Source organism: Mycobacterium heidelbergense (genome assembly GCF_010730745.1).
In the GTDB taxonomy this organism is placed as follows: Bacteria; Actinomycetota; Actinomycetes; order Mycobacteriales; family Mycobacteriaceae; genus Mycobacterium; species Mycobacterium heidelbergense.
The window spans coordinates 4,801,464-4,859,134 of record NZ_AP022615.1; the positions used below are offsets into that span (position 1 = coordinate 4,801,464).

At 68.7% G+C, this 57,671-nt stretch carries 38 protein-coding genes and 2 pseudogenes (2 of these 40 cut by a window edge); 11 read left to right on the top strand and 29 right to left on the bottom strand.

Going from position 1 to position 57,671, the window contains the following annotated elements; all coding sequences use genetic code 11:
• From G6N25_RS22410 to G6N25_RS22475, 14 genes and pseudogenes are all read right to left on the bottom strand, one after another.
• On the bottom strand, nt 1–947 hold the 5' portion of the coding sequence (locus tag G6N25_RS22410) for an argininosuccinate synthase (protein ID WP_083075333.1). 250 nt of this gene lie to the left of the window's left edge; only the first 947 of its 1,197 coding nucleotides appear in the window; it begins with the start codon at nt 945–947; its stop codon lies off the left edge, out of view.
• Between the two features lie 13 nt (nt 948–960).
• Nucleotides 961–1,455: an arginine repressor gene (locus G6N25_RS22415; RefSeq protein ID WP_071511905.1), complete on the bottom strand. Its 495-nt coding sequence runs from the start codon at nt 1,453–1,455 to the stop codon at nt 961–963.
• Complete coding sequence (gene argF, locus G6N25_RS22420; RefSeq protein ID WP_083075353.1) at nt 1,452–2,378, bottom strand: ornithine carbamoyltransferase; 927 nt, start codon at nt 2,376–2,378, stop codon at nt 1,452–1,454. Before argF ends, G6N25_RS22415 begins: the two co-directional genes overlap by 4 nt.
• Nucleotides 2,371–3,558: an acetylornithine transaminase gene (locus G6N25_RS22425; protein ID WP_083075351.1), complete on the bottom strand. Its 1,188-nt coding sequence runs from the start codon at nt 3,556–3,558 to the stop codon at nt 2,371–2,373. Before G6N25_RS22425 ends, argF begins: the two co-directional genes overlap by 8 nt.
• A 118-nt stretch (nt 3,559–3,676) precedes the next feature.
• Entirely contained in the window at nt 3,677–4,564 is an 888-nt protein-coding gene (argB, locus tag G6N25_RS22430) for an acetylglutamate kinase (RefSeq protein ID WP_083075331.1), read from the bottom strand.
• The gene (argJ, locus tag G6N25_RS22435) at nt 4,561–5,775 is read right to left on the bottom strand and encodes a bifunctional glutamate N-acetyltransferase/amino-acid acetyltransferase ArgJ (RefSeq protein ID WP_083075329.1); all 1,215 of its coding nucleotides are present in this window, start codon (nt 5,773–5,775) and stop codon (nt 4,561–4,563) included. The genes argB and argJ overlap by 4 nt, the downstream gene beginning before the upstream one ends.
• A pseudogene (gene argC, locus G6N25_RS22440) lies at nt 5,772–6,831 on the bottom strand (N-acetyl-gamma-glutamyl-phosphate reductase). Before argC ends, argJ begins: the two are co-directional and overlap by 4 nt.
• A 134-nt stretch (nt 6,832–6,965) precedes the next feature.
• Nucleotides 6,966–11,318, bottom strand: coding sequence for a PE family protein (locus G6N25_RS22445; RefSeq protein ID WP_163672540.1), 4,353 nt, complete (start codon nt 11,316–11,318; stop codon nt 6,966–6,968).
• A gap of 350 nt (nt 11,319–11,668) precedes the next feature.
• On the bottom strand, nt 11,669–13,408 hold the full coding sequence (locus tag G6N25_RS24265; RefSeq protein ID WP_083075325.1) for a PE family protein: 1,740 nt from the start codon (nt 13,406–13,408) through the stop codon (nt 11,669–11,671).
• Nucleotides 13,409–13,527: 119 nt separating this feature from the next.
• Nucleotides 13,528–15,105 (bottom strand): PE family protein, encoded by a 1,578-nt coding sequence (locus G6N25_RS24270; protein ID WP_083075324.1) that lies wholly within the window; start codon nt 15,103–15,105, stop codon nt 13,528–13,530.
• 276 nt (nt 15,106–15,381) lie between these two features.
• On the bottom strand, nt 15,382–17,892 hold the full coding sequence (gene pheT / locus G6N25_RS22460) for a phenylalanine--tRNA ligase subunit beta (protein WP_083075323.1): 2,511 nt from the start codon (nt 17,890–17,892) through the stop codon (nt 15,382–15,384).
• Nucleotides 17,892–18,935, bottom strand: a complete 1,044-nt coding sequence (gene pheS, locus G6N25_RS22465; protein WP_083075322.1) for a phenylalanine--tRNA ligase subunit alpha — start codon at nt 18,933–18,935, stop codon at nt 17,892–17,894. The genes pheT and pheS overlap by 1 nt, the downstream gene beginning before the upstream one ends.
• A 125-nt stretch (nt 18,936–19,060) precedes the next feature.
• Nucleotides 19,061–19,879, bottom strand: a complete 819-nt coding sequence (locus G6N25_RS22470) for a rhomboid-like protein (protein ID WP_083075321.1) — start codon at nt 19,877–19,879, stop codon at nt 19,061–19,063.
• An 18-nt stretch (nt 19,880–19,897) separates the two neighbouring features.
• A complete protein-coding gene (locus G6N25_RS22475; RefSeq protein WP_083075319.1) occupies nt 19,898–20,818 on the bottom strand; it encodes an adenylate/guanylate cyclase domain-containing protein in 921 nt (306 codons plus the stop codon).
• 201 nt (nt 20,819–21,019) lie between these two features.
• Between G6N25_RS22475 and G6N25_RS22480 the strand changes: the two genes are divergently transcribed.
• Nucleotides 21,020–22,087, top strand: coding sequence for an oxygenase MpaB family protein (locus G6N25_RS22480; protein WP_083075349.1), 1,068 nt, complete (start codon nt 21,020–21,022; stop codon nt 22,085–22,087).
• Here G6N25_RS22480 and G6N25_RS22485 read toward each other — a convergent pair whose 3' ends face one another.
• The 4 genes from G6N25_RS22485 to infC are packed head-to-tail and all read right to left on the bottom strand — an operon-like array spanning nt 22,088 to nt 24,201.
• Nucleotides 22,088–22,882, bottom strand: a complete 795-nt coding sequence (locus G6N25_RS22485; protein WP_083075317.1) for a TrmH family RNA methyltransferase — start codon at nt 22,880–22,882, stop codon at nt 22,088–22,090. It abuts the gene before it with no gap.
• A gap of 8 nt (nt 22,883–22,890) precedes the next feature.
• Entirely contained in the window at nt 22,891–23,286 is a 396-nt protein-coding gene (gene rplT / locus G6N25_RS22490; protein WP_083075315.1) for a 50S ribosomal protein L20, read from the bottom strand.
• Between the two features lie 55 nt (nt 23,287–23,341).
• Nucleotides 23,342–23,536, bottom strand: a complete 195-nt coding sequence (rpmI, locus tag G6N25_RS22495) for a 50S ribosomal protein L35 (RefSeq protein WP_083075313.1) — start codon at nt 23,534–23,536, stop codon at nt 23,342–23,344.
• 53 nt (nt 23,537–23,589) lie between these two features.
• Nucleotides 23,590–24,201, bottom strand: coding sequence for a translation initiation factor IF-3 (gene infC / locus G6N25_RS22500; RefSeq protein WP_083075311.1), 612 nt, complete (start codon nt 24,199–24,201; stop codon nt 23,590–23,592).
• A gap of 447 nt (nt 24,202–24,648) precedes the next feature.
• On the opposite strand from infC, the gene lysX reads away from it, so the two are divergent.
• On the top strand, nt 24,649–27,996 hold the full coding sequence (lysX, locus tag G6N25_RS22505) for a bifunctional lysylphosphatidylglycerol synthetase/lysine--tRNA ligase LysX (protein WP_083075309.1): 3,348 nt from the start codon (nt 24,649–24,651) through the stop codon (nt 27,994–27,996).
• Nucleotides 27,997–28,073: 77 nt separating this feature from the next.
• The gene (locus G6N25_RS22510) at nt 28,074–29,561 is read left to right on the top strand and encodes an alpha/beta hydrolase (RefSeq protein WP_179961690.1); all 1,488 of its coding nucleotides are present in this window, start codon (nt 28,074–28,076) and stop codon (nt 29,559–29,561) included.
• Between the two features lie 7 nt (nt 29,562–29,568).
• On the opposite strand, the gene G6N25_RS22515 is transcribed toward G6N25_RS22510, so the two are convergent.
• The 3 genes from G6N25_RS22515 to G6N25_RS22525 are packed head-to-tail and all read right to left on the bottom strand — an operon-like array spanning nt 29,569 to nt 34,387.
• Nucleotides 29,569–31,497 carry a putative bifunctional diguanylate cyclase/phosphodiesterase gene (locus G6N25_RS22515; RefSeq protein WP_083075307.1) on the bottom strand — a complete coding sequence of 643 codons (1,929 nt, stop codon included), beginning with the start codon at nt 31,495–31,497 and terminating at the stop codon, nt 29,569–29,571.
• Nucleotides 31,498–31,504: 7 nt separating this feature from the next.
• Nucleotides 31,505–33,637: an Rv1355c family protein gene (locus G6N25_RS22520; RefSeq protein WP_083075305.1), complete on the bottom strand. Its 2,133-nt coding sequence runs from the start codon at nt 33,635–33,637 to the stop codon at nt 31,505–31,507.
• A 33-nt stretch (nt 33,638–33,670) separates the two neighbouring features.
• Entirely contained in the window at nt 33,671–34,387 is a 717-nt protein-coding gene (locus G6N25_RS22525; RefSeq protein WP_083075303.1) for a hypothetical protein, read from the bottom strand.
• 213 nt (nt 34,388–34,600) lie between these two features.
• On the opposite strand from G6N25_RS22525, the gene G6N25_RS22530 reads away from it, so the two are divergent.
• Entirely contained in the window at nt 34,601–34,825 is a 225-nt protein-coding gene (locus G6N25_RS22530) for a hypothetical protein (protein ID WP_083075301.1), read from the top strand.
• 21 nt (nt 34,826–34,846) lie between these two features.
• Here the strand turns inward: G6N25_RS22530 and uvrA are convergent, their stop codons facing one another.
• Complete coding sequence (uvrA, locus tag G6N25_RS22535; RefSeq protein WP_083075299.1) at nt 34,847–37,756, bottom strand: excinuclease ABC subunit UvrA; 2,910 nt, start codon at nt 37,754–37,756, stop codon at nt 34,847–34,849.
• 131 nt (nt 37,757–37,887) lie between these two features.
• Between uvrA and G6N25_RS22540 the strand changes: the two genes are divergently transcribed.
• Nucleotides 37,888–38,565 carry an MBL fold metallo-hydrolase gene (locus G6N25_RS22540; protein WP_083075297.1) on the top strand — a complete coding sequence of 226 codons (678 nt, stop codon included), beginning with the start codon at nt 37,888–37,890 and terminating at the stop codon, nt 38,563–38,565.
• Nucleotides 38,566–38,575: 10 nt separating this feature from the next.
• Here the strand turns inward: G6N25_RS22540 and G6N25_RS22545 are convergent, their stop codons facing one another.
• Nucleotides 38,576–39,019, bottom strand: coding sequence for a universal stress protein (locus tag G6N25_RS22545; protein ID WP_083075295.1), 444 nt, complete (start codon nt 39,017–39,019; stop codon nt 38,576–38,578).
• Between the two features lie 308 nt (nt 39,020–39,327).
• On the opposite strand from G6N25_RS22545, the gene G6N25_RS22550 reads away from it, so the two are divergent.
• The gene (locus G6N25_RS22550; RefSeq protein WP_083075293.1) at nt 39,328–40,902 is read left to right on the top strand and encodes a mannosyltransferase; all 1,575 of its coding nucleotides are present in this window, start codon (nt 39,328–39,330) and stop codon (nt 40,900–40,902) included.
• A 28-nt stretch (nt 40,903–40,930) separates the two neighbouring features.
• On the opposite strand, the gene G6N25_RS22555 is transcribed toward G6N25_RS22550, so the two are convergent.
• The 3 genes from G6N25_RS22555 to G6N25_RS22565 all read right to left on the bottom strand — a co-directional run bounded on the left by G6N25_RS22555 (nt 40,931) and on the right by G6N25_RS22565 (nt 46,692).
• A complete protein-coding gene (locus tag G6N25_RS22555; RefSeq protein WP_083075291.1) occupies nt 40,931–42,310 on the bottom strand; it encodes an MFS transporter in 1,380 nt (459 codons plus the stop codon).
• Between the two features lie 14 nt (nt 42,311–42,324).
• Complete coding sequence (gene uvrB / locus G6N25_RS22560) at nt 42,325–44,505, bottom strand: excinuclease ABC subunit UvrB (RefSeq protein WP_083075289.1); 2,181 nt, start codon at nt 44,503–44,505, stop codon at nt 42,325–42,327.
• A 114-nt stretch (nt 44,506–44,619) separates the two neighbouring features.
• On the bottom strand, nt 44,620–46,692 hold the full coding sequence (locus G6N25_RS22565) for a serine/threonine-protein kinase (protein ID WP_083075287.1): 2,073 nt from the start codon (nt 46,690–46,692) through the stop codon (nt 44,620–44,622).
• 260 nt (nt 46,693–46,952) lie between these two features.
• On the opposite strand from G6N25_RS22565, the gene G6N25_RS22570 reads away from it, so the two are divergent.
• The 5 genes and pseudogenes from G6N25_RS22570 to G6N25_RS22590 all read left to right on the top strand — a co-directional run.
• A complete protein-coding gene (locus G6N25_RS22570) occupies nt 46,953–49,637 on the top strand; it encodes an FHA domain-containing protein (RefSeq protein WP_163672542.1) in 2,685 nt (894 codons plus the stop codon).
• A gap of 77 nt (nt 49,638–49,714) precedes the next feature.
• Nucleotides 49,715–50,161, top strand: coding sequence for a DUF402 domain-containing protein (locus G6N25_RS22575; protein ID WP_083075345.1), 447 nt, complete (start codon nt 49,715–49,717; stop codon nt 50,159–50,161).
• Entirely contained in the window at nt 50,158–51,156 is a 999-nt protein-coding gene (gene ligD, locus G6N25_RS22580) for a non-homologous end-joining DNA ligase (RefSeq protein ID WP_083075341.1), read from the top strand. Before G6N25_RS22575 ends, ligD (G6N25_RS22580) begins: the two co-directional genes overlap by 4 nt.
• Complete coding sequence (ligD, locus tag G6N25_RS22585; RefSeq protein WP_083075285.1) at nt 51,156–52,067, top strand: non-homologous end-joining DNA ligase; 912 nt, start codon at nt 51,156–51,158, stop codon at nt 52,065–52,067. The genes ligD (G6N25_RS22580) and ligD (G6N25_RS22585) overlap by 1 nt, the downstream gene beginning before the upstream one ends.
• Before the next feature lie 50 nt (nt 52,068–52,117).
• Nucleotides 52,118–52,369: pseudogene (locus tag G6N25_RS22590) on the top strand (hypothetical protein); the annotation flags it as partial.
• On the opposite strand, the gene coaE reads toward G6N25_RS22590, so the two are convergent.
• From coaE to polA, 3 genes are all read right to left on the bottom strand, one after another.
• A complete protein-coding gene (coaE, locus tag G6N25_RS22595) occupies nt 52,366–53,610 on the bottom strand; it encodes a dephospho-CoA kinase (protein ID WP_083075283.1) in 1,245 nt (414 codons plus the stop codon). The pseudogene G6N25_RS22590 and the gene coaE sit on opposite strands and share 4 nt — an antisense overlap.
• A 24-nt stretch (nt 53,611–53,634) precedes the next feature.
• Nucleotides 53,635–55,080, bottom strand: a complete 1,446-nt coding sequence (gene rpsA, locus G6N25_RS22600; RefSeq protein WP_083075281.1) for a 30S ribosomal protein S1 — start codon at nt 55,078–55,080, stop codon at nt 53,635–53,637.
• Nucleotides 55,081–55,258: 178 nt separating this feature from the next.
• Nucleotides 55,259–57,671, bottom strand: partial view of a DNA polymerase I gene (polA, locus tag G6N25_RS22605; protein WP_142272744.1) — the 3' portion only. Its footprint extends 263 nt past the window's final position; 2,413 of the gene's 2,676 nt are visible here — the last part of the coding sequence; its start codon lies beyond the right edge, outside the window; it ends in the stop codon at nt 55,259–55,261.

Below are 57,671 nucleotides of genomic sequence, written 5' to 3' on the forward strand. Positions count from 1 at the left end.
CACAGCCCGTCGTAGACCAGCTCGGCCCAGCGCTGGTCGGTCGTCCGCTTGAACCGGCCCAGCTCGCGCTCGAGGGTGACGTGTTCGAGCTCGGTGTGCGCGGTGATGAGCACCATCGCGCCGGGCGCCTCGTAGATTTCGCGGCTCTTGATGCCCACCAGCCGGTCCTCGACGACGTCGAGGCGCCCGACCCCCTGGGCGCCGGCGCGGGCGTTGAGCTCCTCGATGGCACCCAGCATCGACACCGGCTTGCCGTCGATGGACACCGGGACCCCGCGCTCGAACCCGACGATCACCTCGTCGGGCGTGCTCCAGTTCAGGGTGGGGTCCTCGGTGTAGGCGTAGACGTCCTTGGTGGGGGCGTTCCACAGGTGCTCCAGGAAGCCGGTTTCCACCGCGCGGCCCCACACGTTCTGGTCGATGGAGAACGGCGAGCGCTTGGTGACGTTGATCGGGATGGCGTTCTCCTCGGCGAACGCGATGGCCTTCTCGCGCGTCCACGCGTAGTCGCGGACCGGCGCCAGCACCTCCAGATCCGGTGCCAACGAAGCGAATCCGACCTCGAACCGGACCTGGTCGTTGCCCTTGCCGGTGCAGCCGTGCGCGACGATGCCGCCGCCGTGCTCGCGGGCGGCCGCGACCAGGTGCTTGACGATCAGCGGCCGGCTGATCGCCGACACCAGCGGGTAGCGGTCCATGTAGAGCGCGTTGTTCTGGATGGTCGGCAGGCAGTAGCCCTCGGCGAATTCGTCGCGGGCGTCGACGACGACGGCTTCCACCGCGCCACAATCCAGGGCCCGCTGGCGGATGACCTCCATGTCCTCGCCGCCCTGGCCGAGGTCGATCGCGACGGCCACGACCTCCCGGCCGGTCTCCTTGCCGATCCAGCTGATCGCCACCGAGGTGTCCAGGCCGCCGGAATACGCCAGGATGACGCGTTCTGACATAGCTCTCCTTAGGTTATTTGAGGCTCTCCAGGGTGCTGGCCAGCTCGGCGCCGGTCATCGGCTCTCGGGCGGCCACGAAGAGGGTGTCGTCACCGGCGATGGTGCCGACGACGTACGGTAGCGCCGCGCGGTCGATGGCGCTGGCCAAATAGTCGGCGGCGCCGGGTGGGGTGCGCAACACCGCCAGGTTCGCGCTGGAGTCCGCGGACACCAGCAGCTCGCCGAGCAGCCGTGACAGCCGTGCGGTGCCGCCGGACACGCCGCGCACCGGGCTGCCGTCCTCGGGAACGATGTAGACCCCGACGCCGCCGTCGGCGCCGCGCAGCTTCACCGCGCCCAGCTCTTCGAGATCCCGCGACAGCGTGGCCTGGGTGACCTCGACGCCCTCGTCGGCCAGCAGCGCCGCCAGTTCGGTTTGGCTGCGCACCTCCGCCGACGACAGGATCGCCACGATGCGGGCCTGCCGGCCGGCCCGGGTGGTCTCGGGGGTGGCCTTGCTGCGGGTCATCGGGATCGCTCCAGCAGCCACACCAGCAGCGCCTTTTGGGCGTGCAGCCGGTTTTCGGCCTCGTCCCAGACCGCGCTGGCCGGCCCGTCCATCACCTCGTCGGTGATCTCGTCCCCACGGTGGGCCGGAAGACAGTGCAGCACAACGGCTTCCGGGTCGGCCAGCGCGACGAGCCGCTCGTTGACCTGGAATGGGCGAAACGGGCCGACGCGGTCCAGGCCGTCGTCTTCCTGTCCCATCGACGTCCAGGTGTCGGTGACGACGACGTCGGCGCCCTTCGCGGCCGCGTCGGCGTCGGCGGTCACGGTGACCGAGGCGCCGGTGGCCTCGGCGCGCCGCCGGGCCGCGGCCACCACCGCCGGGTCGGGCGCGAAGCCGTCGGGGGCGGCGACGGTGACGTGGATGCCGGCGGTGGCCCCGCCGAGCAGCAGCGAGTGGGCCATGTTGTTGGCGCCGTCGCCGAAGTAGGCCAGCCGCAACCCTTTTAGTGACCCCTTGCGTTCGGCGACGGTCTGCAGGTCGGCGAGCACCTGGCAGGGGTGGAACTCGTCGGAGAGCGCGTTGACCACCGGCACCGTCGCGGTCGAGGCCATCGCGTCGAGCCGGTCTTGCCCGAAGGTCCGCCAGACAATGGCGTCGACGTAGCGGGACAGCACGTGCGCGGTGTCCTGCAGCGTCTCGTCCCGGCCCAGCTGTGTGCTGCGGGCGTCGACGACGACGGCGTGCCCGCCCAGCTGCGCGATGCCCAGCTCGAACGAGAACCGGGTGCGGGTGGAGTTCTTGTCGAAGAGGACCGCGACGCCGCGCGGGCCCTCGAGGGGACGACGGCTGAACGGGTCCTTCTTCAGGTCGGCGGCCAGCGCGAGCACGTCGGCCTGCTCGTCGGGCGACAGGTCGTCGTCGCGCAGGAAGTGTCTAGGCATGTGCGACCCCATCGAGGACGGCCGGCAGGGCGGCGATGAACCCGTCGATCTGGGCCTCCGTGATGATCAGCGGCGGCGCCAGCCGGACGACGTCGGGTGCCGCGGCGTTGACCAGGAATCCTGCCTCCCGCGCGGCCGCCTCGGCGTCCTTGGCCCGCGGCGCCGTCAGCACCACGCCCCAGAGCAATCCGCGGCCGCGGACGTGGTCGATCAGCGGGTGCCCGAGGGTTTCGATGCCGTGGCGCACCGACTTGCCCAGCACCTCGGCGCGCCGGACCAGGTCCTCGGCCGCCAGCACCCGCAGCACCGCCAGCGCCGCCGCGGCGCAGATCGGGTTGCCGCCGAAGGTGCTGCCGTGCAGGCCCGGCGTCAGCAGCTCGGCGGCCCGCCCGACGGCCAGGCACGCCCCGATGGGCAGCCCGCCGCCGAGCCCCTTGGCCATGGTCACCACGTCCGGGGTGATGCCGTCGTGCTGGTGGGCGAAAAAGGCTCCGGTGCGGCCCATTCCGGTCTGCACCTCGTCGAGCACCAGCAGGGCGCCGTGGCGCGCGGTGATCTCCCGCGCGGCCGCCAGATAACCCTCGGGCGGGACGACGACGCCGCTTTCGCCCATGATCGGTTCGAGGAAGACCGCGGCGGTCTTGTCGTCGACGGCGGCGGCCAGCGCTTGCGTGTCGCCGTACGGCACGTGCGTGACGTGTCCCGGCAGCGGTTCGAAGGGCGCCTGCTTGGCCGGCTGACCCGTCAACGCCAGCGATCCCATCGTCCGGCCGTGGAAGGCCTCTTGCGCGGCAACCAGTTTCGTGCGACCGGTGAGCCGCGACAGCTTGAACGCGACCTCGTTGGCCTCGGTGCCGGAGTTGCAGAAGAACACCCGCGCCGGGGCGTCCGCGCCGAGCAGGGCGACCAGTTCCTCGGCCAGCGCGACGGCGGGTTCGGTGGCGTACAGGTTGGAGGTGTGGCCCAGCGTCGTCATCTGGTGCGTGACGGCCTCGATGATCGCGGGGTGGCGGTGGCCGAGCACGTTGACCGCGATGCCGCCGAGCAGGTCCAGGTAGGTCTTGCCGTCCGCGTCGGTGACCACGGCGCCGTCGCCGCTGGCCAGAGCCACCGGAGGGGTGCCGTAGTTGTTCATCATCACGGCTTCCCACCGCTGCTTCATGGCATCGGTGTGGGTCATGATCCGCGACACCCCTTCCCGAGCGTCACGCCAGCCCTCCCGAGCGTCACGCCAGCGTGGCTCTCGGCACCGACCGCCACGCTGGCGTGACGCTCGGCGACACGAAAGGCACTCTGCGTCATGCCGGCACCACCTTGGTTCCGGTGCCCGCGTCGGTGAAAAGCTCCACCAACACACAATGCTCGACCCTCCCGTCGATGACGTGCGCGCTGGGCACTCCCCCCGTGACGGCCCGCAGGCACGCCTCGACCTTGGGGATCATGCCCGCCTCCAGCGTGGGTAGCAGTTGCGCCAATGTGGCGGAATCGATTTCGCTGACCAGCGAATCCCGATGCGGCCAGCGGGTGTACAGGCCTTCGACATCGGTGAGCATCAACAGCTTTTCGGCGGCCAGGGCTTCGGCCAGCGCCGCGGCCGCGGTGTCGGCGTTGATGTTGTGCACCACACCGTCAGCGTCCGGCGCGAGCGTCGATACCACCGGAATGCGCCGTGCCGCAATCAGATCCAACACGGCGGCGGTGTTGACCCGATCGACATCGCCGACCAGGCCGATGTCGGTGGCCACCCCGTCGACGGTGACGCTGCGCCGCACGGCGGTGAACAGTTGTGCGTCTTCGCCGGTGATGCCGACGGCGTAAGGGCCGTGCGCGTTGATCAGGTTGACCAGTTGGCGGCCCACTTGACCGAACAACACCATCCGCGCCACGTCGAGCACTTCGGGTGTGGTGACCCGGAAGCCGCCCTTGAAGTCGCCTTCGATGCCGAGCCGGCGCAGCATGGCGCTGATCTGTGGCCCGCCGCCGTGTACGACGACGGGGTGGATGCCGCAGTTGCGCAGAAACGCCATATCGGCCGCGAAGGCGTGCCGGAGCGTGTCGTCGGTCATCGCGTTGCCGCCGTATTTGATGACGACGATCTTGCCGTGCAACTGCTTGAGCCAGGGCAGGGCTTCGGCCAGCACCTGCGCTTTGACTTGGGTGGGCAGTGCGTCGATTTTTATCGTCATGAGCTGTAGGCCGAGTTCTCTTCGACATAGCCGTGCGAGAGGTCGGTGGTGCGGATCGCGGCGCGACCCTCACCGACGCGCAGGTCGACGGTGATGTCGATGTCGGCGCCGGAAAGGTCCACCTCGCGTGCGCCCGGTGCGCCGATCCCGTCGATACATACGGCAAAACCGTTGAACGACACAGTGATCCGGTCGGGATCCAGCGCGACCGGCGCCATGCCCACGGCGGCGAGCACCCGGCCCCAGTTGGGGTCGGACCCGAACAGCGCCGTCTTGACCAGGCTGTCGCGGGCGATCGAACGTGCGGCGGTCACGGCGTCGTCGTCGGAGGAGGCACCGGTCACGGTCACGGTGACGCGCTTGGTCACGCCCTCGGCGTCGGCCTGCAGCTGCGCGCAGAGGTCGTCACACACGCGCAGCACGGCGTCGTCGAGATCGGCCTGCGTTGGGGTGATCTCGCTGGCACCCGACGCCAGCAGCAGCACCGTGTCGTTGGTCGAACAGCAGCCGTCGATGTCGAGCCGGTCGAAGGTTCGGGCGGCGGCGTGGCGCAGCGCCCGGTCGAGCGCGTCGGGTTCGACGGCCGCGTCTGTGGTGAGCACGCACAGCATCGTCGCAAGCGACGGCGCCAGCATGCCGGCGCCCTTCGCCATCCCGCCGACCGTCCAGTTGTTCCGATGGTGCAGCGCAACCTGTTTGGGCACGGTGTCGGTGGTCATGATGGCGCGGGCGGCTTCGTCGCCACCGCTTAGGCCGCCGGCCATGTCGTGCACGATGTCCCGAACACCGGCCAGCACCTTGTCCATAGGCAACCGATCACCGATCAACCCGGTGGAGCAGACCGCGACCTCGATGGCCCCGGTCTCGGTTCCCCAGTCCGACAGCGCGGCCGCGACGGCCTCCGCGGTGGCGTGGGCGTCCTGGAACCCGCCCGGTCCGGTACAGGCGTTGGCGCCGCCGGAGTTGAGGACCACCGCGCGCAACCGCCCTGTGGTCAGTACCTGCCGGGACCACAGCACGGGCGCGGCCTTGACCTTGTTGCGGGTGAACACTCCGGCGGCCGCGTAGTCCGGCCCTTCGTTGAAGACCAGCGCGAGGTCTCGCGCCCCGGATGCCTTGATTCCGGCGGCGATGCCCGCGGCCCGGAACCCGGCCGGGGCGGTGACGCCCTGCTCGCGCACTAACCTTGTGGCGCTGGCTAGTTCGGTCACGGCGCGATCCCGACGACCGAAAGGCCTTCCGTCTCCGGCCAACCCAGCGCCAGGTTCATCGACTGCACCGCCGCGCCACCCGTGCCCTTGACCAGGTTGTCGATCGCGGCGATCGCCACGAACGTCTCGGCGGCCTCGTCCACCGCGACGGCGATGTGCGCCGCGTTGCTGCCGATCACCGCTCCGGTACGGGGCAGCTGCCCTTCGGGCATCAGATGAACGAAAGGCTCCGAATGGTAAGCCTTTTCGTAGGCGGCCCGCAGCTGCGACAACGGTGCTCGGGTGCGTGCCGTGCAGGTGGCCAGGATGCCGCGGGACGTCGGGATCAGCACCGGCGTGAACGACACCGTGACGTCGCGGTCGGTGACGGCCCGCAGTCCCTGGGCGATCTCGGGGGTGTGCCGGTGCGCGCCGGCGATGTTGTAGGCCCGCGCCGACCCGATGACCTCCGAGCCGAGAAGGTCGGTTTTGGCGGCGCGGCCGGCGCCGGAGGTGCCGCTGACGGCGACGACGGTGACGGCGGGCTCGATGAGGTCCTCGGCCATCGCCGGCAACAACGCCAGCAGCGCCGCGGTCGGGTAGCAGCCCGGGACCGCGATGCGGCGGGCGCCGTGCAGCCGCTCTCGGCCGCCGGGCAGCTCGGGCAGGCCGTAGGGCCAGCTGCCGGCGTGGGGGGATCCGTAGAACCGTTCCCAGGAGGCGGCGTCGGTCAGCCGGAAGTCGGCGCCGCAGTCGATGATGAGGGTTTCGGGGCCGAGCCGTTCGGCCAGCGCGGCCGAGTGCCCGTGTGGCAAGGCCAGGAACACGACGTCGTGTCCGGTGAGCACGGCGATGTCGGTGGGCTCGACCATGCGCTGGGACAACGGGATTAGGTGTGGGTGGTGCTCGCCGAGCGTGCTGCCGGCGCTGGCCGCGGCGGTCACCGCGCCGATCGCGAGCCGACCGTCGGCGTAGGCGGGATGCCCGAGCAGGAGCCGTAGGATTTCACCGCCCGCGTAGCCGGTGGCGCCGGCAACCGCCACCTTCAATACGTCGGCCATTTCGACGATTCTGCATGGTTATGCAGTAGTTTGCAAATCCATTCCCCAGTGGCCGGTGTTTGCGCCTTTCGGTGCCCAGGAGGCGGTGTCGGTCAGGGCTCCGCTTCGGGAGAGCCCAACACCTGCCCGCGACTCCCGGGCACCGCCGGCCTAGGCGGCGACGCCGATGCCTAGGCTCGCGTTCAATGCGGCCTGGAGCGAGAGCTCAAGGTCGGTCAGGGCGGCTTCCAACGATGTCACGAGGGCGCCACCGGTCTGTTCGAGTCCAGCGGTGAGACCCGCAATGCCAGACGCCAGGGCGGCACCGGTTCCGACCAAGCCCGGGAAGGCAACGCCAAGGCTTCCGGAGAAGGCCCCGCTCAGCGCGGAACCTATCTCGGCGGCGGCGTTCGCCCAGATCGCCGCGAGCGCGTTACCGGTCGCTGCCAGGCCGGACAGGCTTGCGGCCAAGCTACCGCCCAGGGCTTCGCCGGTCTGGACCAGGCCCGACAGGCTGCCACCCAGGCCGGCGGCCAGCGCCTGACCGGCCTGCGCCAGACCGGACAAGGCCGCGTTGAGGCTGCCCGATAGCGCCGCATTGATCGACACCATCAGGTTGAGGTTGGACAGCGCCGCACCGAGGTTGGCCGCCAACGATTCTCCGGTTTGGATCAGCCCGTTCAGGCCGGCGCCGAAGGCGTTGGCCAGCGCCAGACCGGTGTTCGCCAGACCAGTCAGACCACCATTGAGGCCAGCGGTGATGAGCGCCCCCAGCGGACCCAACCCCGCCAGCGAGCCACTCAAGCCGGCCGACAGCGCCAGGCTCAGTGAGCCACCCAGGTTCGACAGCGCCGCACCGAGGTTGCCCGCCAACGATTCTCCGGTTTGGATCAGCCCGTTCAGGCCGGCTCCGAACTCGCCCGCCAGGGTCGCCCCAGCGTTCGCAAGACCCGACAGCCCGCCGGAAAGGCCGGCCTCGATGGCGGCCCCCAGCGGACCCAGTCCCGCCAGCGAACCACTCAAGCCCAGCGACAGCGCCGCACTCAGCGAACCGCCCAGATTCGACAGCGCCGCACCGAAGTTGCCGGCCAACGACGCACCGGTCTGGATCAACCCATTCAGCCCGGCACCAAACGCATTCGCCAGCGCCAGACCGGTGTTCGCCAAGCCGGTCAGACCACCATTGAGGCCAGCGGTGATAAGCGCCCCCAGCGGACCCAGACCCGCCAACGAGCCACTCAAGCCGGCCGACAACGCCAGACTCAGCGAACCGCCGAGGTTCGACAGCGCCGCACCGAGGTTGCCCGCCAACGACTCCCCGGTTTGGATCAGCCCGTTCAGGCCGGCACCGAACTCGCCCGCCAGGGTCGCCCCCGTGTTGAGCAGGCCGGACAGACCGCCATTGAGGCCAGCGGTGATGAGCGCCCCCAGCGGACCCAGACCCGCCAGCGAGCCACTCAAGCCCAGCGACAGCGCCGCACTCAACGAACCGCCCAGATTCGACAACGCCGCACCGAAGTTACCGGCCAACGACGCACCCGTCTGGATCAACCCATTCAGCCCGGCACCAAACGCGTTGGCCAGTGCCAGACCGGTGTTCGCCAGCCCAGTCAGACCACCGGAAAGGCCGGCCTCGATGGCGACGCCCAGCGGACCCAAGCCTGCCAGCGAACCACTCAAGCCGGCCGACAACGCCAGACTCAGCGAGCCACCGAGGCCCGACAGCGCCCCACCCAGCTCGGCGGCCAACGACTCACCGGTCTGCACCAGCACCGATAGCCCTGTTCCCAGGTTTTGGGCTATGGCTTCACCGGTACTGACTAGACCCGAGAGGCCCGCACCCAAGGTGGCCGCCAGTTCTGGCGGCAGCGCGACGAGCCCAGCGAGCCCGCTCAAGCTGCCGCTGAGGCTGGCCGACAGGGCCGCGCTTAACGACCCACCGAGCGCGTTCAGCGCCGCACCGAAGTTACCGGCCAACGACGCACCCGTCTGGATCAACCCATTCAGCCCGGCACCAAACGCGTTGGCCAGCGCCAGACCGGTGTTCGCCAGCCCAGTCAGACCACCGGAAAGACCCGCCTCAATCGCGGCCCCCAGCGGACCCAACCCCGCCAACGAACCACTCAAACCGGCCGACAACGCCAGACTCAGCGAACCGCCCAGATTCGACAACGCCGCACCGAAGTTACCGGCCAACGACGCACCCGTCTGGATCAACCCATTCAGCCCGGCACCAAACGCGTTGGCCAGCGCCAGACCGGTGTTCGCCAGCCCAGTCAGACCACCGGAAAGACCCGCCTCAATCGCGGCCCCCAGCGGACCCAACCCCGCCAACGAACCACTCAAACCGGCCGACAACGCCAAGCTCAGCGAACCGCCCAGATTCGACAACGCCGCACCGAAGTTGCCCGCCAACGACTCCCCGGTCTGGATCAATGCATTCAGCCCGGCACCCAGGTCACCCGCCAGCATCGCCCCAGCGTTCGCAAGGCCAGACAACCCACCGGAAAGGCCCGCCTCGATGGCTGCCCCGAGCGGACCCAGACCCGCCAGTGAACCACTCAAACCGGCGGAAATGGCCGCACTCAACGAGGCGCCGAGACCCGAGAACGCAGCATTGAAGTCGCCCAAGATCGACACCCCGGTCTGCGCAAGCACCGATAGCCCGGCGCCCAAGTTGCTCGCCAGGGCTTGACCGACGTTGAACAGGCCGTTGAGGCCGGCACCCAAGCTGGCCGCCAGCGATGCCGGCAACCCGGCGAGCCCGCCCAGTCCCGCCAGCGAACCACTCAAGCCGGCCGAAATAGCCGCGCTCAGTGAGCCACCCAGATTCGACAGCGCCGCACCGAAGTTGGCCGCCAACGACTCCCCGGTCTGGATCAACCCGCTCAGGCCCGCACCGAACTCGCCCGCCAGGATCGCCCCAGCGTTCGCAAGACCCGACAGCCCACCGGAAAGACCGGCCTCGATGGCGGCCCCCAGCGGACCCAGCCCCGCCAGCGAACCACTCAGACCGGCCGACAACGCCAGACTCAGCGAGCCACCCAGACCGCTCAACGCCGCACCGAAGTTGCCGGCCAACGATGCACCCGTCTGGATCAACCCATTCAGCTCGGCACCGAACGCATTCGCCAGCGCCAGACCGGTGTTCGCCAAGCCGGTCAGACCACCGTTGAGGCCAGCGGTGATGAGCGCCCCCAGCGGACCCAAGCCCGCCAACGAACCACTCAAGCCCAGCGACAGCGCCGCACTCAACGAACCGCCCAGGCCGCTCAACGCCGCACCGAGGTTGGCCACCAACGATTCTCCGGTCTGGATCAACCCGTTGAGGCCCGCACCGAACTCGCCCGCCAGGGCCGCCCCGGTGTCGAGCAGACCCGACAGCCCACCGGAAAGGCCGGCCTCGATGGCGGCCCCCAGCGGACCCAGCCCCGCCAACGAACCACTCAGACCGGCCGACAACGCCAGACTCAGCGAGCCACCCAGACCGCTCAACGCCGCACCGAAGTTGGCCGCCAACGATTCCCCGGTCTGCAACAGCCCGTTGAGGCCCGCACCGAACTCACCCGCCAGCATCGCCCCGGTGTTCGCCAAGCCGGTCAGCCCACCATTGAGGCCCGCGGTGATGAGCGCCCCCAGCGGACCCAAGCCCGCCAACGAACCACTCAGACCGGCGGACAGCGCCAGGCTCAGCGAACCGCCCAGATTCGACAGCGCCGCACCGAAGTTACCCGCCAACGACGCACCCGTCTGGATCAACCCATTCAGCCCGGCGCCAAAGGCGTTGGCCAGGGTCGCGCCCGTGCTGATCACGCCTGTCAAGCCGCCGTTCAATCCGGCCGCCAATGCGTTAGCGGCTTGGGCCAGGCCGGCCAGGCTGCCGTTGAGACTCGCCGATAGTGCTGCGCCGACGTTCAAGAAGGCGGAGAGCTCCGTTCCAGCCTGGGCGGCCAGCTGCGCGCCCAGACTCGACATAGCGGCGCCGCTATTCTCCAGCGCGAGCCCGACGTTGACGATGGCGTTACCGGTCTGGACCAGTCCCCCGCCGACGCCCGACAGCAGGGCGCCGCCCGCCTGCAGGGCGACTCCCTCGAGCCCCGTCCCGATGGCACCACCGAGGCCGAGGCCAAGCCCACCGCTGAGGCCGCCGGACAGGGCGCCACTAATTTGGGCGCCCAGCCCGGCGAGCCCACCCCCGAGGTTCGCGGCCAGGTTTCCGCCGCCCTGGAGCATCGCGGCTCCGTTGGCGATCTCCGCCTCTATATAGGCGGCGGCGCCGCCGCTCAACGCGTTGACGAAAGCGTTGTGGAACGCCGCGACTTCGGCGTTGAGGGCTTGATATTCCTGGCCGAAAGTCCCGAAAAGCGCCGCGATGGCGGTCGATACCTCGTCCGCCGCCGCAGGCGCCAAGCTGGTCGTAGGGGCGACTATCGCCTGTGTGACCTCGTCCAACGCCGAGCGGATGCCTGCCAAATCTTGAGCTGCTACCTCGACGAGATCGGGAACCGCGATCACAAAAGACATGTTCATCTCCCCACATGAACGGCATATTCGTATATCAGCCCGAATCCTCAAGGCAGGACGAGCGTAATGGCATGCCACACAGTGACATTCGAAAATGAACGTTTTCACCAGTGTTCGGCGCGCCTGCGTACCATCCAGCCCGCCGGACCGCCCCGGAAACAAACTCGACGACCGATAACACCCTACTTCTCATCCCTCCGGTCCGACGCCGGTTGCGCTCGATGGATTTTCAGTTCGCGGCCCACCGTGTTCGCGAGTGCACGCGGACACCTATGCGAATAGTGCGCAGTCCCAAGATTTTTGGGACTGCGCACTATTGACTATCGTGTGGGCGCCATGGCCCTCGACGACTACGCGGGTCTGATTGCCGCCGCAAGCTGCTCGGGCACGTAGTTCAGCAGCTCGGGGACGATGCCTTCGAAGGGCGTGCCACCGAGGGTGAGGTTAACCGGGACGGGAATGCCCAGCAGGCTCAGGTCCACCGTCGCCGTAAGCGGCTGTGGTGCAACGAGAATCCCGTCGAAGGGCAAGTGCATCGTCATCGGTATCGTGACGCCGCCCACGCTCACCGGCATGTTCAAATCGACGAGGGTTTGGCCATTGAGGAAGCCGTTCAAGACGTAGGCAGGCATGTCGACGAGTGCGCCGGCCGCCGCGACGCCGTTGCCGGCCTGCAGCGCGGAACCAAACGCCGTCGCGCCCGTCGCGAACCCGTCCAGCGCCGAGATGGGCGAACCCATCGCCGCAAAGGCCAGCGACAACGGCAACCCGAAATTGGCGCCCATCACGACCGGAGGCGACTGGAGCAGTTGGAGCGTAATGGTCGTCGCGATGTTCCCGTTCGTGAAGGCAGTGATCGCGTTCGCGTAATTCTGCGCGATCTGATCGAGGATGGAACCGGGCGGCAACAGGTTGGCGAAGTTCTGTGCCTGCTGCGCGGGGATCGTCAGGATCGGGAGCAGGTCGCCGCCGGGGCCAAGTATCTTGACGTCCGACAAATTGCTCGTATCGAATCCGCTAATGAAAAGACCCAGGACGGCCTGCCCGACGTGCTCCACCGCGCCGTGGTAATCGCCCGTCATCAGCGCCTGGCCGGCCATCCCCATGTCGGCCTCGAAGACCGGCACCGTCTTCGAGAAATCCGCGCCCGCGCTCTGCAGCGACGTGGTGATCGTCTGGACATAACCGATCTGCTGGTTGATGTACGCCTGCGCCAAGGCCCCGGGGTTGAAGGTCGCGGCACCCTGGATCGCGAGTTGGATGTTCGCCGGCACGTTCGCCAACGTGGCAGGAAGGTTCTGCAGCGCCAACGCGAGCCCCGCACCGAACGTTTGCGCGTAGCCCTGCTGGTTGATGATGACCTGGTTCAGGAACGGGAACGGGTCCGCGGACCAGGTACCGAAGAGGCTTTGCAGATTGGCGCTGGTATTGGCGATAAGGACTTGGTACGGGTCGCCGGCGGCCATGGCGGTCGCGCTGGCCGCGAACAGCCCCGGAAGCAGGGGCTGGAGTCCTTGCACGACCGGCCCCAGCGGATCGGACAGCAGCCCGGGAAGGCCGCCGGCCAACACGGTGGACACGACGCCACCGATGTCTTGGCCGATGCCGTTGAGGAACGGGCCCAAGGGCCCGCCCTCGATGATCGCGCCCAGGGGCCCACCGGTGAAAAGGAGCGAGCTTACGTCGCCGAGAAGTCCGCCGGACCCGCCGAGAATCGGCAGCGCGGCGGCCGGGCCGGCGCCAATGAACGGCTGCCCAAGCAATGCCTGGGCTGGTGCGCTCATCGTGCTCAACAGGTTCTGCTCGGCGTTGGCGACCTCGGTGCTCAAATATCCAAGCGCGCTACCGTTCAACAGGCTCACAAACGCGCTGTGGAACGCCGCCGCCTGCCCGCTAACGGCTTGGTATTCCTCGGCATACGCGCCGAACGTCGCCGCAATCTGATTCGATACCTCGTCCGCGGCCGCAGCCAGTATCCCGGTCGTGGGAGGCGCGGCCGCGGCGTGGGCCGCGCGCAGCGCCAAGCCGATATCCGCCAGATCGTCGGCCGCGGCCGTCACGAATTCCGGTGCTGTGGTCACAAATGACATGGCTGTCTCCCGTCGACTACGACGACCGCCCCGTGATCACCCAGACGAAAAGAGCCTAATGGAATAGTGCTGGAGATCACAATGCGTCCGGGCAACTCCGACGTCCCGGCCCCCAACGGCTACAGGGTGGGCGTAATTGCCGCTGCGAGTTCGGACCCGAAGCTCAGCAATCCGGGAATGAAGCCACCGATTTGCGTTCCGGGAAGCGGTCCCCCGCCGACACCAGCGAGGATGAGAGGGCTCAGCGGGGTGAGAAGCCCGCCCAAGGGGAGTTGGGTCGTTGATGTGAGGCTACTGATGAAGGTGCCGTCGAGCAGTAGGTTCGCCGTCAGCGGCGGCAGATTTATTAGCGTTTGGCCATTGAGGAAACCGTTTGCGACGAAGGCGGGAGCGTCGAGAATCGCGGCCGCCGCGCCGGCTATATCACCGGTTTGCAATGCACCGGTAAACGCCGCCGCGCTGGAATTCAAGGCGCTTAACGCGTTGGCCGGCGCACCTATCCCGTCAAAAACGATCTGCAGGGGCAGCCCGAAGGTGATGGCAAGGTTGCCGGAACTGAGCGTCGTCCCAAAGTTCGTGACCGTGTCGACCAAGTTGGTGAAGTTCTGCGAGATCTGCGCGGGGAGGGAGCCCGCGGGCAACAGGTTGGTGAAGTTCTGCGCCATCTGACCCGGGATGGAGAAGATGGGCGCCAGGTCGCCCAACGCGCCGAGCGGAACGACGGGAACATTGTGCGCCGGCAACCCCAGATCCAGGTTGACGTCGTGGAAGCCAGGCAGGAAGGCATTCAACAGGGTCTGGTTAATCGCGCCATACGCGCCAATATTGTTGCCCGCCAAAAGGTCCTGGAAGACCGTCTGGAATCCCGCCGGCAAGGTTTGCACCCCGGTGATCAAGTCCTGGCCGCCAGCTTGCAGCGCTGTGCCGATCGTCTGCGCGTAGCCAATCTGGTTGTTGACGAACTGCTGCAGCAGAGCTCCGGGGTTAAAGGTCGCTAGGCCCTGCAGACCGGCTTGAACGGTCGCCGGCAGATTGGCCAACTCGGCGGGCAGGTTCTGAATGCCATGTCCGATCGCCGAGGCGATCGTCTGGCCGTAGGAGATCTGGTTGTTGACGATCTGGTGCAGGAACGGGAAGGGGTTGGCGGTGAACGTGCTCCCGATGGCCTGCAGGTTGTTAAACGTGTTCGAGACCAGCGCCTGGTACGGCGCGGCAACGGTGGCACCGAAGGCGCTCAAGCCGTTGACCATCGCGGGTGCCCCACCGGTCTGAAGCACGCCGAGCGCAATGGGAGCGTTGCCAATGGCGTTCGAGATCGCTTGCGCGCCAGCCTGAATCTCGCCTCCGACATAAGTGCCAATGCTGCCGTTCTGCAGGGCGGCGGCGGCTCCGCCACCCAGCAGACCCTGCCCGGCGTTGGCGGCCTCGGTGCTCAGGTAGGCGCCGGCGCCCGCGTTCAGCAAGCCGACGAACTGCTCGTGGAACGCTTGCGCTTGGGCGCTGAGGGCCTGAAACTCCTGGCCGAAGTTGCCGAACATCGACGCGATCGCAATCGATACCTCGTCCTGGGCCGCGGTCACTATCCCGGTCGTGGGACCCGCCGCGGTCGCTGCCGCCTCGGCCAGCGACGAACGAATACCCGCCAGATCTTGGGCTGCACCCTGAACCAGCTCCGGCGTTGCGATCACAAACGACATTCCAGCTTCTCCTCGACTCATGGACTGTGACCGGTGGTCATCCCATTTGGCACGAGTCGAGCAAGGCCCCGCGCACGCGAGCGCGCGAGGCCCCCCTCGACTCATTTTGGCCGACTACCGATCGGTAACCTTACCCACCGGTAACCAAGACAAAGTGAGCGTAACCAGGGCTGATATCACAATGAAATGACAACCAGCGTTTTCACAGGATTCGTTACGATTTCAAGCAGTTTTGCGGTGACGCGGGTCAACGCGCAGCTCAGAAGGGGTCGCCCGCTATTGGGCGCGCAGCTCCGCGCCGACCGCCTCGGCGGCGCGGAGCACCGCGGCGTCGCGGGCCGCGCTGGCGTCGTCCTCGGTCAGCGTGCGATCCGGCGCGCGGAAACGCAGCGCGAACGTCAGCGATTTGCGATGCTCGCCGATCTGCGGACCGGTGAACACGTCGAACAACTGAAGGTCTTCCAGCAATTCGCCGGCGCCCTCCCGAACGGCATCCGCCACCGCCTGGGCGGGCACGTGCGCGGACACCACGAGGCTGACATCCTGAAACACGGCCGGAAACGGCGACACCCTGGGCGCCGGCAGCACCTCGACGATGGGAATCGCGTCGAGGTCGAGCTCCATCGCGCAGGTGCCTTGGGGTAGGCCGGAGCGCTCGATCACGGCGGGATGCAGCTGCCCGGCATGACCGATGCAGACCTCCCCTATCAACACCTCCGCGCACCGACCCGGATGCCACGGCAGGCATTGCGCCGCCCGCAGCTGAACGTCAATCCCACTGGCGCGCGCGACGATTCGCACGGCCTCGAACGCGTCGGCGGCTTCGACCCGTCGCCCGGGGCCCCAGGGGCCTCGGGGTTCACGCAGCCCGGTCAGCACCGCGGCGACGTGCTGCGGCTGCCGCGGCAACGACCCGTCCAGCATCGCGATCTCGGCGACGGTGGGCCGGCGGTGGACCGGGATGAGCTCGACACCGCGCGTCTCGTCCGTCGGCTTAACCACCTGCGCCAGGGCGAACAGCGCGGCATCGACGAGGCCCCGGGACACGTTGCGCCCCAACGCTTCCAGCAGGGCGGGCAGCAGCGTGGTGGCCAGCTGCGGCCGGTCTGCTTCCAGCGGGTTGAGCACGTGCGTCGTCGTGCGCCGCGGGTCGTCGGCCGGCAGCCCCCACAGGTCGAACACACCGGCGGGCAAAAACGGCGTCGGCAGGATCTCGACGTAACCGGACTGGGCCAGCGACCTGCCGATCGCGCGGCGCCGCTTCTGCACCGCGGTGAGCCCGCGGCCCGCGGGGGCCGAGGGCAGCACCGACGGGATGACCTCCAGCCCCTCCAGCCGCATGACCTCCTCGACCAGGTCCGCGGGCTGCAGCAGATCGGGCCGCCAGCTCGGCGGCGTCACGGTCAGCGCGTCGCCCCCGTCGGCGACGGTGGCCCCGATCTGGGCCAGCCGCCGGGCGGTCGTGCCCGGGGCGTAAGCCACCCCGGCGAAGCGGTCCGGCAGGTCGGCGGCGATCCGGATCGGCGACCCGGCCCAATCGGCGACCGAGTCGCCCACCGGCGGGTCGCCCCACCAATCGGTCAGCGTCGGAGACGCCGCTCCCCCGGCGATCTCGGCGAGCAGCGCGGCGCACCGGTCCAGCGCGGCCACCGAAATGGCCGGGTCCACCGCACGCTCATAACGACGGGCGGCCTCGCTGGGCAGGTGCAGCCTGCGCTGGGTGCGCGATATCCCGGCCGGGTCCCACACCGCGGCCTCCAGCAGCACGTCGGTGGAGTCCTCGCGCACCTCGGTGCTGGCCGCGCCCATGACGCCGCCGATCGCCGCGGTGGCCACGTCGTCGACGATGAGGACATCGGCCGGATCGAGCCGACGCTCGATGTCGTCCAGCGTCACGACGGTCTCGCCGGGCCGGGCGAACCGCACGCCGAGGCCGCCGGTGATGCGATTGCGGTCGTGGGCGTGCATGGGATGGCCCAGTTCCAGCATCACGTAGTTGGTGACGTCGACCGCCGGGGAGGTCGCGCGGATGCCGCACAACAGCAGCCGGCGCTGCAGCCACCACGGTGACACGGCGGTGGGGTCGATGCCGGTGACCGGGCGCAGCGCGAAGCGCCGCACCCCGGTTTCGGCCTGCACCGTCAGCGGCCAGGCCTCCCCCTCGATCGGCAACGGCTTGATCACCCGGTCGCTGGCCGGATCGACGAACCGCAGGTCGTAGGCGCTCGCGATCTCCCGGGCGAGGCCGCGCACCGACATGCAGTAGCCACGGTCGGGGGTGATCGCCAGGTGGAAGACCACGTCGTCCAGGCCCAGCACCGCGGCGCCGTCGGCTCCCGGTGCGGCGGTCTCCGGCGGCAGCACCAGGATCCCGGAATGGTCTGCGCTCAAGCCGAGTTCGGCCGCCGAGCAGATCATCCCGTCGGAGTGGCGGCCGTAGGTCTTGCGGGCCGTGATGGCGAAGCCGCCCGGCAGGGTGCTGCCCGGCAGCGCCACCACGACCAGGTCGCCGACCACGAAGTTGGTTGCCCCGCAGACGATTTCCCGCTTTCCATCCTCGCCGACGTCGACCAGGCAGGCCCGGATCGGCTTCTTGAAACCGGTCAGTTCCTCGATGTCGGTGACCCGCCCGACGGTCAGCGGGCCGTCGACCGGGCCGAGGGGGACGACCTCTTCGACCTCGTGGCCGATGCGCACCAGCGTCTGCTCGAGCTCGCCGGGGGCGACGTCCCAGTCCGGCGCCCCGGCCGCCACCACTTCGCGCAGCCAGCTATAGGGAACGCGCATCAGGCACCCACCCCGAACGGCAGCGAGAACCGGACGTCGCCCTCGACCATGTCCCGCATGTCCGGTATGCCGTTGCGGAACTGCAGGGTGCGCTCCAGGCCCATGCCGAACGCGAAGCCGGAGTAGGTGTCGGGGTCGATTCCGGCGGCCCGCAGCACGTTGGGATGCACCATTCCGCAGCCGCCCCACTCGACCCAGTCGGCGCCGCCCTTCTTGTCGGCGAACCAGACGTCGACCTCGGCGGAGGGTTCGGTGAACGGGAAGAAGTGGGGCCGGATCCGGGTGCGCGCGGTGGGCCCGAACTCGGCGCGCGCGAACGCGTCGAGCGTTCCGCGCAGATGCGCCATGGACAGGCCGCGGTCCACCGCCAGGCCCTCGACCTGGTGGAAGACGGGCGTGTGGGTGGCGTCGAGCTCGTCGGTGCGGAACGTGCGGCCGATCGAGATGATGTAGACGGGCAGCTCGCGCTCCAGCAGGGTGCGGACCTGCACCGGTGAGGTATGGGTGCGCAGCAGCTGCCGGGAATCTTCCGGCGCCACGTAGAAGGTGTCCTGTTCGCTGCGGGCGGGGTGGTCGGCGGGGAAGTTGAGGGCATCGAAGTTGAACTGCTCCGATTCGACCTCTGGGCCCTCGGCCAGCTCCCACCCCATCGCGATGAAGGTGTCGGCGATGTGCTCGGCCAATATCGTGATCGGGTGCCGGGCGCCGGGCGGCTGCCGTGTCGACGGCAACGTGACGTCGATGGATTCGGCGACCAGGACCGCGGCGTCGCGCTCGGCACGCAGCGCCGCCAGCCGTTCGTCGTAGCTGACTTGCGCCTCGCCGCGAGCGGCGTTGACGCGCCTACCGGCATCGGCGCGCTCCTCCTTGGGCACGCCACCCAGCGATTGCCGTGCCAATGCCAGCGGCGAGCGATCACCGAGGTGCTCGGTCTTGACCCGTGCCAGCGCGTCGAGGTCGTCGGCGAGGGCGATGGCCCGCCGGGCGGCCGAAACCGCCTCGGTCAACGCTTCCGGCGAAAGGTCGACGGGTTGATCGCCCACGCGGCGGCACTCTCCTTGCTGACGAGGCTGTTCGGAAGGGCTGGATTCGCCCGGCGCAAGTGCCGATCATAGGTGATTCGCCGGACGGCGCTCGGCGCGCGCTGCACAGGTGGGCGGCGAGGCGCCTAGCCGGCCATCACGGGCTGCGGACCCGTCAGCGTGTCGTCCGCCACCGGCAAAACCGGCAGGGCAGCGCGCCGGACGGCGAGTTGGACGATCTTGTGGGCGGCCACCGCGCCCAGGAGGCCGAACGCCGGCGCGGCGGCCATCGTCGCCCAGTGGTGGGCCAGGACCAGGAAACCGAAGCCGGAGGACGCCGCCAGCATCAGGCACCGCACCGGCGTCCAATGGATCGGCTGCTGGAAGCGGGCGGACACCAGCACGCCCAGGACGACGGCGACGGTGTGACCCGCATCGGTGAAATCGCCGCCGATGATCGCCGCGGCCAGGCCGGCCGCGACCCACCAGCCGACCCAAGCCGCCCGCCAGCGTTGGGGAATCACCGCCGTCATCGCCCCGAGCACCGCCAGGGCGCCATAGCTCATCCCGACGTCGCTGGCCCGGGTGATCGACAGCGGTAGCCAGCCGAACTCCACCGCCCCGGCAAGGGCGGCGGCGACGAGCAGCGTCGCCCCGATGTGCCCGACCAGGAACGCCACGACCAGCCGGATGGTGCGCAGGTGCAGCTCGGCCAGGGCGAGCAGGCAGGTCAGGAAGGGCAACCAGAAGTAGAGCGGACCGGCGTCGACCACCAGCGCGCTGCCCAACAGGGTTCCCACGTGGCCGTGGGCCAGGTTGTGCAGGTTGGTGCTGGCGCGCTGCACGAGGACGTCATGCGCGTGCGGGCCGAGCGTCAGGATGGCGCAGCTGACCGCAAGCAGGACCGCCACGTACCCCGCGGTGAACTGGACCCGGGCAAGCCGGGAGAAGATGCCCCCAATCATTGGCATCCATTATGTGGGCTAATTTGTTTCGGAAGTGTGATCGGACGCTGTCAACTCCCTAAGAGTCTTCAAGCGATATATCGCCAAGTCCGCGGGCACGCCGGCCGTTTTGGGCGCAAACAACGGTTTACGCGCGCGCTTGGCCACGACGCCCACTGCGTCCAGCTCGCTTCGCGGTATCAGGTCCAGCGTCGAGCTGGACACCATGACTCCGCCCTTGGTGGCGCGTTCCATGACGCGAGCGGCGACGTTGACGTCGACGCCGAGCCAGTCCGCGGCCATGCGCTGCGGCCGTCCGGTGTGGATCCCGACCCGCATCCTCGGCGTATAGCCCGCGACCTCAACCGATTTCAGCGACTCCTTGGCGACCAGCACGGCCCGCAGGGCGACGGTCGGATCGCGGAACACGGCCATGATGCCGTCGCCCATCCGTTTGACGATGTGCCCACCGGCGTCCAGCAGCGGCGGCTCGATGGCGCGCGCCACCTGCCGCAGCAGGGCCAGGGCCGCCTCGTCGCCCGCGTGCAGCGACCACGTCGAGAAGCCGACCAGGTCGGTGAATACCAGCGTGACCTCCGGGTTTGCCGGCCGGCGGGACACCGCCTCCGTCAGCGCCTGCCATACCTGCAGCACACCCAGGCTGACCTCGCGCGACGCCGCATCGCGATCCCCCAGCAGGCGGTCGGCGGCCCGCGCCGCGGCGCGCGGACCACCCTCGCCCGCGGTGGACAACGGATCGCCGAACTCAGGGTCCCCGGGCAACAGCCGTCGGGCCCGCCGGACCAACGACACCACGCCGGGGCTGCGATTTGTGCTGCTCAGCCACTGCGCCGCGGTGTGAATCGATACGGGAGAGCGCCGTCTTGACCCCGAGGGCGCCAGGGTGGTCACCGATTGCTCAGGCTCGCCCGGGTCCGGATCGCGAGGCGCGAGGTCCACGTCGCCAGGTTAGGTGGTCTCCGCGGACGCGGGCAATGACAGTCGCCGCGTTTGTGTCACATCTCGCACCAAACCGGCTGATCACGAGCTTGGCACGGCACTGTGGAAACTCCGTAACACGCTCTGCGCCACCGGCCGAAATCGTAGACAACATACGTTGTCAAAGTTATCGTGGGCGCAGTGAGGCTCCAGGAGGCCGAGATGACTGCCATTCCAACGACATCCGCCGATCCGCTCGGACCCGACTCGCTCACCTGGAAGTATTTCGGTGACCTTCGCACCGGAATGATGGGCGTCTGGATCGGGGCGATCCAGAACATGTATCCGGAGCTCGGCGCGGCCGTCGAAGAGCATTCGATCTTGCTGCGGGAGCCGCTGCAGCGGGTGGCGCGGTCGGTGTATCCCATCATGGGCGTGGTCTACGACGGTGACCGGGCGGCGGAGACCGGTCAGCAGATCAAGAGCTATCACCGCACCATCAAGGGCGTCGACACGGCGGGGCGCCGCTATCACGCGCTGAACCCGGAAACCTTCTACTGGGCGCACGCCACGTTCTTCATGCTGGTGATCAAGGTGGCCGAGTACTTCTGCGGGGGGTTGACCGAGGACGAGAAGCGACAGTTGTTCGACGAGCACGTGCAGTGGTACCGACAGTATGGGATGAGCATGCGGCCGGTGCCCGGCTCGTGGGAGGAATTTCAGGAGTACTGGGACCGGGTGTGCCGCGAGGAGCTGGAAATCAACCAGGCGACGCTGGACATCTTCCGGATCCGGATTCCCAAACCGAAGTTCGTCCTGATGCCGACGCCGATCTGGGACCAGCTGTTCCGGCCGTTGGTGGCCGGTCAGCGCTGGATCGCGGCGGGGCTGTTCGAACCCGCGATTCGCGAGAAGGCGGGAATGCACTGGACACCGGGCGACGAGGTGTTGCTGCGCCTGTTCGGCAAGCTCGTCGAGCTGGCTTTCCTCGCGGTTCCCGACGAAATCCGGCTGCACCCGCGCGCGCTGGCCGCCTACCGCCGCGCCGAAGGACGGCTTCCCGGCGACGCGCCGCTGGTCGAGGCGCCGGCGTTCATGGGCCCGCCGCGCGACCGCCGCGGGCTGCCGATGCACTACTTTCCCCCGGGTTCCCAGCCGTCCCTGCGCTCCGCCCTTGACCCGGCCCTCCAACCCGCTCGGGTCATCCTGGAGCGCGCCGGCTCGCTGGTGCACGGCACGCTGTCGCTGGCCGGTCTGCGGCCCGCCCGGGGCCCCACCAAGGCCGCGTGACTAGGGCCGCCGCAGCGGACGCAGGGCCTGTGCGCTCTGGTACAGGCAGATGGCCGCGGCGGCGGCCACGTTCAGGCTCTCCGCGCCGCCGGACATCGGGATGCGCACGCGCCGGTCGGCGGCCGCCGCGATCTCGGCCGATAAACCGTGCGCTTCGGACCCGAACAACCAGGCCGTCGGCGCGGCGAGGTCGGCCTCGTCGAGGCGCGTCTGCCCGTCGACCGTGGAGGCCAGCAGCTGCAGCCCGGCGTCGCGCAACGCGGTGACCGCGGCGTGGGCGTCGGGCGAGACGACGACCGGGACCGAGAACGTGCTGCCGGCCGCCGCGCGCAGACACTTGCCGTTGTACGGGTCGACGCCGTGCCCGGCAAGGATCACCGCCCCCGCGCCCATGGCGTCGGCGATGCGGATCAGCGTGCCCGCGTTGCCCGGCTCGCCGACCCCGACGGCAACCGCGACCAGGCGGGGCGAACCGGCCAGCGCATCATCCAGCCGGGTCTCCGGCATGTCGCACACCGCCACCAATCCGGTCGGGGTGACGGTGTCGGAGAGCGCTTTGGCGGCCCGCTCGCTGACCGGATGGATGGGGCACCGCAGCGTGTCGAGCAAAGACGCGTATCGCTGCGCCGCGAGTTCGGTGACGAGCACCTCGCGGACCAACCCGCGAGCCGAGGCCGCCTCGACCAGGTTGGGGCCCTCGGCGAGGAATCGTCTCGCGCGCCGGCGGCCGGCGTGCCGATGCAGTTTGACCGCCGCGGCCACCCTGGCCGAGCGTTCGGTGAGCGCCGCCGGCATGGCGGCGGCTAAGCGGCCTCTCCGGAATCCGAGGGGGCGTTGACGTCCTCGGGCAACGCCGCGCGGGCGACCTCGACGAGCGCGGTGAACGCCGCCGGGTCGGTGATCGCGATGTCGGCGAGGTTCTTGCGGTCGACCTCGACACCCGCGGCCTTGAGGCCCTGGATCAGCCGGTTGTAGGTGATGTCGTTGGCCCGCGCCGCCGCGTTGATCCGCGAGATCCACAGCTTGCGGAACTCGCCCTTGCGCGCGCGGCGGTCGCGGTAGGCGTAGTTCAGCGAATGCAGCTGCTGCTCTTTGGCTTTGCGGTAGAGCCGGGATCGCTGGCCGCGATAACCTTTCGAGGCCTTCAGGATGCTGCGCCTCTTCTTGTGGGCGTTGACCGCCCGCTTCACGCGTGCCATGGATGTTCCTACTCTCGTTCGGGCAGTAAATGGGGTCCGTAAATGGGTGCGGTGGTCAGCCGTTCAGCAACGCGTTGACCCGCTTGGTGTCGTTGGCCGACACCACCGTGCGGCCGTCCAGCCGCCGGGTTCGTTTGGTCGGCTTGTGCTCGAGCAGGTGTCGACGATTGGCTTTCTGCCGGACGATCTTGCCGGCGCCGGTGCGCCGGAACCGCTTCGACGCCCCGCTGTGGGTCTTGGCCTTGGGCATGTTTCCTCTGTTCTTGCGGTACTGGGGTTCTCGCTGTTGTCGTTGTCAGGTCATCAGGTCGGCGACGGTGTCGCCTCGGCGCCCGCATCGGAATCCGGTGCCGCGCCGCCGCCGTCCGGTCCTTCGGGATGCCGCGCCCTGGCGCGGGTCTTCGCGCCGCGGTGCGGTGCCAGGACCATCGTCATGTTGCGGCCGTCCTGCTTGGCGGACGTCTCGACGAATCCGTAGTCGGCGACGTCGGCGCCCAGCCGTTGCAGCAATCGGTAGCCCAGCTCGGGCCGCGACTGCTCACGTCCGCGAAACATGATGGTGACCTTGACCTTCGATCCCGCCTCCAGGAAGCGGATCACGTGGCCCTTCTTGGTCTCGTAATCGTGATCGTCGATTTTTGGGCGCAGCTTTTGTTCTTTGACGACGGTCTGCTGCTGGTTCCGGCGGGATTCGCGCGCCTTTTGCGCCGCCTCGTATTTGAACTTGCCGTAGTCCATGATCTTGCAGACCGGCGGTCTGGCGTTCGGGGCAACTTCCACGAGGTCGAGATCGGCGTCCGCGGCGACGCGCAGTGCGTCTTCGATGCGCACGATGCCTACCTGCTCTCCCCCCGGGCCAATCAATCGGACTTCAGGTACGCGGATGCGCTCGTTGACGCGGGTCTCAGTGCTGATGGGGCCTCCCTTGTTGGGCCTTGTTGGGCTTCTGTCGTTCTCCGGTCGCGGCCAGTGCCCAAGCCCATCGGAGAGTCAGCGGTGGTACACCACACACCAGCAAAAAAGCCCTGCACAGCAGGGCCCAATGCCGACCGATCGCGGCTTGAAACCAGTCAAGCCGCCCGCGCCGGGCGCGGAACAGGCAGGTGCCTGTGACCGGACCGCTGAGCCTCGGAAAACGGTCTCGGCCAGCGGTGGGAGCGGGACTCCACTTACTATCCCCGGTCCAGGCCGGGATGGTCGCAGCCGTCAGTTTAGCAGCCGTGACGCGTCTTCCAGCACCTCCGGTGCCGGACGGGCGTTCCAGGCGCATTACACCCGTTCGCCAAACCGGGCCGATTGCCCCCCGCGACTCTTGGCGCTTCGCCAGGATTTTCATGGGTTGAAGGCATATCCTCGCGGTCTGTGACACTCGCTTCTTCTCATCCGCGGCCGCGTTCGGGGCCTCGTTCGGGCGGCCAGTCGAGTTCCCGGTATCGCTGGGTGCCGGCGGCGGCCGGCTGGACGGTCGGCGTCATCGCCACCCTGTCACTGCTCGCCAGCGTGTCACCCCTGATCCGGTGGCTGATCAAGGTTCCGCGCGAATTCATCAACGACTATCTGTTCAACTTCCCCGACACCAGCATCGCCTGGTCGTTCGTGCTGGCACTGCTGGCCGCGGCGCTCACCGCGCGCAAACGCATCGCCTGGCTGCTGCTGCTCGGCAACATGGTCCTCGCCGCCGCGCTGAACGCCGCCGACATCGCCGCCGGGGGCAACACCGCGGCCGAGTCGTTCGGCGAAAACCTCGGATTCGCCGTGCACATCGTCGCGATCGTCCTGCTGGTCCTGGCCTATCGCCAGTTCTGGGCCAAGGTGCGCAGGGGCGCGCTGGTCAAGGCGGCCGGGGTGTTGGTCGCCGGGGACGTCATCGGGATCCTGGCGTCCTGGGGCCTGGTCGAGATGTGGCCGGGCACGCTGGCGCCGGATTCCCGCTTTTGGTACGTGGTCAACCGGGTGGTCGGGTTCTCCCTCGTCGATCCCGACGCGTTCACCGGCCGGCCGCACGTCCTTCTCAACGCGATCTTCGGGTTGTTCGGCGCGCTCGCGCTCATCGCGGCGACGATCGTGTTGTTCCAGTCGCAGCGCGCCGACAACGCGTTGACCGGGGAGGACGAGTCCGCCATCCGGGGGTTGCTCGAGCTGTACGGCAAGAACGACTCGCTGGGCTACTTCGCGACCCGCCGCGACAAGTCGGTGGTGTTCGCGCACAGCGGCCGCGCTGCGATCACCTACCGGGTCGAGGTCGGCGTCTGCCTCGCCAGCGGCGACCCGGTGGGCGACCCGAGGGCATGGCCGCAGGCGATCGACGCGTGGCTGGAGTTGTGCCAGACCTACGGCTGGGCGCCCGGTGTCATGGGCGCCAGTTCGCTGGGCGCCCAGGCATTTCGTGAGGCCGGGCTCAACGCCCTGGAACTGGGCGACGAGGCGATTCTGCGGCCCTCCGATTTCAAGCTGTCCGGCCCCGACATGCGCGGCGTGCGCCAGGCGGTGACGCGGGCCCGCCGAGCCGGACTGACGGTGCGCATCCGGCGGCACCGCGACATCTCCGCCGACGAGATGGCCGACACCATTTCGCGCGCCGACGCCTGGCGCGACACCCAAACCGAGCGCGGCTTTTCGATGGCGCTGGGCCGGCTCGGCGATCCGGCCGACGGGGACTGCCTGCTGGTCGAGGCGCTGGACCGCGACGGCCGGGTGGCCGCGATGCTGTCGTTGGTGCCGTGGGGGAACACCGGCGCCTCCCTGGACCTGATGCGCCGGTCGCCGCAATCCCCCAACGGCACCATCGAACTCATGGTCAGCGACCTCGCGCTGAACGCGGAAACCCTTGGCATCACGCGTATTTCGCTGAATTTTGCCATGTTCCGGTCCGCGTTCGAGCAGGGCGCCCAGCTCGGCGCCGGCCCGGTCGCGCGGCTGTGGCGCGGGTTTTTGCTGTTCTTCTCGCGGTGGTGGCAGCTGGAGACGCTGTACCGCTCGAACATGAAGTACCAGCCCGAATGGGTGCCCCGCTACGCGTGCTACGAGGACGCCCGGCTGATCCCCCGCGTCGGCGTCGCCTCGGCCCTCGCGGAGGGTTTCCTCGTGTTGCCGTTCGGCCGGCGCAAGACGCACACCGGCCATCACCCGGCCGTCCCGCCCCGGCTGGCCGAATCCGGGCTGCTGCACCACGACGGGTCGACGCCCGATGTGAGCGGGCTGCAACGCAGAGCGAGCGCCGCCGAGGCGGAGGAGACCAGAGCCCGCCTGCCGGAACAGGTGCGGGTGCGGCTGACCAAGCTGAAAACCTTGCAGCGCCACGGGGTTGACGCCTATCCGGTGGGAACCCCGCCCAGCCACACCGTCGCCCGCGCGCTCGACGCCGACGACCAGGAAAACGTCTCGATGTCCGGCCGGATATTGCGGATCCGCGACTACGGCGGCGTGTTGTTCGCCCAGCTGCGGGACTGGTCGGGCGAAATGCAAGTGCTGCTGGATAATTCACACCTGGAGCACGGCCGCACCGCCGATTTCACCGCGGCCATCGATCTCGGTGACCTGGTCGAGGTGACCGGGCACATGGGCTTTTCCAAGAACGGGACCCGCTCGTTGATCGTGCGGGACTGGCGGATGATCGGGAAGTGCCTGCGGCCCTTGCCGAACAAGTGGAAGGGGCTGACCGACCCCGAGGCGCGGGTGCGGACCCGCTATGTCGACCTGGCGGTCAATCCCGAGTCGCGAGAGCTGATCAAGGCCCGCAGCAGCGTGTTGCGCTCCGTGCGGGAAACGCTGTTCGCCAAGGGGTTCATCGAGGTCGAGACGCCGATCCTGCAGCAGATCCACGGCGGGGCCACCGCCCGGCCGTTCGTCACCCACATCAACACCTACGACATGGACCTGTTCTTGCGCATCGCGCCGGAACTCTACCTGAAGCGGTTGTGCGTCGGCGGCGTGGAGCGGGTGTTCGAACTGGGCCGGGCCTTCCGCAACGAGGGTGTGGACTTCAGCCACAACCCCGAGTTCACCCTGCTGGAGGCCTACCAGGCGCACGCCGACTACACGGTGTGGATCGACGGCTGCCGCGAGCTCATCCAGAACGCCGCCCAGGCCGCCAACGGTGAGCAGACCGTGCTGCGGCCCGGCGGCCCAGGAACCAGTGGCCGCCTCGAACCGGTCGACATCTCCGGCGTCTGGCCGGTGAAGACCGTGTACGACGCGGTATCCGAGGCGCTCGGCGAACGCATCGACCCCGACACCTCGCTGGCCGCCTTGCGCAGGCTCTCCGACGCCGCCCGCATCCCGTACCGGGCGCACTGGGACACCGGCGCGGTGGTGCTGGAACTCTACGAACACCTCGTGGAGGACCGGACCGAACGACCGACCTTCTACATCGACTTTCCGACCTCGGTGTCGCCGTTGACCCGGCCGCACCGCAGCCAGCCCGGCGTCGCCGAGCGGTGGGACCTGGTGGCGTGGGGCGTCGAACTGGGCACCGCCTACAGCGAACTCACCGATCCGGTGGAGCAGCGGCGCCGCCTGCAGGAACAGTCGCTGCTGGCCGCCGGCGGAGACCCCGAGGCGATGGAGCTCGACGAGGACTTCCTGCAGGCCATGGAATACGCGATGCCGCCCACCGGCGGGCTCGGCATGGGCATCGATCGGCTCGTCATGCTCATAACTGGCCGCAGCATCCGCGAGACGCTGCCATTTCCGCTGGCCAAGCCGCACTAGCCGACCCCCGGGTGTGCCATCCGGCGCCCGGGCGACGTTCGGCGATTATGTTCCGGGGCGGTTAACGATGGATCACAATGGATCACGTGACAGGGTCTCCGCCCCCCGCCGCGGCGCACTGGCTGGCAGGCAGCCACACGTCGCTGATGCACGGCTGGGTGCCCGCGACCACCCAGGTCGTTGCGGCGGTGGTGCTGACGCTTGCCATCGGCTGGCGTTCGCGCCGCTGGCGAACGATCTGGTTGCCGGTGGCCGGCATGGTCGGCGGCGCCGGGGCGTATCTGACGCACTGGTACATCGTCGACCGTGGTCTCTCGGATGACCCGGCGCCGTCGGAGCTGTGGCTGTGGGTCGCGTTGAGCGGCATGGCCGCGGCGGTGCTCCTCCTCGGCTGGCGCAGCGCGCGACCGTGGCGGCGGGGCGCGACCCTGGCCGCGGTGCCGTTGTGTTTGCTCTGCGCGGCACTGGCGCTCAACGTGTGGGTCGGTTATTTCCCGACCGTGCAGGCGGCGTGGAGCCAGCTCACCTCCGGCCCCCTGCCCGATCAGACCGACCAGGCCACGGTCACCGCGATGGCCGCCCATCGGGCGCGGCCGCTGCACGGCAGCGTGGTGCCGGTGGTGATCCCGTCGGACGCATCGCATTTCAAGCACCGCGGCGAACTGGTGTACCTGCCGCCCGAATGGTTTGCCAGTTCCCCGCCGCCGGCGTTGCCGACCGTGATGATGATCGGGGGACAGTTCAACACGCCCGCCGACTGGACGCGGGCGGGCAACGCGATCAAGACGATTGACGACTTCGCGGCCACCCACGACGGTAAGGCGCCGGTACTGGTGTTCGCCGACTCCGGAGGCGCGTTCAACAACGACACCGAATGCGTCAACGGGGTCCGCGGCAATGCGGCCGACCATCTGACCAAAGATGTTGTGCCCTATATGATTTCGAACTTCGGCGTCAGCCCGGACCGGTCCGGCTGGGGCGTTGCCGGCTGGTCCATGGGCGGAACGTGCGCCGTCGACCTGACCGTCATGCATCCCGAGATGTTCAGCGCGTTCGTCGACGTCGCCGGCGACTTCTTCCCCAACGCGGGGACCAAGGCGCAAACCATCGCCAGGCTGTTCGGCGGAAACGCCAACGCCTGGGCGGCATTCGACCCGACCACCGTCATCAGCCGGCACGGCCCGTACCGCGACGTGGCCGGCTGGTTCGCGATCTCGTCGGACGGCCCGCCGGCACCACGGCGCGACTTGTCGATCACCGACGCCGGCGCGATGCGTCTCGTGAGTCGTGACGCGGCCGCCAACCCGAGCAACCAGACCGCGGCGGCCTATTCGCTGTGCTCGCTTGGCCGCGCCAACGGCATCGACTGCGCGGTCCTGCCCCAACCGGGCAGGCACGACTGGCCGTTCGCGGACCGGGCCTTCGCGGCCGCGCTGCCGTGGCTGGCCGGCCGGCTGGGCACCCCCGGGGTCCCGCGGACCCCATTGCCCGCCGCGTCACCTCCGTCCGTGCTGCCCACCCAGGTGGTGGTCCCGGCTGAGCATTCCAACGCGTCCGCCAGGTAGCCGCCGCTCAGGCGTCGCCGGTCCCACCCGTCTTCGGTGGCGTCGATCGCAGAGCGGGCTCGGGATTCCCGCGGCGCGGTTGCGCGATTCGGTTGATCCTGACGGGAACGGAACCCTCGGCCAGTAGCCGCTTCGTCGCGTCGGCGCCCATGGGTTGGCAGAACAGGAATCCCTGTGCGCGGGTGCACCCCTCGTCAACAAGGGCCTGCGCCGCGCCCTCGGCCTCGACCCCCTCGGCGACCACGTCGAGGTCTAGCGCCTGGGCCAGGCCGACGACGGCCCGCACAATCGCGAGATCGTCGGCCGACGCGGCCAGATCCAAGACGAATCCGCGATCGATCTTCAAGGTGCCCACGGGCAACGTCCTCAGCAGGCCCATCCCGCTGTAACCGGTGCCGAAGTCGTCGATGGCGATGTCCACCCCGATCTCGGTGAGCCCGACCAGGGTGGCCCTGGTGTTCACCAGGTCTCGAATGAGCATGCTTTCGGTGATCTCCAGACCTATCGAGGAGCCGTCGAGGCCGAATTTTTTGATCGTCCGCCCCACGGTGTTCACGAGGTCGTGAGCGACGAGTTGCGCCGGTGACACATTGACGCGCAGCAAGGTGTCCAGCCCTACGCCGTCCGCCCGCCACTCGGCCAAATCGGCGCACGCCGCGTGCAACACCCAGTTGCCGAGTTCTCCGGCGAGGTTGATGGATTCGGCTACCGGCACGAAGTCGTCGGGAAGCAACAACCCCCGGGTGGGGTGTTGCCACCGCACCAGGGCTTCGACCGCCAGAACCTGACCCGTCAGCATGTCCACCTCGGGAAGGTAGACGACGGTCAGCGCATTCGTTTCGATCCCCGCCTGCAAATGAAGTTCGATGTCGTTACGAAGCTCGCGGCGGGTGAGCATCTCGGCGGAGAACACCCCGATGCTGTCTCCCCCGGTCCCTTTGGCGAAAAGCAGCGCCTCATCGGCGCGCCGTAGCAGTTCCAAGCTCGAATCTTCGCCGGGGACACCGCATGCGACGCCGACGCTCACCGTGCGGTTGAGGACCTCACCGCCGATGACCACGTGATCCGTCACCTGCGCGCTCAGGCTCTCGGCGAGCTCCCTGGCGGTGTCGAGGTCCATCGCGGAGGTGGGGACTATCACGAACTTGTCGCCGCCGAGCCGGGCGATCAATCCCTGTCCCCGCATCGTTTCGGTCGTCCGCGTGGCGAAGTCGCGGATGAACTGATCTCCGGCGGCATGGCCGAGGTAGTCGTTGATCGCCTTGAGCCGATCGAGGTTGAAGAGCAACACCGAGACGGGTCCCGGCCGCTCGTCGGCGAGGCGACAATCCAGATGCCCCAACAGGGTTCGGCGATTCGGCAATGCGGTCAGATCATCGTGCTCGGCTTGGTAGCGCAGCTGATCCTCGACGTTCAACCGGGCCTGCACCTGGGCGAACATCGTGGTGACCACCGTGAGCGTGTTGAGCTCGTCCTGGCTCCATTCGCGGTCACCGTATTTCACAAAACCGAGCACCCCGGTGGTGACGTCACCGGACAACAGCGGGACGGACGCCATGGAGATGGCCGGAACACCGCTTGCCGCGGAGATGGTGTGCTGGTAACGCTCGTTCGCGGAATTGGGACGCAAAATAACCGGCTCTTTGGCGTGTTCGCACAGGGCGAAGATCGGGTCGGCGTCGGCGAAGTAGATCGTATGCAGCGGGTCGGGCTCGAGTTTGTCGGGCCGCGGTGGCCATTCGGCCACCAGGACCGTGGCGCGGATGCTGTGGTCGTTGTACCTCAGGAAGCTGACGTCCACGTCGAGGATTTCCACCAGCTCGGCCAGTATCTGTGTGCTGATATCCGTAGCGGTGCCGGCGGTGGCGCCCATGAGCTTGGTGGCCACGGCGGTGACGATGGTCGCCAGACCCCGTGCCGGACTGTTGTTTTGCATCCCCGTGCTACCTCGGCGCATGCAGGGTGGCGCTGCGCGCGCGGCGTCTGGTCGGCACGGACGGCCGCGGCCCGGCGACAAGCCGCAGGAGCAGAATCTCGCATTCGCCCTTGGCGATTCCCAGTCGCGCGCGAAAGGACTGCTGCAGCGTCCGCAGCTGTTCGGCGTAGGCCGGTGACAAGGTCTGAATGTCGTTGTCGCCGTGGGCATACAGGAACACCGGCGACACCGGGTGCACGCCGAAGCCACATTGTTCGGCGGCGATCCATAGCGCTTCCAGGGCCGCTCCCCCGCGGGCATAGTCGGTGAGTGCGGGACCCCGCGTGACGATCATGGCCAGCGCGGCGCTGGCCATGATCCGCTGGCGCGTGACGTCGCCCAGCGCCGCGCCCGCATCCCAGCGCGCAAGCTCGGCCATGACATCGGGCCGCCGGATGAGTTCCAGGGCGGCCAACTCGCCGGAGTCGAGCTCCAAGCCACGGATGTCGATGCCCGTCTCCGGCGACGGGTCGGCGGGCCACCGCAGCTCGGACACCATGTCCGCGTGCAGCCGCGGGGTCAGATAACGGATGCGATCGGCCCGGGCCAGAATCTCGGAGACGGCCGCGATCTCGTGGCGATCCGTGATGAGTTGAAGCCGCGCGCCCTCGCCGGCCGTGACGGCCTCCAACAGAGTGGCGGTGGCCGGTTGGATCACCGCCGGGGTGCCGGGGTGACGATTGGTCTGACGCGCCAGCATCGGCTGATACAGCTTCGCCAGGCGGGGATCATCGCCGCGGCCCCACACCATCGACCCGCGAAGCGCCGTGTGCGGATGGTTCTCGTCGAAGCTCACGGACCCCAGCACCGCGTGGGCCGCCGCCGCGACGCGGATGTTGAACATGGCCGCGCCGAGCGCGACCGCGCTGGCCCGGAATTCGACGTCCATCGTGGACGAATCCTCGGCCGCCAGCAGCACGTGGATCGCCTTGTCATCCACGACAATCCGCCAGGGCTGACAGTTGCCCCCGGAAGGCGCGCGGATCGCGGCGTCGGCGACGGCCTCGGCGATCCGGGTGTCCCCGCTCGCCGGCGCGCCGGTGCCACGCACCGGACCCGGCGCGTCGTCGTCGTGCGCGGTCGGCTGGTCGATCCGATTCAGTGCGTCGGCGAGGTCGATCTGGACACGTCCGGACCCGAGCGGCTCGCCCATTCCGATCCGGCGCACCGCTTCGGCGACGGCCGCCGCTCCCACCCAGATATCGCTGGCCAGCTGCGGCCACCCGCCCAGCGTCTGCCCGACCTCGACCAGCGACGCCGCCCCGCGCGCGGAAAGCCGCCGGGCATCGAGCAGGCGCAACAGGTAGGGAAGCTTTTCCCGGGCCGATAGCGCGTGCAAACCCGTCGTGTCGACGTCACCGAGCAGGCCGTGCATGATCGGCCGTCGCGGCTGGAGGTCGTAGCGCTCGACGTCGAGCTGACCGCGATCGCTCGTGGCCATGATCACCGGAATGCGGCGCCGGCGCGCCGCCTCGCGCAGCAAGATCTTGATGTCTAGGGAATCCGCCTGGTCGACCACGATGTCGAGGCCGTCGAGGAAGCCATCCAGCAGTTCCGGTGTCACCCCGGAGGTGAACACCTCCACGCTCAGATAGGGATCGAGTTCCGCGATCCGCCGCGCGGCGACCGTGGCCTTATTTGCCCCGAGATCGAAAACGGTGGCGGGCACCCGATTCAGGTTGGACAGCTCAAGGTCGTCGCCGTCGGCCAGCCGCAACGAACCGCAAAGACCCTGCGTCGCTAGACAGTACGCGATCGCGTGCCCGGAACTTAGGCCCACAACGCCGATTCGCTGACGTCGGAGCCGCTGCTGCTCGGCAGAGGTGATGAGGTGTCTGTTGCGGTCGAGGCGGGCGGCAGCAAACTCGTGCGGGCCCGCGATCCGGACCACCGCTTTGCGCCACGGGTAGTACGCCCACCGCTTGTCCTCGCCGGAGAGGTCGCCCTCGTCCGGCCGCCCCGCCGTCTCTTGGCGGAACCCATCGATGAATTCGATACCCGAAGTCGCCCTCAGCCGCTCCAACACCTCGCGTTCCGCGGCGACATGATCAGCGAGAACCACCGCACTGCATGCCGCTTCGTGGTCGAAGCTGTAGCCCATCCGCGACTCCCATCGGCGCCGACCCAATTTCGCTTAAGCCGAAATACGCCGGAGGATTTCGGAGTCCTCGGCGCACATCAGCTTAAATTGTTCGGGTTCGGCATGCGTGGCAATAGTGCGACGGTCCCACCACATCACTTTGGTTCGGTAGTTCTCATTCGGATAGGCCGCCGCGGGTATGCGGGTGGCCACGACGCCTCCGGAGGATCGCCACTGCTCCAGCACATGGGCTGCCGCCGTGGCCATGACGAACTGAACACCCAGCGCCGTCATCGTCGGCAGCGCGGTGCGGGCCAACACCCTGGACAGCGCCCGGCTGCCGAAATCCTCGGAATTGGCCCAGGCGCTTTTGACTTCCACGACCCCGAAGGCAAGCCGGTTGGCGATCATCCGGCGCAGCGCGGCGCGGCCCGGGTTGCCGTTCCACTCCTCAAGCGCATGGGTCTCATCGGGGGAGCGCAAGGGTCCCACGACGCGCGTACCCCCGACCACCCGGCCTTGTGGATCAACCGCGGCAAAGAAGAGGGCCGTGTCGGCGCCGCCGCGAATCGCGTCGAGGTCGAGCACCCATTCCAGTCCGTGACGGCGATAGCTCTGTAGCGCACCGTCCAGGTACTGCTCCCACAGATCAGGCTCCGCCTCGGGGGTGGACGCGGCGATCCAACATCCCGTCGCCTGATCCCACCACCCCGCCCCGCCGGCCAACCACGCGCCGCCGGTCGCTTCGCCTGTCAGATGAGCCGTTTCCATAGGTGTCCCTTCACTTGTTAACCGCGCAATCCGGACTGTTTTCTGACGCGTCTTGGAGTATTTCTTATGTCGGCGCGCAATTAAAGAGCGAAACAATTGCGCTCTGAACATCGACGCTTGCGGCGAAACTGTTAGCTTCGCCGGCGATCATTGTCTCGCCCTCCGCCGGCCCGCCACCGTCATGTCGGACGCGGGCGGCAGTAGCGTGGCGGCATGCCCGACGAACCGGACCCTGGGTACGACGATGCTGGCGTGCCGACCTTCGAATCCGTCCGCGAGAAAATCGAATCCCGGTACGCGACCGCGCAGGGCGCCGCGGAACTCGACGCCGAGACGGCGGAGGGCCGCTCCGTCGAGGAGCGATACGAGGAGCGCCGGCGCGCGGCGGCCGAGCGCCTGGCGCAGATCCGCCAGTCGATGCGCCCCGAAGAGAGCTGAGGGAGCGCCGCGAAAGCCTTGTCAGGCGGTGACTTTGCGGCGTCCCCTCGACCGACGGGGTCTGCCGACGACCTCGGCGAGAAACTTCCCGGTGTAGCTTTCCGGCACCGCCGCGACGTCCTCCGGGGTGCCCTCGGCGACAACGGTTCCGCCCTCGGCGCCACCCTCGGGCCCCATGTCGACGATCCAGTCGGAGGTCTTGATGACGTCCAGGTTGTGTTCGATGACGATGACCGTATTGCCCTTGTCCACAAGGCCGTTGATGACGCTCAACAGCTTGCGGATGTCGTCGAAATGCAGTCCGGTGGTGGGCTCGTCGAGGATGTAGATGGTGCGCCCGGTCGAGCGCTTCTGCAGCTCCGCGGCCAGCTTGACGCGCTGCGCCTCGCCGCCGGACAGCGTCGGCGCGGGCTGACCAAGCCGGACATAGCCCAGGCCGACGTCGACGAGGGTGCGCAGGTAGCGGTGAATCCCGGTGATCGGCTCGAAGAACTCCGCGGCTTCCTCGATCGACATGTCCAGCACCTCGGAGATGGTCTTGCCCTTGTAGTGCACCTCGAGGGTTTCGCGGTTGTAGCGGGCGCCATGGCAGACCTCGCACGGCACGTACACGTCGGGCAGGAAGTTCATCTCGATCTTGATGGTGCCGTCGCCCGTGCATGCCTCGCAGCGGCCGCCCTTGACGTTGAACGAGAACCGACCGGGTTGGTAGCCGCGGACTTTGGCCTCGGTGGTGGCCGCGAACAGCGTGCGGATCTTGTCGAACACCCCCGTGTAGGTGGCCGGGTTGGACCGCGGCGTGCGGCCGATCGGCGACTGGTCGACCCGCACCAGCTTGTCCAGATAGTCGAGCCCGGTGACCCGGGTGTGGCGCCCGGGGACCTGCCGGGCGCCATTGAGCCGGTTGGCCAGCACCGCGGCCAGGATGTCGTTGACCAGCGTCGACTTGCCCGAGCCGGACACGCCGGTGACCGAGGTCAGCACACCGAGCGGGAACGACACGTCGATGCCCCGCAGGTTGTGCTCGCGGGCGCCAACCACGGTGAGCCGCCGGCGTCTATCGATGGGGCGCCGGATCGCGGGGATCTCGATGCTTTCCCGGCCCGACAGGTAGGCGCCGGTGATCGACTCCTTGTTGGCCAGCAGCTCGCCGTGGGTTCCGCTGTGCACGATGCGGCCGCCGTGCTCGCCGGCCCCCGGGCCGATGTCGACGATCCAGTCGGCGTGCGCGATGGTGTCCTCGTCGTGCTCGACGACGATCAGCGTATTCCCCAAATCCCTTAGTCGCGTGAGGGTTTCGATGAGGCGACGGTTGTCGCGCTGGTGCAGCCCGATCGACGGCTCGTCCAGCACGTAGAGCACCCCCACCAGGCCGGACCCGATCTGGGTGGCCAGCCGGATGCGTTGGGCCTCACCGCCGGACAGCGTGGCCGCGGCGCGGGACAGCGACAGATACTCCAGCCCGACGTCGAGCAAAAAGCCGAGCCGCGACTGGATTTCCTTGAGCACCTGGCCCGCGATCGCCTGCTCGCGCGCCCCGAGGGTCAACGCGTTCAGGAAGTCGGCGCAGTCGGAGATCGACAGCTCGCAGACCTCGGCGATGGACTTCTGGGCGCGCTCACCCCCGAAATCCCCAGCCAGCGTCACCGCCAGGATCTCCGGCTTGAGGCGGGTGCCCGCACACACCGGGCAGGGCACGTCGCGCATGAAGCCCTCGTAGCGTTCCTTCATCTGCTCGGACTCGGTCTGCGCCATCTTGCGTTGCAGGAACGCCAGCACGCCCTCGAAATCGGCGTAGTAGGACCGGGTGCGGCCGTACCGGTTGCGGTACCGCACGTGCACCTGATGGTCGGAACCCTCGAGGATCGCCTTGCGGGCCTTGGCCGGCAGCTTGTGCCACGGCGTGTCGACGTCGAACCCGAGCTCCTCCCCGAGCCCGGCCATCATCCGGGTGAAGTACTCCGCGGTGTGGCCGTTCGACCATGGCGCCACGGCGCCGTCGGCCAGGGTGCGCTCCGGGTCGGGCACCACCAGGTCCGGGTCGACCTCCTTGCGGATGCCCAGGCCGCTGCACTCGGGGCAGGCGCCGTAGGGCGAGTTGAACGAGAACGACCGCGGTTCCAGGTCGTCGACGGCCAGGGCGTGCCCGTTGGGGCAGGCCAGCTTCTCGGAGAACCGCTGCTCGCGGTGATGATCGGGTTCGTGGGCTCCGTGATCCGGGAACTCGAGCACCACGATCCCGTCGGCCAGGCTCAGCGCGGTTTCCACCGAATCGGTGAGCCGCTGCTTGGCGGTGGCCTTGACGGTGAGGCGGTCCACCACCACCTCGATGTCGTGCTTTTCCTGCTTCTTCAGTTTCGGCGGGTCGGTCAGCGAATGCACGACGCCGTCGACCCGCACCCGGCTATAGCCCTGGGCGTTGAGCTTCTCGAACAGGTCGGCGAATTCGCCCTTGCGGGTGCGTACGACCGGCGCGAGGACCAGGAACCGGGTGCCCTCCGGCATCGCCAGCACCTGGTCGACGATTTGCTGCGGCGTCTGCCGGGCGATCCGTTCGCCGCAGACGGGACAGTGCGGTGAGCCGGCTCGGGCGTACAGCAGCCGCAGGTAGTCGTAGACCTCGGTGATCGTTCCGACCGTCGACCGCGGGTTGCGGTTGGTCGACTTCTGATCGATCGACACCGCCGGGGACAGGCCCTCGATGAAATCGACGTCCGGCTTGTCCATCTGCCCGAGGAATTGGCGGGCGTAGGCCGACAGCGACTCCACGTAGCGGCGCTGGCCCTCGGCGAAGATGGTGTCGAACGCCAGCGACGACTTGCCCGACCCGGACAGCCCGGTGAAGACGATCAACGAGTCGCGCGGCAGGTCGAGGTCGACGCCGCGCAGGTTGTGCTCACGGGCACCCTTGACGATCAGGCGGTCCGCCACGCTGCCCCTCTCTGGAACTATCCCGAAACTCTCGGTCGCCTAATGCGGTTAGTGCGCACGGCGCATTCCATGCTATGTGCCCGCACCGACAAGCCGACCGGGCCGGCCATAACCAAGTAGCGTGACCGGGTATGACCGTCCTGGACGACAACTACACCGGACACGTCGACCCTGGTACCGCCGCACGCTGCACCCTGCCCGGCGCCACGATCCTCAAGGCGTCGGTGGGCCCGATGGACAACAACGCCTACCTGGTGACGTGTTCCGCGACCGGAGAGACGCTGCTGATCGACGCCGCCAACGACGCCGACGTCCTCCTCGACCTGATCCGGCGGTACGCCCCGAAGGTATCGCTGATCGTGACCAGCCACCAGCACTTCGACCACTGGCAGGCGCTGGAGGCCGTGGCCAAGGCCACCGGCGCGCCGACCGCCGCCAACGAGATCGACGCCGAACCGCTGCCCGTCAAACCGGACCGTTTGCTGGCGGGCGGCGACACCGTGCGCATCGGCGAGCTGAGCTTCGATGTCATCCATCTTCGCGGGCACACGCCCGGATCGATCGCGCTCGCCCTCGACGGGCCCGCGACCGGCGGGATCACGCAACTGTTCACCGGCGACTGCCTGTTCCCGGGCGGCGTCGGCAAGACGTGGCAACCCGGGGATTTCACCCAGCTGCTCGACGACGTGACCACCCGGGTGTTCGACGTGTACGACGACTCCACCGTCATCTACCCCGGCCACGGCGACGACACGGTGTTGGGCGCGGAGCGCCCCCACCTCGCGGAATGGCGCGAACGAGGCTGGTAGACCGGGGCGGTCAGGACGTGGTGTGCACGATCAACACGTCGACGTTGGCCCGGCGCGAGACGTTGGCCGGCACCGATCCCAGCAGCCGGCCCGCGATGGTGCTCAGCCCGACGTTGCCGACGACCAGCAGGTCGGCTTTTTCGTCCTCGGCCAGCTTTACCAGCGCGTCGACCGGGGCGCCGACGATCGGCCGCTCGTCGACGTTCGTCGCGCCCGCCGCATGCGCCCGCTCCTTCGCGTCCTGCAGGATCGCGTAAATCGGCGCGGTCCCGGACACCTTGTAGCTTTCTTCCCGCAGAGCGTCGGCAGCCCGGGTGTCCTCATGCTGGGGCAGGTACGCCGACGCGATGATCAACTTGGCGTCGGTCCCGGCGATCTTCGCAGCCCGGTCCACCGCACGCATCGATGAATCCGAGCCGTCGGTTCCGACCACCACGGTCCGATAGGCACTCATTTACCCTCCCACTTTCGGTTGGTCAGCCAACCCAAGACAGTATCGCGTTTACCGGATAAACGAGGGATCAGATTTGCGACTCAGCGTGGCGTGGCGCGACCGGCATTTGGGGGCCACGCCGCACCAACGGACAATATCCCCGACGATAAAGCGGCCGTTTGCTCGTGGCCATCGCGGAAAGCGTTGCATTACGGAACTTTTCGCGGAATGCGGATTCGCGCCGCAAATGCGCCACCCGGGCCGCGCCCATGCCGTGCGGACCTGGTGGTGAGCCGTCTGACCTGGCACACCCTACAGTGACAAGCATCATGTCCATGCCCACCCTCGAGCAAAACGCCGCGGGCGTCATCGACGAACCCGCGCCCGCGCGCCCGCGCGGCCGGTTGCTCGATCCGTGGGCGATTGCCCTGTTCGCCGCCGCCGTCAGCGTCGCCTGGGCCGGCAGGCCCTCGTTCTGGTTCGACGAGGGTGCCACCATTTCGGCCTCCGCGAACCGGACGCTGCCCGAGCTGTGGAAGCTGCTGGGGCACATCGACGCGGTGCACGGGCTGTATTACCTGCTCATGCACGGCTGGTTCGCGATTTTTCCACCGACCGAATTCTGGTCGCGACTGTCCAGCGCTCTGGCCATCGGGGTGGCCGCCGCCGGCGTCACGGTGTTCACCAGGCGGTTCGCCCCCGGGCGCGCCACCGCGGTCTGCGCGGGTGCCGTCTTCGCCATTTTGCCGCGCACGACGTGGGCGGGCATGGAAGCGCGCTCGGACGCGTTGGCGGTTGCGGCGGCCGTCTGGCTGACGGTCCTGCTGGTCGCCGCGGTGCGGCGTAACAGGCCGAGACTGTGGCTGTTCTATGCGCCGGCATTAATGCTGTCGATTTTGCTAAACCTCAACCTGATCCTTTTGGTGCCGGTTTACGCCGCGATGCTGCCGCTGCTGGCACCGACAAAATCCCGCAAATCCCCCGTCATTTGGTGGGCCGTCAGCTCGGCCATCGCCATCGGCGTCATGGCGCCGTTCATCGTCTTCGTCCACGGCCAGGTATGGCAGGTCAACTGGATCTATCCCGTCAGCTGGCATTACGCCTTCGACATCGTCCTGCGGCAGTACTTCGACCACAGCGTCCCGTTCGCCATTCTCACCGCCGTCCTCATCGTCGCGGCGATCGCGGCCCGGCTTGCCGGCGCACGGGCCCCCGCCGGCGACATCCGCACCCTCTTGACCCTCTGCGCGGCGTGGATCGTCCTTCCCACCGCCCTCATCGTCATCTACTCGGTGATCAACGAACCGATGTATTACCCGCGCTACCTGATCTTCACCGCGCCCGCGGCGGCCGTCGTCATGGCCGTCTGCATCGTCACGATCGCCCGCAAACCGTGGCCCATCGCGGGTGTCGTGCTGGCGTTCGCCGTTGCCGCGCTGCCGAATTACCTCTTCATTCAGCGCTGGCCTTATGCCAAGGAGGGCTGGGATTACAGCCAGGTGGCCGACCTGATCGGTTCGCATGCCGCGCCCGGGGACTGCCTGATGGTGGACAACACCGTGCCCTGGAAGCCGGGCCCTGTCCGCGCCCTGCTGGCCGCCCGGCCGGCGGCCTTCCGGTCGCTGATCGACGTCGAACGCGGCGCCTACGGGCCCAAGGTCGGTTGGCTGTGGGACGGCCACGTCGCCGTGTGGCTGACGACGGCCAAGATCAACAAGTGCTCCGCCATCTGGACGATCACCGATAAAGACAAGTCGCTGCCCGATCACCAATCCGGGCGCCCGTTGCCGCCGGGCACCGCGTTCGGGCGTGCCCCGGCGTATCGATTCCCGAGCTACCTGGGATTCCGCATCGTCGAGCGTTGGCAATTCCATTACTCGCAGGTCGTCAAGTCCACGCGCTGACGAAGGAGTGAACGTCGCGGCGACGTGCTCAGCGGTCGCGGCGGGCCGCGGCATAAGAACCCACGACACCGGCGGCACTCAACGCGGTGAACACCGTAAACAACCAGCGGGCCGCCATCACGTCGCCGCCCCGGGCCGTGTTGACCACGACACCGGCCAGGCCGGCGCCGAACGCCGCGGAGATGAGCTGCACGGTGTTGATGGCCGCGGCCGCGGCGCCGCCTTCGGCCGGGTCGTTGACGGAATCCATCGCGCGCACCGACAAATGGGGCCAGGCCATCCCGATCCCGACTCCGGCCACGAGCAGGGCGACCGCCCAGAGCGCGACCACCCCGGCCGACGCGTTTTCGCGCTGGGTGAACGCACCCAGCGCGAGCCCCGACGCCACCACCGCCGGCGCGACCGCGACCACCCGCCCGATCGCCCGCGGGCTCTCCAGCGATGCGCTGACGATCTCGGAGGCCGTCCAGCCGACCGCCAGGGCCGCGCCGAGAAATCCCGCGGCCACCGGCGCCAGATGTGCCAACCGCTGACCGAACAGCGGCACGTACGTGTCCACCATCGCGCCGACCATCAGCACGCCCATGGTCAGGTAGATCCACTTGAGGGGGCCGGGACCAAACACGCTGGGCGGCAACACCGCCGCAGGCATCCGCCGGTCGACGATCACGAACAATCCGACCAGGGCGACACCGGCGGCGAGCAGCCCGGCGGTCGCGATGACGTCGCGCGGGAGCTGGGCGACGCTGACAACCAGCGCGGCGCCGCCCAGCAGCAGCAACGACCACACCGGCACCTTCAGCTTCGGTATCGCGCCGCTCGGGTCGCCGCGGCCCGCGGGCAGCGCCATCGGCACCAGGATGGCCATCAGGGCCGTCAGGACCGCCATCGCGGCGAAAGCCCACCGCCACAACCCGAACTGCGCGAACAACCCGCCCGTCGCGGGCCCGACCACCGTGGCGACGCCCCACATCGCCGACACCAGCGCCGAGGCCCGCGTCCACAGCGAGCGGGGCAGCGCCGCGTTGATGACCGCGTAGCCGAGCCCGGCCAGCAGGCCGCCGGCCACGCCCTGCAGAGCGCGCGCCGCGATCAGGACCTCCATGCTGGGGGCCGCCCCGCAGGCCAGGCTCGCGACGCCGAAGAGGACCAGTCCCATCAGGTACGAGGAACGCGCCCCGACGCGCAGCAGCATCGGATTGACCATGGTCGCCGCGACCACCGACCCGACCAGGTACAGGGTGGTCACCCACGCGTAGAGGAGGCGCCCGCCGATCTCGGCGACCGTGTTCGGCAGCAGGCTGATGGTCAGGAACTCGTTGGTGGCATACAGCGCCACACCGCCGGCCAGCACGACCGATGTCCCCAGGTACTTGGCGCCCAGCAGCTCGCGCCAGCTGCCGGTCATGCGGGTGGTGCTCGTCACTTCAGCCCGGCGGCGTCCATCCCGCGCAGTTCCTTCTTGAGGTCGGCGATCTCGTCGCGGAACCGCGCCGCCAGCTCAAACTGCAGATCACGCGCGGCGGCCATCATCTGCTGCGTGAGGTCTTTGATCAGGTCGGCCAGTTCGGCGCGCGGCATGCTGGTGACGTCGCGGCCCTCGAACACCCCGGCGCTGACCGCGCGGCCGGGCTCGCCCTGGGCACGCCGGCCTCGGGACGCGTTGCGTCCCGACCCGCCGATGGGGATCGACTCGGTGGCCTCGGTATCGGCGGCCTCGCGGTAGACCTGGTCGAGGATGTCGGCGATCTTCTTGCGCAGCGGCTGCGGGTCGACGCCATTGGCCTCGTTGTAGGCGATCTGCTTGGCCCGGCGCCGTTCGGTCTCGTCGATGGCCTCCTTCATCGAATCGGTCATCGTGTCGGCGTACATGTGCACCTCGCCGGATACGTTGCGGGCGGCGCGGCCGATCGTCTGAATCAGGCTGCGGGACGACCGCAGGAAGCCCTCCTTGTCGGCGTCGAGGATCGACACCAGCGACACCTCGGGCAGGTCCAGGCCCTCGCGCAGCAGGTTGATGCCGACCAGCACGTCGTAGTCGCCGAGGCGCAGCTGGCGCAGCAGTTCGACCCGGCGCAGCGTGTCGACCTCGGAGTGCAGGTAGCGCACCCGGATGCCCATCTCCAGCAGGTAGTCGGTGAGGTCCTCGGCCATCTTCTTGGTCAGGGTCGTCACCAGCACCCGCTGGTCGGCGTCGGCGCGCTTGCGGATCTCGCCGATCAGGTCGTCGATCTGCCCCTTGGTCGGCTTGACCACCACCTTGGGATCCACCAAGCCGGTGGGCCGGATCACCTGCTCGACGAATTCACCGCCGGACTGGCTGAGCTCGTATGGGCCCGGCGTGGCCGACAGATACACCGTCTGCCCGATCCGGTCGGCGAACTCCTCCCAGGTCAACGGCCGGTTGTCGCATGCCGACGGCAGCCGGAACCCGTACTCCACCAGGTTGCGTTTGCGCGACATGTCGCCCTCGTACATGCCGCCGATCTGCGGCACGGTGACGTGCGACTCGTCGATGACCAGCAGGAAGTCCTCCGGGAAGTAGTCGAGCAGCGTCGCGGGCGGCGAGCCGGGGCCCCTCCCATCTATGTGCCTTGAGTAATTTTCGATGCCCGAACAGAACCCGACCTGGCGCATCATCTCGATGTCGTAGTTGGTGCGCATCCGCAGCCGCTGCGCCTCCAGCAGCTTGCCCTGGCGCTCGAACTCGGCGAGCCGCTCGGCGAGCTCCTCCTCGATGGTGGAGATCGCGTGCGCCATCCGCTCCGGGCCGGCCACATAGTGGGTGGCGGGGAAGATCCGCAGCGAGTCGACCTGGCGGATCACCTCGCCGGTCAGCGGGTGCAGGTAGTACAGCGCCTCGATCTCGTCGCCGAAGAACTCGATGCGAACCGCCAGCTCCTCGTAGGACGGGATGATCTCCACGGTGTCGCCGCGCACCCGGAACGATCCGCGGGTGAAGGACAGGTCGTTGCGGGTGTACTGCACGTCGACCAGCAACCGCAGCAACCCGTCCCGGGGTACGTCGGCGCCGACCCGCAGCTCGACGGAGCGGTCCAGGTAGGACTGCGGCGTGCCCAGGCCGTAGATGCACGACACCGAGGCGACCACCACCACGTCGCGCCGGGACAGCAGCGACGACGTCGCGGAGTGCCTTAAGCGCTCCACGTCGTCGTTGATGGAGCTGTCCTTTTCGATGTAGGTGTCGGTCTGCGCGATGTACGCCTCGGGTTGGTAGTAGTCGTAGTACGACACGAAGTACTCGACCGCGTTGTGCGGCAACATCTCTCGCAGTTCGTTGGCCAGCTGGGCGGCCAGCGTCTTGTTGGGCGCCATCACCAGGGTGGGCCGCTGCAGGCGTTCGATCAGCCACGCGGCGGTGGCCGACTTTCCGGTGCCGGTGGCGCCGAGCAGCACCACGTCGCGCTCCCCCGCCAGGATTCGCCGCTCCAGCTCCTCGATGGCGGTCGGCTGGTCACCGGCCGGCTGGTGCGGGCTGACCACCTCGAAGTGACCGCCCGCGCGCACCAACCCTTCCACCTCTTCTGCGGCTGGGCGGTATTCCGAATGGGCGACTACTGGGTGTTCCGTGGCGAAAGCCATGTCACCAGGGTAGAGCGGTGCACCGACAAGTCGAGCGGCGCGAGCGTGCGCAGAATGCCAGCCATACCGGCGTGTCGCCGTACAAACACGCACGCTCGCCAGCACAAAGGCGGGCTATGCGGCGGGTGGGGTCCACGTCCGCGTGACGGGATCACATTCGAGGAGGTGTCCGTCGTTGGACGTCGTCATGGCGAACACCGGGGTCCCGGGCCGGTCGCACGAGCTGCCCGAGGCGTGCGTCCCGGTCGTGATGGGGGCCCTGGCCCAGGTGGTGCCCTCACAAACGATTTGCTCGTTGTTGGTCGGGTCGTAGGCCAGCTTGTCGAGGTCGCTGCACAGCCCGCCCAGCACGGGCGGCGATCCCTTGGTCGACCGCGGGTTCGTGGTGTTGACCGCTTGGGCGGGATCGGCCACGTTGACACCCGCCGGCACGTCACCGGTCCGGCTGGCCACCACGGGTACCCGCACCACGGCCCCCTGCGCGCCGCACTCATTGCTGAGCACGGTCTCGGTGACCGTGCCGCGCAGGGTGCCGTCGGCCTGCGGCGCCAACGACCACGCCACCGTCTCCTGCTGGGTGGCCCTCACCTGCCCGTTCGGCTGGGTGCAGCCCACCCGCTGCTGCTGAGGCGTGCCCTGCCAATAGCCGCCGACGAAGCGCAGGGTGTCCGTGTGACCGCCATCGGTGGTGCTGGCCGTCTGGTGGTTGGCGTCGTCGAGCTGGGTCCCGGTGGCCGCGCAACCGTTGGCGGTGCACACCGAACGGAAGGCCCACCAATTGGTGGGGGCGCCGTCGTGCCGGATCGGGATCCCGTTGGCGATCTGCTTGCTGTGGTCGTAGGTCAACTGGTAGGTGCCGTTGAGCGCCGGTCCCCCGGGTCTTGCGGGCGCGCTGGCCGCCGAGACGGAGGGTTTCGAGGCGAGCGCGGGGTTGGCCGGGGAGGTGTCGGGCTGAAAGGAGTACAGGATCGACCAGGTCGCCGCGACGGCGATCAGCACGGCGCAGAGCAACGCGGTCCCCCACCGGGTCCGCGACGAAAACCTGTGGTTCATCGCCGCCACAACACCGTGGACCCCGCGCGTCCGCGGCGGCGCCGTCACAACGGCATCGGCGTCGGAGACGTCGTCGAACTGTTCGCCGATGGCGGCGGCCAACGCGCGGCACCGCTCGAACCTGTCCTCGGGTTGCTTGGCGAGGGCCTTGAAGAACACGTCGTCGAGGTGCGCCAAGTCCGGGCGGTAGTCGCTGAGCCGGGGCGGATCCTCGTGCAGGTGCTGGCTGATCACCGCGATCGGGTTGGAGTGCTGGAACGGGGGCGCGCCGGTCAGCAGATGAAACGCCGTGGCGGCCAACGCGTATTGGTCCGCCCGGCCGTCGATGTTGGAGCCCGTCAGCTGTTCGGGCGCGGCGTAGGCCACCGTTCCCACCGCGACATTGGTCTCGGTGATGCCGCTGATGTTCGCCAGGTGGCGCGCTACGCCGAAGTCCGCCAACAGGATTCGGCGCTCCCCGTCCTCGGGGTGGGTGAGCAGGATGTTGGCGGGTTTGACGTCGCGGTGCAGCAAGCCGCGGTCGTGGGCGTAGTCGAGCGCGCCCGCGACGGCCTGCAGGATGGCGCACACCTCGTGTATCGGCATACCTTTTTGGCCGTCCTGATAGCGCTCCTTGACCAGCCGGGCGGCATCGGTGCCCTCGACGTAGTCCATCGAAATCCACAGCTGCCCGTTGAATTCGCCGCGATCGTGGACCCCGACGATGTGTGGGTGCCACAGCGTGGCCGCGAGGTCGGCCTCCCGGTTGAACCGCTCGCGGAACTCACGATCCGCGGTGACCGCCTCGGCGAGGACCTTGATCACGTCGCGGCGCGGCAACCTGGGATGCAACGCCAGATAGACCTCGGCCATGCCACCGGCGCCGAGCTGCCGCAGGATCGTATAGCCGGCGAACGACGCCCCACCGCTCAGCGCAAGGCGCGATCCGCTGGCCTCGTCGCGGTGCTCGACCGCCGCGGCGGGCTCCGCGTTAGGGGTCGAGTTGACCGGCGGAATCCGGCGAAACAGATGCGCGACGGTCGCCGAGGGCAACGAATGAAAGCCCGCGCGCAGGGCCTCTCGGGCCAAGCGGGGGTTGCTCAGCAGCCGCCGCCCGGCATCAAGGCGCCGGGTGGTTCCCCTGTGGTCGTCCATCGATAACTGCCCCCTCGGTTCTCGGCACTACCTGCAGGCATCGCCGCGATCTTCGGTACGGCGGGGCAGGCGCGGTGGTGCGCTCGGCGCGCCCGGACAGAACTCGTTTAGCTCCCCTCACGCTCGAATCATGCCGGATGCCGGTGGGCGATTGTTTTCAACAGGCTATGAAGCGGCTATGAGTGGCCAAATCGAAATAAAGTTAAATCACAGGCGAGTCCCATGGAGCCCACTCAACCCGCGGACCGATACTTGAGTATGTGAGTCGACCCGCCCCACCTGTCCTGACGATCCGGCACGACGGGTCCCAGCGTTCTTTCGCCGCGGGCCACGAGGTGGTCGTCGGGCGTGATGCCAACGCCGACTTGCGGATCCCGGACCCGCGGATCTCCCGCGCGCACCTGATCGTGCGGTTCGATCAGGGCCGGTGGCTGGCGATCGACAACGGCTCGCTGAACGGCACCTACGTCAACGGCTACCGGATGCCGGTCATCGACATCCACGACGGCCAGAGCATCAACGTCGGGAACCCGCAAGGGCCGCGGCTGACCTTCGCGATCGGTCCGCAGCAGGGCCAGGCCAGCCGGCCCTCGCAGCCGAGGCCGACGCGGGACTCCGGGCCGCCCACCCTGACCTGGTCCACCGTCCCGGGGCAGACGAATCCCACGGCGCCGCCTCCGCCGCCGCGCCCCGCGCCGCCCAAGCAGCCGGGAAGGCCACCCGGCCCGCCCCCACCGCGCCAGCCGGCTGCGCAGCCGCGCCAGGCGCCACCGCCGCGGCGGATCCAGACGTCGGGGATGCCGGCGGCGGCGAGGCCGCCGGCCGGAACGCCACCCGACCAGCTGACCGTGGTCAACGCCCGGCCCGCCGGGCCGCCCGCGGCGCCCCCGCCCGAGTCGACGCCGCCCGCCGAGTCGACCGTGATCGACGCCAAGACCGCCGACGTGTCGAACCTGGCCACGCGCTTTGTGAAGTTGCTCGCGCCGCGCTCCTCGGCGGCCGCGGGCACGGCCGGCGCCATGACGATCGGTCGCGCCGCCGACAACGACATCGTCGTCGCCGACGTCCTGGCCTCGCGCCAGCACGCGACGCTGGTGCGGACGCCGCTCGGCGCCGAGATCCGGGACAACAGCATCAACGGGACTTTCGTCAACGGCACCCGGGTCGGATCGGCGATCCTGACCGAGGACGACGTGGTCACCATCGGCAACGTCGACCTGGTGTTCCGCGGCGGCACGCTGATCCAACGCAGCGTCGCCGAGACGCGCACCGGCGGTCTGGAGGTGCGCAACGTCAAGTACGTCGTCGACAACGGCAAGCAGCTGCTGGACGGCATCTCGCTGACCGCCCGTCCGGGCACCCTGACCGCCGTGATCGGCGGGTCGGGCGCCGGGAAGAGCACGCTGGCCCGCCTGATCGCCGGCTACACCAGCCCCAGTTCCGGTTCGGTCACCTTCGAGGGCCACAACATCCACGCCGAATACGCCTCGCTGCGCAGCAGGATCGGCATGGTGCCGCAGGACGACGTGGTGCACCGCCAGCTGACGGTCAACCAGGCGCTGGGCTACGCCGCCGAACTCCGGCTGCCGCCCGACACCAGCGCGGCCGACCGCGCCAAGGTGGTGGCCCAGGTCCTCGACGAGCTCGACCTGACCAAGCACGCCGACACCCGGGTCGACAAGCTGTCCGGCGGTCAGCGCAAACGCGCGTCGGTGGCCCTCGAACTGCTCACCGGGCCGTCGCTGCTGATCCTCGACGAGCCGACGTCGGGCCTGGACCCGGCGCTGGACCACCAGGTCATGACGATGCTGCGGCAGTTGGCCGACGCCGGCCGCGTGGTGATCGTGGTGACGCACATGCTGTCCTACCTCGACGTCTGCGACCAGCTGCTGCTGGTGGCACCGGGCGGCAAAACCGCCTACTGCGGCCCGCCCGACCAGATCGGCGAGGCGATGGGCACCAGCAACTGGGCCAAGATCTTCACCAAGGTGGGCGCCGACCCCGAGGAAGCCAACCGGCGCTTCCTGGAGCAGCGCGAGGCGCAGAGACGGCCCCAGAAGCTGCTGCCGGACAAGACCGACGAGCCCGGCGACCTGGGCGAACCGGTGCACACCAGCGTGCGGCGCCAGATCTCGACGGTCGCGCGCCGGCAGGTCCGCCTGGTCGTCGCCGACCGCGCCTACTTCATCTTCTTGGCGCTGCTGCCGTTCATCCTCGGCGCGCTGTCGCTGACCGTTCCGGGCAACAGCGGATTCCGCGTCCCCGGCCCGCAGGCCGGCACGCCCGACGAATCCGCGCAGATCCTGAACCTGCTGCTGCTCGCCGCGGCGTTCATGGGCACCGCGCTGACGATCCGCGACCTGGTCGGCGAGCGCGCCGTCTTCCAGCGCGAGCAAGCGGTCGGATTGTCGACGTCGGCCTACCTGCTCGCCAAGACCGCGGTGTTCTGCGGGTTCGCCATCCTGCAGTCGGCGATCACCACCACGATCGTGGTGGTCGGCAAGGGGGCGCCGTCCCAGGGCGCCGTGCTGCTGGGCCATTCCACCTTCGCGGCCATCGTCGAGCTGTTCTTGACCGTCGCCGCGACCTGCGTCGCCTCGGCCATTCTCGGCCTGGCCATTTCGTCGCTGGTCCGCTCCAGCGAGCAGATCATGCCGCTGTTCGTGGTGTCGATCATGGCGCAGCTGGTGCTGTGCGGCGGGATGGTGCCGGTCACCGGCCGGCTCGCCCTCAACCAGCTGTCCTTCGCGATGCCGGCGCGCTGGGGCTACGCCGCGGCGGCGTCGACGGTCGACGTGCGGCACCTGGTACCGGGTTCGCTGCTGCCCCAGGACCGGTTCTGGCAGCACACACCGAAGATCTGGCTGATCGACATGGGCATGCTGGCCGCCTTGTCGGTGTTCTACGCCGGCTTCGTGCGGTGGAAAATCAGGTTGCGCCGATAGGGGGCGACATCATCCACCCGCCGAAGCACGAGACGTTCGACCTGGTCGCCCGCACCAACACCGATCCGAAGGGCATTGTGCGGGCCGTCGAGGAGTACGTCGTGCGCCCCTGGGGGCTCTATGTGGCCCGCCCCACCCCCGGCCGGGCGCAGTTCCGCTACCTCGAATCGTGGCTGCTGCCGTCGCTGGGCCTGCGCGCCACCGTCTTTCATTTCAACCCCGGTCATGAACGCGACCACGACTACTACCTCGACGTGGGCGAGTACACGCCCGGCCCGAAGGTGTGGCGCTCCGAAGACCATTACCTCGACATCGAGGTCCGCACCGGCGCGGGCGCGGACCTGGCCGACGTCGACGAGCTGCTGGACGCCGTGCGCCACGGCCTGCTCACCCCGCAGGCCGCCGAGCGGGCGGTGCGCCGCGCCGTGGCCGCCGTCGACGGCCTGGCCCGCAACGACTACGACCTTTCCCGGTGGGCGGCCACCAACGGCCTGGAGCTCACCTGGCCCCGGACGCCGGCGTGACGGGTTTCGCCGGGCTGCCCGCCTCGGTCCGCGCGGCGCTGCACGACGAGCCGGTGCCCGACTGGCGATCCCCCACGCTGGCCACCCTGACCGACAAGCGGTTTTCCGATCCGCGATGGATCTTCGAGCGCAAATTCGACGGGATGCGCTGCCTGGCGTTCCGCGACGGCGACCGGGTGCGGCTGCTGTCGCGAAACCGTCAGCCGCTCAACGGAACCTACCCCGAACTCGTTGACGCGCTGGCCTCCCAGCGCACCACGCGGTTCGTGGTGGACGGCGAGGTGGTGGCGTTCGAAGGACGCCGTACCAGCTTCGCCCGGCTGCAGGGTCGTCTGGGCATCACCGACCCCGACGCGGCCCGGGCGTCGCCGGTCCGTGTCTTCTACTACCTCTTCGACCTGCTGCACCTCGACGGTGAGTCCACGATCGACGTGCCGCTGATGTGGCGTAAGAGGCTGCTGCGCAACGCGTTTGACTTCGAGGATCCGCTGCGCTACACGTCCCATCGCGTCAAGGACGGGATCGCCGCCTACCGGGCCGCCTGCGCGCGCGGCGACGAGGGAGTGATCGCCAAGCTGGCCGATTCGACGTATGACGGCCGCCGCTCGCCGAATTGGTTGAAGTTCAAATGCGTCCGCGACCAAGAGTTCGTGGTCGGCGGCTATACCAGCCCCAAGGGCGCCCGAATCGAGTTGGGCGCGCTGCTGCTCGGCTATTACGAAGGCCGCGACCTCGTCTACGCCGGCAAGGTCGGCACCGGCTTCGACGAGGCCACGCTGCGCCGCCTGCACGAGCGGCTGTCGCCCATCGAGCGGGACACACCTCCGTTCGCCCGGGGTCTGGTGCATGAGAAGAGCGCCCACTGGGTACGCCCGGAGCTGGTGGCCCAAATCGGGTTCACCGAGTGGACGCGCGACGGCAAGCTCCGCCACCCGCGCTATCTCGGTCTGCGCACCGACAAGGAGCCCCGCGACGTCGTACGGGAGACACACTGATGGCACACATCGAGGTCGAGGTCACCCATCCGGACCGGGTGATGTTTCCCGACCCCGCCTCTCAAAAAGGGATCACCAAGGGCGATCTCGTCGACTACTACGGCGAGGTGGCCGCCACGATGCTGCCGCACCTCAAGGGCCGGGCGCTCACCGTGCAACGGTTCCCGCGCGGCATCGGCGAACAAGGGTTCGTGCAACAGGATTTCGCCGATTCGCTGCCGGACTGGTTCGACCGTGTCGAGGTCGCCCGGGAGGGCGGGGCGGGCGGCACCGTGGTGCATCCCGTGGCCGAACGCCCCGAGGCGTTGCGCTGGCTGGCCAATCAGAACTGCATCGCGTTGCACGTGTGGCAGTCGCGGCGGGGCCGGCTGCACGAACCGGACCGACTGGTCTTCGACCTCGACCCGTCCGACACCGACTTCGCCGTGGTGCGGGCCACCGCCCGCGCGGTGGCCGGGGTGCTGGAGGACCTCGGGCTGGCGTTTTACGTGCAGACCACCGGGTCGCGCGGGCTGCACGTCGTGGTGCCGCTGCGCGCCGACACCGACTTCGACGCCGCCCGCCAATTCGCGCGCGAGGTCGCCGAGGTGGTGGTGGCCGACGACCCCGAGCACCGCACCGTGGAAGCCCGCAAGGACAACAGGGGCCGCCGGGTGTATCTCGACATCATGCGAAACGCCTACGCGCAGACGGCGGTTGCGCCGTATTCGGTCCGGGCCCGCGACGGCGCGCCGGTGGCGACCCCGCTGGAATGGGACGAACTGGATGCCCGCGACCTGCGGGCGGACCGGTTCACCATCCGCAACCTTCCCGAACGGCTTGCCGGGCAACGGGACCCGTGGGCCGACATGTATCGGCACGCCCGCTCGTTGACCGGCCCGGCGCGGCGCCTGGCGAGGCTACGTGCCTGAACTGCTCGACGTGGAAGGGTTTCGGCGCCCGCCTCGCCCACGGGCGGGTGGGCGGTCGGACGGACAGCGCCGGCCTGGGTTCGATGCCCGGCAACGTCTTCGAGGCCGACACGGTGTTGCCCGATCCCCAACAGGCCGGCATGCGGATTGTGCTTCGCTGGCCCTATTCGGCCAACGTGCACTGCGAGATCGATGTGGACGACAACGTTTTCGTTCAGGTTGACCAAGTCGTCAGACCCGCACCGGGGAATCCCGGCCCCAACAACGGCGCGCTGCAATGCGGCGCACCCCTGCCCGGTTAGGCGCCCGGCGAGGGCCGCCATCCGGTCGAGTCGGCCCATTCCCACGCCCGCCGGTAGGCGTCGAGAAACCACGGCTCCTTCGCGGCGACATAGGCCGCGGCGTCGCCGCCGGCGCGCCGGTCGGCCTCGCGCTTGACGGCCAAATAGTCGGCGCGCACCTCGGGATTGTCCGCCAGCCAGTCGACGAACAGCAGGGCGAATTGTTGATTGGGCCAGCCGTCCACCCGGATGTGCACGTTGGTCGGTCGGCCCGGATCCGCCGACCCGTGAATCCGCTTGTGCCACAACCCCGGATCGTCGCCGTGGTCGTAGCGGCCGATGGTGCTGCGGGCCCCGGCATTGGAGGCCTTGACGACGTCGGAGGTGATGCGCTCGATGCGCGGGTAGCCGGCGGCCAACAACGGCTCGACGAGTTCGTCGGCGACCGCGAGCGATTCGACGGTGACCTGAATGTCGATGACGTCCTTGGCCGGGAAATTCAGGAAGCCGGGGACGGCGGTCGAGCCGATGTGGTCGACGCGCAGCGCCCGATGGCCGCACGCGGTCTTCAGCCGGGCGACGATGCGCCGCCCCTGGTCCGGCCAACTCGGATCGGGCGGCACCAGCCGCGCCGCAGCCCGGGCGACCTCGCCCGCGCTCAGGTTGTGGGCGAACGGCAGGATGCGGCCATGCCACACGTCGCGGGCCCGCTGCGCCAATTCGCCTGCGCTGCCGGAGTTGTCCAGCCAGACGTCGGCGACGGCGCGGCGCTGTTCGTCGCCGGCCTGGGCGGCGATCCTGGCGCGGGCGTCCTCTTCGGACATGCCGCGCTGTTCGACCAGCCGCCGCACCCGCACCTCGACGTCGGCGTGCACCACGACCACGAGCGGGAACAGCGGCGCCATGCCGGATTCCACCAGCAGCGGAATGTCCTCGACCACGACGGCGTCGTCGGGCACCGAAGCGATGATCTCCGCGCGGCGCCTGCCGACCAGCGGGTGGACGATCCCGTTGAGCCTCTGGCGGGCTTCGTCGTCGGCAAAAGCCTTGGCGGCCAGGGCCGGGCGATTCAGCGATCCGTCGGGAAGCAGGATGTCGTCGCCGAAAGCGTCGACCAGCGATGCCAGGCCTTCGGCGCCCGGCAGGACCACCTCGCGGGCGATGACATCGCCGTCGACGATGACCGCGCCGCACTGTTCGAAGGTGGCCGAGACCGCCGACTTGCCGGCGCCGATGCCACCGGTCAACCCGATGCGCAGCATGACGTGAGCGCGATCAGAAAAGGGCTAAGCGTTGCCGGCGAGCTTTTCCCGCAGGGCCGCCAATTGGGCGTCGCTGGCCAGCGATCCGCCCGCCGCCTTCTCCGACGGCGCGCCGTTGCCCGGCGCCTGGTCGCCATCGCCGTGCCCGGCCGCCTCCGCCGCGGCGAACTTCTCCATCTGCGCGGTGTGCATCTTGTGCCGGCGCTCGGCCTCGGCGTAGCGGCCCTCCCACTCGGTGCGCTGCTTGTCGAATCCCTCGAGCCATTCGTTGGTTTCGGAGTCGAAGCCCTCGGGGAAGATGTAGTTGCCCTGCTCGTCGTAGCTGTCGGCCATGCCGTACTTCGCCGGGTCGAACTCGTCGGTGTAGTCCTCGTTGGCCTGCTTGAGCGACAACGAGATCCGGCGCCGCTCCAGGTCGATGTCGATCACCTTGACCATCGCGTCGTCGCCGACGGCGACCACCTGGTCGGGCACCTCGACGTGACGCTCGGCCAGCTCGGAGATGTGCACCAGGCCCTCGATGCCCTCCTCGACGCGCACGAACGCGCCGAACGGCACCAGCTTGGTGACCTTGCCCGGCACGATCTGGCCGATGGCGTGGGTGCGGGCGAAGTGCCGCCACGGGTCTTCCTGGGTTGCCTTGAGCGACAACGAAACCCGCTCGCGGTCCATGTCGACGTCGAGCACCTCGACGGTGACCTCGTCGCCGACCTGGACCACCTCGGACGGGTGGTCGATGTGCTTCCAACTCAACTCGGAGACGTGCACCAGGCCGTCCACCCCGCCGAGATCGACGAACGCGCCGAAGTTGACGATGGAGGACACCACACCCTTGCGGATGCTGCCCTTCTGCAGCTGGTTCAAGAATTCGCTGCGCACCTCGGACTGGGTCTGCTCCAGCCAGGCTCGCCGGGACAGGACCACGTTGTTGCGGTTCTTGTCCAGCTCGATGATCTTGGCCTCGATCTCCTTGCCGATGTACGGCTGCAGGTCACGAACGCGCCGCATCTCGACGAGCGAGGCGGGCAGGAAGCCCCGCAGCCCGATGTCGAGGATCAGGCCGCCCTTGACCACCTCGATGACGGTGCCCTTGACGGCCTCGTCCTTCTCCTTGAGCGCCTCGATGGTGCCCCACGCGCGCTCGTACTGGGCGCGCTTCTTGGAGAGGATCAGCCGGCCTTCTTTGTCCTCCTTGGTGAGGACCAGGGCCTCGACCTCGTCGCCGACGGAGACGACCTCGTTGGGGTCGACGTCGTGCTTGATGGAGAGCTCGCGGGCGGGGATGACCCCTTCGGTCTTGTAGCCGATGTCGAGGAGCACCTCGTCCCGGTCCACTTTGACGATGGTTCCTTCGACGATGTCGCCATCGTTGAAGTACTTGATCGTTTTGTCGATGGCGGCAAGGAAATCCTCGCTGGAGCCTATGTCGTTGACGGCTACTTGCGGCGAGGTGATGGCGGGACTCGGCATGTTGTTGGGTTGCTCCGGACAGGTTGGGTCGTAGGGACAAAATCAGGATTTACTCGTCGAGGCTACTCGACTGGGCACACGCTGGCCAAACCCGGGCGGCGCGCGCGAGCCCGACGGCCGCCGCGAATGCATCGCCACGGCGAGGTTTCGGACGTTACGCTCGCCGGCTTGAGCGCCCTCAGTGGGCCGCCGAATCCCAGCTGCGGCCGTAGCCCACCGACACCTCGAGCGGGACATCCAGTGGATACGCGGCGCCCATCTTCTCCCGCGCTAGCGCCTCGACCTGCTCCCGCTCACCGGAGGCGATCTCGAACAACAGCTCGTCGTGCACCTGCAGCAGCATGCGCGACGCCAGCCCGGCCTCCTTGAGCGCCCTGTCGACCTCGATCATGGCCACCTTGATGATGTCGGCCGCGCTGCCCTGGATGGGCGCGTTGAGCGCCGCCCGCTCGGCGGCCTCCCGCACCTGACGATTGGTGCTGTCCAGCTCGGGCAGATAGCGGCGCCGGCCCAGCACCGTCGACGTGTAGCCGTCCTTGCGGGCCTGCTCCACAACGTCCATCAGGTAGTCGCGCACCCCGCCGAACCGGGCGAAGTACTGGTCCATCTGGACCTTCGCCTCCTCGGTGGAGATCTTCAGCTGGGCGGCCAGCCCGTAGGCGCTCAGCCCGTAAGCCAGGCCGTACGACATCGCCTTGACCCGCCGGCGCAGCTCGGCGGTGACCTCCTCGATCGGCACGCCGAAGGCGCGCGCGGCGACGAACGAGTGCAGGTCCTCCCCCGTGTTGAAGGCCTCGATCAGGCCCTCGTCGCGGGACAGGTGCGCCATGATCCGCATCTCGATCTGACTGTAGTCGGCGGTCATCAGCTCGGCGAATGGTCCGGCGGGGCCCTTGCCGACCACGAACGCGTCCCGGATCTGGCGCCCGGCGTCGGTGCGGATCGGGATGTTCTGCAGGTTGGGTTCGGTCGATGACAGCCTGCCGGTCGCCGCGATCGTCTGGTTGAACGTGGTATGAATCCGGCCGTCCGCGGCCACCGCGTTGAGCAGCCCGTCGACGGTGACCTTCAGCCGGGTGACGTCGCGGTGGGCCAGCAGGTGCTGCAGGAACGGGTGTCCGGTCTTATCGAATAGCGACTGCAGGGCGTCCGCGTCGGTGGTGTAGCCGGTTTTGGTCCGCTTGGTCTTCGGCATCGCCAGTTCGTCGAACAACACCACCTGCAGCTGCTTGGGGGAACCCAGGTTGATCTGCTTGCCGATCACGGCGTAGGCCGCCTCGGCGGCGTCGCGGATCTGGTCGCCGAACTGGCTTTGCAACTCGCCCAGCAGCTGCAAATCGACGGCGATGCCGGCGCTTTCCATGTCCGCGAGCACCTGCTGGACCGGTAGCTCCATCTCACTCAGCAATGCGCGGGAATCGATGCGGTCCAGCTCGGTGTCCAGCGCGTCGGCGAGGTCCACCACGGCCCGGGCCCGCAGTATCAACGTCTGGACGGCTTGCTCGTCCACCCCGTCGAGGTCGTCGAGCAGCGAAAGCTGTTGCTGCTCGGCGGTTTCGGCGCGCAGCTCGCGACGCAGGTAGCGCAGCGAAAGATCGTCGAGGGTGAAGCTGCGCTGCCCCGGGCGCACCAGGTAGGCCGCCAGCGCGGTGTCGGAGGTGACGCCGTTCAGCGTCCAGCCGCGGCCCGCCAGGTCGTGGATGGCCAGCTTGGCCTCGTGCAGCGACTTGGGTTTGGCCGGATCGGCCAGCCAGGCCGCCAGCGCGGCGTCGTCGTCGGGGGTCAACGTCGCGGTGTCGATGTAGCCGCCTTCGCCGTCGGCGGCGGCGATGGCCAGCGCGGTGGCGTCCCCGTCGTGCGGCAGGTGGGTGCCCGCGACGGCCAGCCCGGCGCGTCGCCCGTCGCCGGCATGCTCGGTGAGCCAGCGCCCGAGCGTGCCGGGCTCCAGCGCGCCGCCGCGCACGTCGAATCCCTCGTCGACCTCGGGCTCGACGGCGGCCAGGGTCTCAAAGAGCCGGTCCCGAAGGACCCGGAATTCCAGGTCGTCGAAGAGCCGGTGAATCTGGTCGCGGTCCCACGGCTGCAGCCGCAGGGTGTCGGGTGTCTGCGCCAGCGGCACGTCTTTGACGAGGTCGGTGAGCTCGCGGTTGCGCACCACGCCGGCCAGATTCGCCCGCAACGCGTCGCCCACCTTGCCGCGGACCGAGTCGACGTTGTCGACCAGCGCCTGCAGCGAGCCGTATTCGACGATCCACTTGGACGCCGTCTTCTCCCCGACGCCCGGAATGCCCGGCAGGTTGTCGCTGGGGTCGCCGCGTAGCGCGGCGAAGTCGGGGTACTGCGTGGGGGTCAGCCCGTACTTTTCGACGACGGCCTCGGGGGTGAAGCGGGTCAGTTCGCTGACGCCTTTGCGGGGGTAGAGCACCGTCACGTCATCGCTGACCAACTGCAGGGAGTCGCGGTCACCGGTGACCACCAGCACCCGATAGCCCTCGTTTTCGGCCTGGGTGGCCAGGGTCGCGATCAGGTCGTCGGCCTCGAACCCCGGCTCCGCGAGTACCGTGATGCCCAGCGCGCCCAGCACCTCCTTG

Excerpts from the sequence above, each read along its gene's own strand:
- G6N25_RS22415 (WP_071511905.1), bottom strand. The coding sequence starts at position 1,455 with ATGACCCGCAGCAAGGCCACCCCCGAGACCACCCGGGCCGGCCGGCAG.
- argF (WP_083075353.1), bottom strand. The coding sequence starts at position 2,378 with ATGCCTAGACACTTCCTGCGCGACGACGACCTGTCGCCCGACGAGCAG.
- G6N25_RS22425 (WP_083075351.1), bottom strand. The coding sequence starts at position 3,558 with ATGACCCACACCGATGCCATGAAGCAGCGGTGGGAAGCCGTGATGATG.
- argB (WP_083075331.1), bottom strand. The coding sequence starts at position 4,564 with ATGACGATAAAAATCGACGCACTGCCCACCCAAGTCAAAGCGCAGGTG.
- G6N25_RS22445 (WP_163672540.1), bottom strand. The coding sequence starts at position 11,318 with ATGTCTTTTGTGATCGCGGTTCCCGATCTCGTCGAGGTAGCAGCTCAA.
- G6N25_RS24265 (WP_083075325.1), bottom strand. The coding sequence starts at position 13,408 with ATGTCATTTGTGACCACAGCACCGGAATTCGTGACGGCCGCGGCCGAC.
- G6N25_RS24270 (WP_083075324.1), bottom strand. The coding sequence starts at position 15,105 with ATGTCGTTTGTGATCGCAACGCCGGAGCTGGTTCAGGGTGCAGCCCAA.
- pheT (WP_083075323.1), bottom strand. The coding sequence starts at position 17,892 with ATGCGCGTTCCCTATAGCTGGCTGCGCGAAGTGGTGGCGGCCGGGGCG.
- G6N25_RS22470 (WP_083075321.1), bottom strand. The coding sequence starts at position 19,879 with ATGATTGGGGGCATCTTCTCCCGGCTTGCCCGGGTCCAGTTCACCGCG.
- G6N25_RS22480 (WP_083075349.1), top strand. The coding sequence starts at position 21,020 with ATGACTGCCATTCCAACGACATCCGCCGATCCGCTCGGACCCGACTCG.
- G6N25_RS22485 (WP_083075317.1), bottom strand. The coding sequence starts at position 22,882 with ATGCCGGCGGCGCTCACCGAACGCTCGGCCAGGGTGGCCGCGGCGGTC.
- rplT (WP_083075315.1), bottom strand. The coding sequence starts at position 23,286 with ATGGCACGCGTGAAGCGGGCGGTCAACGCCCACAAGAAGAGGCGCAGC.
- rpmI (WP_083075313.1), bottom strand. The coding sequence starts at position 23,536 with ATGCCCAAGGCCAAGACCCACAGCGGGGCGTCGAAGCGGTTCCGGCGC.
- G6N25_RS22510 (WP_179961690.1), top strand. The coding sequence starts at position 28,074 with ATGGATCACGTGACAGGGTCTCCGCCCCCCGCCGCGGCGCACTGGCTG.
- G6N25_RS22515 (WP_083075307.1), bottom strand. The coding sequence starts at position 31,497 with ATGCAAAACAACAGTCCGGCACGGGGTCTGGCGACCATCGTCACCGCC.
- G6N25_RS22520 (WP_083075305.1), bottom strand. The coding sequence starts at position 33,637 with ATGGGCTACAGCTTCGACCACGAAGCGGCATGCAGTGCGGTGGTTCTC.
- G6N25_RS22525 (WP_083075303.1), bottom strand. The coding sequence starts at position 34,387 with ATGGAAACGGCTCATCTGACAGGCGAAGCGACCGGCGGCGCGTGGTTG.
- G6N25_RS22530 (WP_083075301.1), top strand. The coding sequence starts at position 34,601 with ATGCCCGACGAACCGGACCCTGGGTACGACGATGCTGGCGTGCCGACC.
- G6N25_RS22540 (WP_083075297.1), top strand. The coding sequence starts at position 37,888 with ATGACCGTCCTGGACGACAACTACACCGGACACGTCGACCCTGGTACC.
- G6N25_RS22545 (WP_083075295.1), bottom strand. The coding sequence starts at position 39,019 with ATGAGTGCCTATCGGACCGTGGTGGTCGGAACCGACGGCTCGGATTCA.
- G6N25_RS22550 (WP_083075293.1), top strand. The coding sequence starts at position 39,328 with ATGTCCATGCCCACCCTCGAGCAAAACGCCGCGGGCGTCATCGACGAA.
- G6N25_RS22555 (WP_083075291.1), bottom strand. The coding sequence starts at position 42,310 with ATGACCGGCAGCTGGCGCGAGCTGCTGGGCGCCAAGTACCTGGGGACA.
- uvrB (WP_083075289.1), bottom strand. The coding sequence starts at position 44,505 with ATGGCTTTCGCCACGGAACACCCAGTAGTCGCCCATTCGGAATACCGC.
- G6N25_RS22565 (WP_083075287.1), bottom strand. The coding sequence starts at position 46,692 with ATGGACGACCACAGGGGAACCACCCGGCGCCTTGATGCCGGGCGGCGG.
- ligD (WP_083075285.1), top strand. The coding sequence starts at position 51,156 with ATGGCACACATCGAGGTCGAGGTCACCCATCCGGACCGGGTGATGTTT.
- coaE (WP_083075283.1), bottom strand. The coding sequence starts at position 53,610 with ATGCTGCGCATCGGGTTGACCGGTGGCATCGGCGCCGGCAAGTCGGCG.
- rpsA (WP_083075281.1), bottom strand. The coding sequence starts at position 55,080 with ATGCCGAGTCCCGCCATCACCTCGCCGCAAGTAGCCGTCAACGACATA.